Origin of the sequence: Streptococcus suis, assembly GCF_002960625.1 — a bacterium.
Lineage (GTDB): Bacteria > Bacillota > Bacilli > Lactobacillales > Streptococcaceae > Streptococcus > Streptococcus suis_T.
In genome coordinates, this window is sequence record NZ_POJH01000025.1 from 1 (window position 1) to 40,915 (window position 40,915).

Here is a 40,915-nt window from a genome sequence, read left to right on the forward strand (position 1 = left end):
ATTGCACCGCAAGAAGAGGGTACAACACCTAACAAGTCAATCCCAGGCTACGAGTTCACAGGTAAGACTGTAACAGATCCAGATGGTAACACAACTCACATCTACCGCAAGGTTGAAACACCTGCTAAGAAAGTTGTGACAAACCACGTTGACGAAAACGGTAACCCAATCGCACCGCAAGAAGATGGTACAACACCTAACAAGTCAATCCCAGGCTACGAGTTCACAGGTAAGACATACACTGATGGCGATGGTAATACATACCATGTTTACCGTAAGGTAAGCAACCCTGTTGCACCAAAACCACAGGCTCCTTCAGCGCCTGCTAAACCATCAGCTCCAGCAACTCCTGCTAAGGCTGGTGCAGCTCAATTGCCAAACACAGGTGAAGCTTCATCATCAGCAACAGTTCTTGGTGCCGGTATGCTTGTTGCAGCACTTGCTCTTGCAGGTAAACGTCGTCGCAACGAAGACTAATTAGTTTTAGTAGTAAAAGGAATTCCCCCTTCACTATATAAGATTAAATAGCTAAGAAAAGTATCGACTTTTCGGAAAAATGGTCCTTTGGACCATTTTTTTGTTATACTAGACGTAGTATATTTTATGAAAGTATGGGTGGTTAGATGAAATTAGTCTATACAGATATTCGCAATCCTCTGACGCAGTATTTAACGGATACTGCAGCAGAATTTGCTAAGGAAGGTAAGCGAGTTTTTTACATTGCTCCTAACTCTTTGTCCTTTGAGATGGAACGCAAGGTCTTGAAATACCTGCCTGAACAGGCAACCTTTGATATTATCGTGACCCGTTTTGGGCAATTGGCCCGCTATTTGATGATTGATAGGAAAGAAGCAGGTCAACCGCTGGATGATGTTGGTCTTGCTATGATTTTCTTGCGTGTTCTATCGCAATTTAAAGACGGCGACTTGAAAGTCTATGGTCGTTTACAGACAGATTTTGGGTTTATTAACCAGCTAGTTGCTTTATACAAAGAATTGCAACGGGCAAATATGTCTATTTTAGACTTGGAAGCCATGGAGTCACCAGATAAGCAGGCTGATTTGGTGAAGATTTTTCTGGCTGTAACAGATATTTTGTCCAAAGAAGGCTTTGAGCATCAGTCTAAATTAGCACAGCTGACGAGCTTGGTGGAAACTGGTCAGTTGGATGAGCAGTTGAAAAACATTGTGCTGGTGGTAGACGGATTTTCTCGTTTTTCGGCAGAAGAAGAAGCTTTAGTTAGTGCTTTAAATGAACGGGTATCGGAAATCCTGATTGGAGCCTATGCCAGCAAGAAAGCTGTGCAAGCCGCCTATACGGAAGGCAATGTCTATCAAGCAAATGTTGACTTTTTACGCCAGTTATCAGCACAGTTCCAGACCAAGGCTACATATATTGGTCAAGAGCCAGTCTTGGACAGTATTGGTAAATTTTCAAAGAATATGGAATCCGTTTACGATTACAGCGGTACACAATTGGAATTGTCTGAGGAAGACAAGAAGAGAGTGTTACTCTGGGAAGTGGTGAACCAGAAGGAAGAGTTGGAGCAGGTGGCAACTGCCATTCGTCAGCATGTGCATCAAGGGGCTCGCTATAAAGACATCTTGTTGCTCTTGGGTGATGTGGATAGCTACAAGTTGCAGATTGGCAAGATTTTTGACAAGTATGAGATTCCTTACTATTTCGGTAAGGCAGAGGAGATGAGTCATCATCCCCTGGTCCATTTTGTGGAGTCCTTGGAGCGCTTGCGCCGCTATCGTTTCCGAGTGGAAGACCTGCTCAATCTCCTCAAATCTGGTTTGTACGCCAGCATTTCCCAAAAGGAGCTGGACCTATTTGAGTCTTACATCCTTTTTGCGGATATGAAGGGGCAGGCTGCTTTTTCGAGGGCTTTTTCGGTCAATGGCAGAGCAGACTATGATGCTGAAGTCATCAAGGAGAAAAGGCTTGTCTATGATTTGACTGTCTTGGAACCCCTGCGTGCTAAGATTATGGAGCCTTTGAACCAGCTGTTTAAGGCTGGACCACAATCTGGAACTGCCTTGCTTGAGAAATTTATGGCATTTTTGGAGGCAATTGAGCTTCCTAAAAATATGGAAAAAATGTCTCGAAATTTGAGTGAAGTAGAGCAAGAAAAAGAAGAGCAGGTCTGGAAAAGTTTTACCCATATTCTAGAGAATTTTCATCAGATTTTCGGAAAAGAAAAATTGAAAATGGATGATTTTCTGGCTATTTTACAGGCTGGCATGCTGGCCAGTCACTATCGTACCGTTCCTGCAACAGTTGATGTAGTCAATGTCAAATCCTATGATTTGATCGAGCCACACACTGCTAAGTATGTTTATGCTATCGGAATGGGCCAGTCCAATTTTCCAAAAGTTGCCAAGAATACCAGTCTATTGACAGAAGAAGAGATGGAAAAAGTCAATCTTGTTTCGGCTAGTTCTTCACGTTTTGATTTGGTCAGTCGAGAGAATATCAAGAAGAACCATGCAACCATGATGTCTCTGCTGAATGCTGCGACGGAACAGTTAGTTATTTCAAGTCCTCAGATTTATAACGAAGGTGAAGATAGTCTGTCACCATACATTAAGATTTTGAAGGAAATGGGACTGAAATCCGAAGAACGTGGTCGGATTAAATCACTTAGTCCGCAAGACATCGGCCACTACAAGAGTCTCTTATCCCGATTGATTGAGTCAGAAAGCCCCTCTCTTGATAATGAAGAATGGGAAGGGCAGACGGCCTTCTGGACAGTCTTGGTTCGCCATTTGAAGAAGAAATTGGAGTCGCAAGGCATTGAAATTCCGACCATTACTGGCGAAATTACTTCTAAACAGCTTGCAGCTGATACCTTGGCTGCTTTATATCCAGAGGATAAGCCACTCAATCTTTCTGCATCCAGCTTGACCAATTTCTACAATAACCAATATCTTTACTTTGTCCGCAATGTTCTGCGATTGCGGGAGCAAGAATCCATCCATCCTACTGCCTTTCAGCATGGTTTGTTCTTGCATCGGATTTTTGAACGAGTGGTCATGGACCAATCTGATCTAGATTTTGATCAAAAAGTGGACAAGGCCATCCTGCGTACGCGTGACGAGGCAGAATTTGCTATGTTTTATAACCAAGATGCGGATGCTCGCTATACGGAAGAGGTGCTGGATAAGATTGCTCGTTCCAGTGCGACTATTTTGCGGGATAATGATTTGGTTGAAATTGATGGTCAGGAAAAGAGTTTCCGTCAGGATAGGGCGCTGGTTTTTGACCTTCAAAATGGCAAGAGTGTGCATGTAAATGGTACAATTGACCGCTTGGATACCTTACAAATCAATCAGGCTGTCGGTGTTGTGGATTACAAGTCCAGCGACCAATCTTTTTCAGTTGGGGATTTTTATAATGGTCTCAAACCTCAGTTGGTGACCTACTTGGCAGCCTTACAAGAGCTGGATGAAACCAGGGATAAACCAGTTTTTGGGGCTATGTACTTACATTTGCAGGATCCGATTATCAAATTAAAGGATACGAAGAATTTAGAACAGCTAGAAGGAGCTGCCAATACGAGCTTGGTTTACAAGGGGCTTTTCTTGAAGGAGGGAAGTCTGGGGCTCAATCATTTTTATCAGACTCGTAACCAACTCTACACGGAAGAAGAGTTTGCGGTTTTATTGAACCACAACCAAGATCTCTATAAACAAGCTGCCAAGGACATCCTGGATGGTCGCTTTGCTATTAACCCTTATACCAAAGATGGTCGCTCGGTAGCAGGTGAGCAGCTAAAGGCAATCACTGGTTTTGAGGCGGATCGGCATATGGGCATGGCACGGCGGTTGGTCAAAGAGGCCAAGCGTCAAGATTGGATGGAACGAATGAAAGGAGGTCAGGACTAATGGTTTTTGAAGAATTTTTAAGCGCGGAAGAAATCAAGGCTGTGCAGCTGGCGGAAGCCAATTCTGATAAAAAGCAAAAACGCACACCTGAGCAGATTGAAGCCATCTACACGCATGGTCAGAATGTTCTGGTCTCTGCATCGGCTGGGTCAGGAAAGACCTTTGTTATGGTTCAACGGATTTTGGATAAGTTGAAGCGTGGTGTGGGAATCGACCAGCTCTTTATCTCGACCTTTACAGTCAAAGCGGCTGGTGAATTGAAGGAGCGGATTGAGAAAAATCTCAACGAAACCATTGCGGAGACGACAGATATGGAATTGCGTCGGCATTTATCTGCCCAGTTGGCGGATTTGACCAAGGCGGATATTGGGACCATGGACTCCTTTACGCAGAAATTGGTCACAACCTACGGTTATAGCCTTGGTATTTCTCCGCAGTTTCGGATTTTACAGGATGAGACTGAAAAAGCAAGTCTGAAAAAAGAGGTTTTTGATCAGCTTTTTGCAGAATATCTCGAAGAGGATGAAAGTGGTGCATTCCGCAAACTGGTTCGCAATTTTTCGGGCAACCGTAAGGATAACAGTGGTTTTCGTCAGGTTGTTTATCAGGTGCATGATTTTAGCCAATCGACGAGCAGTCCAACTAAATGGCTGAAAGAGCAGGCTGTTCAAGCTGATTTGTACAGTCAAGAGCGTATAGAGCAGATCTTAGAGCAAGGTTTTAAGGAAAAAGTGTTAGACAAGCTCTATCAAGCTGCAGATTTCTTCCGCTACCATGTGGAATGGGGTAGAAATGACTTTGGTTCCGCTAAGTATTTTGCCAATGTGGAAGAAGTTTTGGATTTGTTGACAGGTTTAGATAGTCTGGACCAGAAGGACTTGATGGAACGGGTTGAAAAAGTCCTTCTCATCAACGACCAGTCCAGAGGCAAGGGCCTGACCAATGCTAATCGACCAAAAGATGAGCATTTGATAGCCTTTAAAGAAGAATACAATGCTGGCAAGAGCCAGATCATCTCAGGACTACGAGATTTGGGTCAGGAAGTTTATGAATTAACCCTGCTGAAAGATTATCAGGTTCAAGCTTTGCCACTGCTGATATTGTTACGTGACTTTGTCTTGGATTTTTCGCAGGCTTATCTGGATGTCAAAATCAAGGAAGCAGCTTTTGAATTTGGCGATATTGGGCACTTCGCTATTCGTATTTTAGAAGAAAATGCGGACATTCGCCAGTTTTTCCAAGAAAAATACCACGAAGTCATGGTGGACGAGTACCAGGATAACAACCATAGCCAAGAGCGAATGCTGGACCTGCTGTCTAACGGTCACAACCGCTTTATGGTGGGCGATATTAAGCAGTCCATCTATCGATTCCGTCAGGCGGATCCGATGATTTTCCAAGAGAAATTTGAACTGTATCAGGCCAATCCTCAGGCTGGGAAATTGATTTTGCTCAAGGAAAATTTCCGTAGTCAGATTGAGGTCTTGGAGGCGACAAATGCCATTTTCACGCGCCTGATGGACCGTCAAGTAGGGGAAATCAAGTATGACGAAACCCACAGTCTAGTAGCTGGTAGTCCTGGTCAAAAAATTGCCCAGCCCAAGCATGAGATGGAATACTTGATTTACGATCAGCAGGATAGCGCAAATTCTTCAAAGGATGCTGAGGAGGAAACACCTCTGACTGCTGGTGAAATTGAGGTCGTTGCAAAAGAGATTATTCGCCTTCACAATGAAGAAGGAGCAGACTTCAAGGACATCACTCTCTTGGTGCAAAAACGGACGCACAATGACCTCATTATGTCCATTTTTGAAAAACATGGGATTCCTATTGTGGCAGATGGTGGAGCAGCCTCCTATCTGCAATCTTTAGAAGTCATGATCATGCTGGATACCTTGCGGGTTATCAATAATCCACTCAATGACTATGCCTTGGTTGCCCTGCTTAAATCGCCTATGTTCCGATTCGATGAGGATGAGCTGACACGGATTTCCTTGCAGGCTGGGACAGGTTTCTTTTACCAGAAAATGGAAATAGCCCAGCAAACAAATGGGCAACATCCTGAACTCATGTCAGGAGAGTTGAAGAAGAAAATCAAGGATTTCTTGTCTATTTTGGAAAACTGGCGTGCCTATGCCAAACTGCATTCTATTTATGACCTGATTTGGAAGATTTTCAATGAAAAATTCTACTATGACTATGTTGGTGCTCTTCCAAATGGCAGCAAGCGTCAGGCCAATCTATACGCACTTGGTCTGCGTGCCAACCAGTTTGAAAAAACAGGTTACAAGGGCTTGTCCCGCTTCATCGCCATGATTGACCGTGCCTTAGCAAATGACAAGGATTTGGCAGATGTACAAGAGTTTCTACCGCAAAATGCTGTTCAGCTGATGACCATTCATAAGTCAAAAGGTTTGGAGTTCAAGTATGTCTTCCTCATGAACATCGATAAGCGATTCAACTTGGAAGACCATTACCAGTCAGTCATTATCAGCCGGAAAAATGGTCTAGGTATCCAATATTTAGCGGATATGAAAGATAAGGTAACTAGCCCATTGCCTCAGGTGCGAGTCTTAATGAATACCCTCCCTTATCAAAATAATCTCCAAGAGCTAAAAATTGCCAATCTTTCAGAACAAATGCGGTTGCTTTATGTTGCACTAACGCGTGCAGAGAAGAAGCTGTATCTGGTTGGAAAGGGCAATGCTGACAAGTTGGCTGAAAAATACGATGGTAAGAAGGAAGATGGCGTACTTGCCCAATCAACACGTGAAAGCATGGCGACCTTCCAAGACTGGATTTTAGCCATTGATGAGGCCTTTTCAGGAGAAGACTTGCACTTCAAGAAAGTCTTTGTAACGGATGAGGATTTGACAGAGGAGAAGATTGGTAAACTGACATTGAAGAGTAAGCTAGAAGACGCTAGCCTTAAAGATATTCGTCAATCAGAAGACATTGCCCAGGCCTTGGACCAGTTGTCTTCTGTCCAAGAGTTGAACGAAGGCTATAAGGCTGCTATAGAATTACCAAGTTTACGGACTCCAAGTCAGATCAAGAAACTCTATGAGCCTATTTTGGAACAAGAAGGCATGGAAGTTATGGAAAAATACCAGCCCAAACGGACCTTCAACTTGCCAGATTTCTCCAAGAAACCAAAAATCACTGGAGCCCAAGTCGGTTCAGCAGTCCATGAACTCATGCAACGCTTGGATCTGTCTTGGTTGGTGACAGAAGATACGGTAAGAGAAGCCCTAGAAGCTGTTCATGCTGAGCAAGCGGTTAAAGACAAAATCAATGTTCAGATGATTTTGGATTTCTTTGATACAGACTTAGGAAGAGAAATTCTAGCCAATACGGACAAACTCCACCGAGAAGCTCCATTTGCAAGTTTGCAGATAGATTCTGCATCACATGAACAATTTGTCCTGCGTGGGATTATCGATGGCTACCTATTGTATGATGATCACATTGTCCTCTTTGATTACAAGACAGACAAGTATGACCAACCAAGCCAAGTCAGCCAACGTTACCAAGCTCAAATGCAACTCTATGCGGAGGCATTGAAAAAAGCCTACAAGATAGATCGTGTAGACTGCCATTTGATTTTGCTTGGTGGGGAGAGAATAGAAGTAGTTCAAGTTGATGTAAACTAAAAGCGAGTGGTTAAACTCGCTTTTTCTGTTTGGTTAGATTGAGTCCGAATGGGACAAGATTTTCTTCTTTTTTCAAAATCCGCTGGATATTTTCCTTGTGGCGGATAATGACAAATAGGCCCAAAAAGACGATGATGATAGTGAAGAGCCAGTCGTAGCTTGGCAGGATGATTCCTATTACTGGAAATAGCAGAGCTCCTAAGATTGCAAAAGCTGATGCCAATACACTTGAGTAAGACACCATTGATGTCAAAAAGAGTGAAGTAGCAAAGATGACAACCAGATAGAGGCAGAAAGCAGGTGCGACACCCAACAACATACCAGCAGATGTGGCAACAGCCTTTCCGCCTTTGAATTGGGCAAAGATGGGGAAAGTATGTCCTAAGACAGCCATCAATCCAAAGACAATCGGAGAAATTCCTTGGGCATGAAAAATAATTGGGAGCAGTGCTGCCAAGGTTCCCTTGAGGAAATCAATCAGGAAGACCACAGTGCCCGCCTTCTTACCAAGAATACGGAAGGTATTGGTAGTTCCAGTATTGCCTGAACCATGCTCCCGGATATTGATCTTAAAAAAAGCCTGACCAATCCAAAGTCCTGATGGAATAGAACCTAATGAATATGCGACGAATAATAAAATAAGATTGACTAACATGCTTCCATTATAGCACAATTTCTTTTGAATTCTCCTCAAATGCGTTTTCTTAGCTGTTCCAGCCGAAAGTTAGCAGAAAAATTTTGCAAAAATGCTCAAAAACTTGTAATATAGTAAGGATGACAAGTATGGAGGTCAGTTTTGACTAAGAAAGAGATTAACATAAATAACTATAATGATGATGCCATTCAAGTACTAGAAGGGCTGGATGCAGTCCGTAAACGCCCTGGTATGTATATCGGCTCGACAGATGGGAACGGTCTGCACCACATGGTCTGGGAGATTGTCGATAACGCTGTCGATGAAGCCCTGTCTGGTTTCGGTGATCGGATTGATGTGACCATTAACAAGGATGGCAGTCTGTCCGTTTCCGACCGAGGACGTGGTATGCCCGTTGGTATGCACGCTACAGGCAAGCCAACCGTTGAAGTTATCTTCACCGTTCTCCACGCAGGTGGTAAGTTCGGTCAAGGGGGCTACAAGACTTCAGGTGGTCTGCACGGGGTTGGTTCTTCGGTGGTCAATGCCCTGTCCAGCTGGTTGGAAGTGGAAATTACCCGTGACGGTGCTGTTTACAAGCAACGATTTGAGCAGGGCGGAAAGCCAGTCACGACCCTAGAGAAGATTGGAACCGCACCAAAATCAAAAACAGGTACAAAGGTTACCTTTATGCCTGACGATACTATCTTCTCAACGACGGACTTCAAGTTCAACACCATTGCCGAACGTTTGAAAGAGTCAGCCTTCTTGCTCAAGCAAGTCACCATGACCCTGACAGATGAGCGGACGGGTGAGCAGGAGGAGTACCACTACGAAAATGGCGTTCAGGACTTTGTATCCTACCTCAACGAAGACAAGGAAACTCTGACACCAGTCCTCTATTTTGAAGGAGAAGATGCAGGTTTCCAGGTCCAAGTTGCCATGCAGTACAACGATGGTTATTCAGATAACATCCTGTCCTTTGTCAACAACGTTCGGACCAAGGACGGCGGTACCCACGAAACAGGTCTTAAACTAGCCATTACCAAGGCTATGAACGACTACGCCCGTAAGACCAATTTGCTCAAGGAAAAGGACAAGAACTTGGAAGGCTCTGACTACCGTGAAGGTTTGTCTGCGGTCCTTTCTATCCTTGTCCCAGAAGAGCATCTGCAGTTCGAAGGGCAGACCAAGGACAAGCTGGGCAGCCCGCTTGCTCGTCCTGTGGTGGACGGCATTGTATCAGACAAGCTGACCTTCTTCCTTTTGGAAAATGGGGAATTAGCTTCAAATCTAGTTCGTAAAGCCATTAAGGCGCGTGACGCCCGCGAGGCTGCGCGTAAGGCGCGTGACGAATCCCGAAACGGTAAGAAAAACAAGAAGGACAAGGGGCTTTTATCAGGAAAATTAACCCCAGCCCAGTCCAAAAATCCAGCCAAAAACGAACTCTATCTGGTCGAGGGAGATTCGGCCGGAGGCTCTGCCAAACAAGGCCGTGACCGCAAGTTCCAAGCCATTCTACCTTTGCGTGGTAAGGTCATCAATACCGCCAAGGCTAAAATGGCGGACATCCTCAAAAACGAAGAAATCAACACCATGATTTACACCATTGGTGCAGGTGTTGGTTCAGACTTTACGTTGGAAGATGTCAACTATGACAAGATTATTATCATGACCGATGCGGATACGGACGGTGCCCACATTCAGACCCTCTTGCTGACTTTCTTCTATCGCTATATGCGACCGCTAGTAGAAGCTGGTCGGGTTTACATCGCCCTTCCGCCTCTCTACAAGATGTCCAAAGGCAAGGGTAAGACTGAGAAGATTGCTTATGCTTGGTCTGATGGGGAATTAGAAGATCTCCGCAAGGATTTTGGCAAGGGCTTCATCCTTCAACGCTACAAGGGTCTTGGTGAGATGAACGCCGATCAGCTCTGGGAAACGACCATGAACCCTGAAACCCGTACCCTCATCCGTGTCACCATTGAAGACCTAGCCCGTGCTGAACGCCGTGTATCCGTCCTTATGGGCGACAAGGTCGAGCCACGCCGTAAGTGGATTGAGGATAATGTCAAGTTTACCTTGGAGGAAGCGACAGCTTTTACCAAATAATCTCAGGGAAGTTGAGGTGCAGTATGGTTTTAGAAAATAAATTGGGGATTGAAAATTCGGCTGAGTTAGCCCGTCTTGAAGAACAAATCAGCAAGAAAAAAGCAGCCCTATTATTTGAAACTGGTCAATTATTCCAGCTTGAAGTCGGGACTTTTGCAGGTTTGGCACACATTCATCAGGCTCTATTTGAGGATATTTACGACTTTGCAGGTAAAATTCGTGATGTCAACATTGCCAAAGATAATTTTCAATTTGCTCCACGAATCTTTCTTGAGCAGTCTTTGGCCTATATTGACAAGCTACCTCATGAAACCTTTGACGAAATCGTTGAAAAATATGCGGATATGAATATTGCACACCCATTCCGTGAAGGAAATGGACGCAGTATGCGTATCTGGTTGGATTGTATGCTACGGGATAGTTTGGGAAAGGTGGTTGATTGGAATAGCATTGATAAAGATGAATATTTCAATGCCATGGTTAGAAGCCATGTGTCAACAGGAGAGCTTAAATATCTGTTATTGCAAGCCTTGACGGAAGATCTTGGTCAGGCTACTTATTTTAAAGGTATCGACCATTCCTATTACTATGAAGGATACAATCTCTATCGCACAGAGGATTTGTAACTTTGTCGCAAGTAAACCATGTGAGGTGTTTTATGCCACTAAGAGTAAAATTAACTGACCGTTTTCAAAAACGGTTGTCTGAATGGGCTCGAAAGCGCAAGCCATTTAAAAACAAACAGGAATTGGAAGATAAATTTGACCAGGCGCTTGAAACCTGGAAATCGTCTAAGACCAGAGAGCGAGCGGAGGCCTTGTTGTCTGATCAAGGGAAACTGGAACATTTTCTACAAGATATCGAGAAGAAATTGGCGCGACTTCCATTTGGCGGGGACAAGTTTTCAGCCATTCCGGGGATGATTTCCATGGTTAGAAGCTATGTCAGGCGAGAATATACGACCTTACCAAAAGGAGCTATCTTAGCTACAATCGGTGCCTTAATCTACTTTTTCAGCCCTTTGGATGCCCTGCCTGATTTCCTATTCGGACCAGGTTTGCTGGATGATGCCTTTGTCCTTAATGCCTGCCTCAAATTAGTTAAGTCAGATGTGGATGATTTCAGAAACTGGCAAGCAAGGCAGCGGAAGGCGGAAGAGTAGCTCTGCTATTTTACATAAAAAATAATAAAAGAAGAAAACTATGAGCAACATTCAAAACATGTCCCTTGAGGACATCATGGGAGAGCGTTTTGGTCGCTACTCCAAATACATTATTCAGGAGCGGGCCTTGCCGGACATTCGTGACGGTCTCAAGCCCGTGCAACGTCGGATTCTTTATTCTATGAATAAGGATGGCAATACCTTTGACAAGGGTTACCGCAAGTCCGCCAAGTCAGTCGGGAATATTATGGGGAATTTTCACCCGCACGGTGATTTCTCTATTTATGATGCCATGGTCCGCATGAGTCAGGACTGGAAAAACCGCGAGATTTTGGTGGAGATGCATGGAAACAACGGTTCCATGGACGGCGATCCGCCTGCGGCTATGCGTTACACCGAGGCTCGTCTCTCGGAAATGGCGAGCTATCTGTTGGCTGACATCGAGAAAAAGACGGTGCCATTTGCATGGAACTTTGACGATACGGAAAAAGAACCCACTGTGCTTCCAGCTGCCTTCCCTAATCTCTTGGTCAATGGAGCGACAGGGATTTCAGCAGGGTATGCGACGGACATCCCTCCACATAATCTGGCAGAGGTCATCGATGCTGTTATTTATATGATTGACCATCCATCAGCTAAATTAGAAAAATTGATGGAATTTTTACCTGGACCAGATTTTCCGACAGGAGCTATTGTCCAAGGGACTGACGAAATCAAAAAAGCCTATGAAACAGGCAAGGGTCGTGTTGTTGTTCGTAGTCGTTGTGACATTGAACCTTTAAAAGCAGGGAAAAAACAGATCGTCATTACCGAGATTCCTTACGAGGTTAACAAAGCTAATCTTGTTAAGAAAATCGATGATATTCGTCTGAATAACAAGGTCCCAGGAATTGCAGAAGTGCGTGATGAGTCAGACCGTACAGGGTTGCGCATTGCCATTGAACTGAAAAAAGAAAGTGATGAGCAAATCATTCTCAACTACCTCTATAAATACACTGATCTGCAAATCAATTACAACTTTAACATGGTGGCGATTGACAATTTCACACCGCGTCAGGTTGGCTTGCAGAAGATTTTATCTAGCTATATCGCTCACCGCCGTGAGATTATCATTGCTCGTTCTAAGTTCGATAAAGAAAAGGCAGAAAAAAGGCTGCATATCGTAGAAGGGCTGATTCGTGTCTTATCTATTTTGGATGACGTTATTGCCCTTATCCGTGCTTCTGAAAACAAGGCTGACGCCAAGGAAAACTTGAAAATTAGCTATGATTTTAGTGAGGAACAGGCTGAGGCTATCGTAACCTTGCAACTCTACCGCTTGACCAATACCGACATTGTGACCTTGGAAAATGAAGAAGCAGCCCTACGCGAGCAGATTCAGACCTTGGCAGCTATTATCGGCGATGAGCGAACCATGTTCAATCTCATGAAGAAGGAACTGCGTGAGGTTAAGAAGCAGTTTGGCAATCCTCGTTTGAGTGAATTGCAAGATCAGGCAGAAACGATTGAGATTGATACCGCCAGCTTGATTGTCGAGGAAGAAACCTTTGTCAGCGTAACCAAGGCAGGTTACATCAAACGGACAAGTCCGCGTTCTTTCGGTGCTTCAACGGTGGAAGAAGTCGGTAAGCGGGATGACGATCAGCTGATTTTCTTGCAGAGTGCCAAGACAACCCAGCACCTCTTGCTCTTTACCAACCTTGGAAATGTCATCTACCGACCTGTCCATGAGTTGACAGATATTCGTTGGAAGGACATCGGAGAACACCTGAGCCAGACTCTCATGAACTTTGATACCAATGAAGAGATTATCTTCGCTGAATTGGTGGAAAATTTTGATGAGGGAACTTATTTCGCGGTGACCAAATACGGTCAAATCAAGCGTGTGGAGCGGAAGGAGTTCACGCCATGGCGGACTTACAAGTCCAAGTCAACCAAGTATGCCAAACTCAAAGATGCCGAAGATGTGGTTATTACTGTATCGCCTGTGGTCTTGGACGACATTATGCTCATGACAGAAAAGGGCTACGCTCTGCGATTTAATATCGAAGAAGTGCCAATCATCGGTGCCAAGGCGGCCGGTGTCAAGGCGGTCAACCTCAAGGATGAGGATGTGGTGGCTGCGGCCTTTATCAGCAACACCAGCTCTGTCTATCTCCTTACTCAGCGTGGTAGTTTGAAGCGGATGGCGACGGAGGAAATCCCTGTGACCAGTCGTGCCAAGCGTGGTCTGCAGGTCCTTCGCGAGCTCAAGGCTAAGCCTCACCGTGTCTTTGCGGCGGGTCCAGTCTTGACGGACCAGGGGGATTTTGATCTCTTTAGTACAGCAAATGAAGATGAAACGACTAGTCAAGTTCTTCATGTCCAGTCCAAAACTGGTAAACTCTATGATGTTGATGTAACTCAGCTCAACCTGTCTGAGCGCACTAGCAACGGCAGTTTTATTTCAGACACCATTTCTGATGAGGAAGTGTTTAAGGCTTGGATTGATTAGGTATTTAGAATGAAAAAGAAATTCCTTATTTTGTTCACTATCTTAGTATTGATAGTCCTTACCATGAAAGTCTTTCCTACCTTTGAGGAATGGCTGCACCAGCTGATTGGTTGGTACTAACGGATATAGAACGAACCCGCTCCGGCGGGTTTTTTCTAATGTTGCAAAATATTCTGAATTTTTCTTGTGAATCACTTTCAAAAGTAGTAAAATAATAAAAAATACCTTTGGAGAAACTATATGACAGTAAACATCGACTGGGAAAACCTTGGTTTTGCCTATATGAAACTACCTTACCGTTTCATCGCTCATTTCAAAAACGGTCAGTGGTCAGAAGGGCAGTTGACTGAAGATGCAGAACTTCACATTTCAGAAAGCTCACCAGCCCTCCACTACGGACAGCAGGCCTTTGAAGGCCTCAAGGCCTATCGCACCAAGGAGGGAAAACTCCAACTCTTCCGTCCTGACCAGAACGCCGAGCGCCTACAACGCACAGCTGACCGCTTGCTCATGGAGCCTGTTCCGACTGAACTCTTCATCAAGGCTTGCAAAGAAGTCGTGAAAGCCAATGCAGACTACGTTCCTCCCTATGGAACTGGTGGTACCCTTTATCTACGCCCACTCCTCATCGGCGTCGGTGACATCATCGGCGTAAAACCTGCTGAGGAATATATTTTCACCGTTTTTGCCATGCCAGTTGGCAACTACTTCAAGGGCGGTCTTGCTCCGACCAACTTCCTCATTCAGGACAAGTACGACCGTGCAGCACCTAACGGTACAGGGGCAGCCAAGGTCGGCGGTAATTATGCAGCATCGCTCTTACCGGGTCAGTATGCCAAAAAACAGGGCTTCTCAGACGTGATTTACCTGGACCCAGCCACCCACACCAAGATTGAAGAAGTAGGGTCTGCTAACTTCTTTGGGATTACAGCTGATAACGAGTTTGTCACACCGATTTCACCATCCATCTTGCCGTCCATTACCAAGTATTCTCTCTTGTATTTGGCAAAGCATCGTCTGGGGATGAAGGCTGTGGAGCGTGAAGTCCTTGTCGAAGAATTAGACCAGTTTGTCGAAGCAGGTGCCTGCGGAACGGCAGCCGTTATCTCGCCAATCGGTGGTGTCCAGATTGCAGACAAACTCCATGTTTTCCATAGCGAAACAGAAGCAGGACCTGTCACTCGTAAATTGTATGAAGAATTAACAGGCATCCAGTTTGGTGATATTGAAGCGCCAGAAGGATGGATTGTTGAGGTGGAATAACATTTTCTCCTATTCAGTTAGAACTGGGTAGGAGTATTTTTATGCAATGCATCGAAAGGAATAATTTATAGATATACTGCTCTTTTGCACACTTTTTAGCAATAAATTTGTTATAATGGTAGGGAATAAAGATATATTCCTTACACTTAGAAAGGTAAAAGATGTATGAATAAGAAATCAGATGACATTATGAATATTTTTGATTTGATCAAGCTATTTAAAAAGAATGCACTTATGATTGTCATTTGTGCCCTATTTGGTGGTCTTCTTATGGGCTTGTATGCAAATTTTGCAGTGAAACCTCAGTATGATTCAAGTGCTCAACTCTTAGTTGCCCAGGATCCGATTGATATTGGTAGTGGTAATACTTATGTACAGGCAGCAAACTCTATCCGAACAAATTTGGAAATGATTCCCACCTATCGTGATATTCTCTATGGAGTGCCAGTCCTTGGAAAGGTATCGGAAACGTTTGATGGTAAATATTCGGCAGCAGAATTGAAAGAGCGTTTAAGCTTTGCTCAATCAGAAAACTCCCAGGCTTTTGTTGTGAAGCTCAGGATGGATGACGCAAAGGAAGCGCAAGCTGTTCTTGAAGAAATTACAACAGTTTTCAGTCAAACCTTGCAGGAAATTTATAGTCAAGGTTTTGGCAAGGTTGTGGTTCTCTCCCCAGCCTCTTACAATGGTAACAAGGTGTCACCCAATATCATTAAAAATAGTATTTCAGGTGTGCTAGCAGGTGTCTTTCTCTCATTTGGATTCATTCTTACTAGAAATTTTTTTGACCGAACTGTAAAAAATGATGCCTTGTTACAAAATCGTAACCTGACACTCTTGACCGAATTATATGATATGACTTCAAAAGAGATTAGTGACGCAAATTACAAATCAAATTTATAATACTAGAAAGTGATTCTACAAATGTTTTTCGGAAGAAGAAAGAAACAAAAAAAATTAAATAAGCAACAATTGCAAGGGGCTCCGCTTTATTCAGCGACCCAGCCAACCAGTTTGAATGCAGAGCAGATTCGAGTTCTTCGGACTAACTTAGAGTATGCACAGTTGAATGGTAAAATCAAATCAATCGGTATTACCTCTTCTATACCGGGTGAAGGAAAATCTACTGTCTCAGCTAACTTAGCACATAGTCTTGCTGCAACTGGTAAAAGAGTTTTGATAGTAGATGCTGATTTGCGAAAACCAACCGTCCATCGGACCTTTAAAGTCTCTAATCAACGAGGATTGACGGATCTTGTTATTGGAAAAGAGGGACGTTTTACACAAAACTTACATTATCTTACGGACCTAGACTTGTATGTACTTCCTTCAGGCCCTATTCCACCAAATCCATCTGAACTCTTGCAGTCTGAAAATATGAGTAAATTGATGACAGACTTGGCCAACTACTTTGATTTTGTTATCTATGATTTACCACCTGTTAATAGCGTGACGGATGCACAGATTATTTCCAGAAAAGTAGATGGAATGATTTTAGTAGTTCGTCAAGGCTATGTCTTAAAGACCGAGCTTGAGAAAAGCTTACGGAATTTGAACAATGTTGAAGCAAAACTGATTGGTTATGTCATGAATGATGTTGCAAAAGACCAGAAGGATTCTTACTATTATTATGAAAAAGATTAATGGAAATCAAACAAGAAAACACGCATATTTAATTATGGTCCACCATAATTTTAAACAATTATTATTTCTAATCTCTCTTTTAGATGATGTTAGAAATGATATTTATCTACATATTGATAAGAAAATTGACAAAGAAGCATACACATATATATATAACGAGATACAGAAGGCTACATTCAACTCAAAAATATATTTTGTAGACCGTATTGCTGTTTATTGGGGACATTATTCATTTATTGAGGCTGAATATTCTTTATTTAAAGCATCATCGAGTAATTATGAGTATTCCTATTACCACTTGATTTCAGGTGATGATTTGCCATTAGTATCTCAAGATGCTATCCATCAATTTTTTAATCAGCATCCCAATAAGTTATTTTTAAAGAAAGCCGAGATCACACCTACTATATATGAGAGGGTAGCTTTCCCTTATATTTTTCCCCGTATAACAGAAAGGACTTCAAAGTCATTATTTTTTAGGATATGTTATCGTATTTTTAGGAAACTTGAAAAATCCGTCTATAGAATTTTAAAAGTGGATTGCTTTAAAAAGTTTGGATTGGAGTTGGGAAAAGCTTCTAATTGGGTTTCAATTGATAATCGTATGGTAAAGATTATTCTTGAAAATGAGGAATTAGTAAAACAGATATTTGAGAAATCTTTTTGTGGAGATGAACTTTTTATTCCAACCTTAGTCAATCATTATGATTTGGTAGAAGATGTTTATTATTACGAGATAGTTCCAAATGCCATGGGAGAATTTCAAGGGCACCTTAGATATATCAATTGGTGGGATGGAAATCCATACGTTTGGACAGATTCAGAAAAAGATAAGAGTGAATTATTGCTTGCGAAAAAAAATGGACATTTTTTCAGCAGAAAATTTGACTGTTCTAGATACCCTAAATCTGGTGAATTTGTATTAAAACTTATTGAGCAAGATAATTTTGACTAAGAGTAAACATTTTCCGAACGAATTGGGATAAATGACAGAATAATCTCATCGATCTAGTCAGTGCTTGAAGTACTTTTTTTCTATGTTTTCTCTTACGATATCTCGCTTAGCAATAATATTTTTTGTTCGTCAGTAGTTCAAATACGTCTTAGACTTTTCGCGCTATCCTTTACTCTACAATGGGGGAGAACAGTACTTCGATAGTATCCATTTACGGTACAGTTAATTTTGTAACTCTTAGTCCGTCGCGCTACCTAAGGTACGCGACGAAAGTAATACAAAAAACTCCAAAGCTAATACAATATAGGTTTTAAAGCCGATTGTAGAGCGAATGGAGGAGAAAACATTTTAATGGATGACTTCTTCACGAGCATAAATTTAGTAAGTCTGTATCACATGATATAGTCCTTGTTGCTGGATTGTAAAAGAGTATGAAGAATTTCGATTGGGATTATGGGACATTGTATGAACGATTCTGGAAATGGCTGATGTTAATTATTCAAATCTCAAATTTAAACCACCCGTTTAAGGAGTGGTTGTGATTCTATTTATTATCTATTTGAGAGAAAATGATTAAGAAGTCGTCCTAATTTATAACTAGATGGCAATAGATATACCTTTATTATGTAGCGGTGATATGGCAAAGTTTTTTTATAAAAAGTAGATAGGTATGGATTCTTGAGGTAGTGCATTGAGCGAAGTAAACTTACGGCTTCAGAATAGGCTTTTTTGTCACCGATTTTAATGCTGTTTGCGGTCATTTGAAGTAAATCTTCAATCGCTTTGAAGGCAAAATATTCGGAATAATTTGGATTTCTTTTACCTAAGGTAATATTATTTAACATTGAATTTTGATTTACCTTAGGATTTGGTGTCGTACTGAGTGATCCGTTTCGCGAGCGATAAAAATAGAGTTGTTCAGGGACAGTGGAGATATGCTTGGCATGAATCATCAATTCAAAATAGATGCCTTCTTCCATCCCTGATAAAAATCGAAAATGAATACGGTCTATTAAATTCCTGGATACAATGCGAGCAGTAGGATGTGTGTTTTGATAGATATCTTTCAATTCTGCTTTTCCGTAAACAGGTTTAACTGTTTTAAAATTTCTATGGAATGATCGGTTGAACAATCGTTCACTAGAATTAACTCAACATCTTTTAAACTTTGTTGGAGAATTGATTGGATGCAATCTCCGATATATTTCTCTGTGTTATATACAGGTACAATGATTGAAACTTTAGGCATACATATATTCCTTTCTGTGTGAACTTATATCATAAAATTGCTAAGAAAACTGTTTTTGGAATTCTAATAATTTCCTAAGAGATGTGAAACATATCATTTGCTTAACAAAATTTAAGGTGAATTTATATAGTAAGGAGTATTGACATATGATAGATAATAGACTATTTAATAAATGGGGTATCTCCTTTTTCTATATCTCTATAGCGATTTATCCCTTTAACTTTTTATTATCGCTTCTTTTTCAAAAAATAGGAGCTTCATTTATAGCAGCAAGAAGTATTTTTATTTGCTATGCACTAGTTTATCTTTTGGCAATCTATATTTTGGTGAAATTTGGTTTTTCGTTAAAACGATTAACGGTACTCTATTTCATATATATTTTATACTTCATTTTATATTTGACCAGCCCTCAATCAGTTAAGTCAGTTTATACTGGCACAGTCATGGTGATGATTTACGTCTATTACCTACCCTACTCAGTGCTTATTTTAACTAGAATAAGTGATTTTCGTCAACTATTCACTAGTAAAGTGATTGAGTACATGAATTACTTGTTAATAGTTGGTGCATTTGTTTCTAAGTATTTCTTTCAGAATCAGACCAATTATATGACCTTTTCTTATCAGCTGTTACCAATTTGGATGCTATTTACCTTTAGTTTCATTCGCCGACCGACATTGCTTAAGGCGGGAGTTGCTCTAGTTATGTTGCTAGAGGGAGTTATATATGGTGCTCGCGGTCCATTGATCTGGTTGGTTATCGGAGCAGTGGTCTATTTCATCTTTCTGGCGTTTGAAAACAAGTTCATCAGCAACCTATCCTTGAAGAAATTATCGCAAATCGTTCTATGGCTGTGGCTTTTCATAGGAATTTTCTCAGTTGCAAGAAAATCATTACCTGCACTCAACATTGAAAATTCTTATATTTTAAATCGTTTGGAACAAGGGAGCATCGGAGTGAGTACAGGTAGAAATGAAATGATTGACATAGCCATCAATTATTTAAAACAAATGGGTGGTGAAATTAACGGCCTATTCTTTGACAGAACGATTATGCCTGAAAAAATTTACGTCCACAATTTTATTCTGGAAACCTTTCTCGCCTTTGGTTGGATGCTAGGTGGCTTGATTTTAGTTTCCTTACTGTTTTTTGTCTGTAAGATCTTCCTGATGTCAAATTCTATCAATAAAAAAATGGTTATCTTTGCAGTGTCTTCCTACTTTCTAAAGTATTTTTTATCAGGAAGTATGTATGAAGGGGAAAGTTTTATTATTTTGGTAGCAATCCTATTTGCTATTTATCAGCAAGAAACTTCTAGAAAATCTAATTTATGATTCATAAAAACTCCGTCAATTTCAAGTAACCTTACTTGATAATTGATGGAGTTTTCTTATTTCTTAAAATTAAGAAGATTCTTGTTCAAAACGATCCTATTCAAGATGTAGCTGATAAAAGTTGTCAAGAAAATACTGATAAATCCAAAGAAAATCCAGGAGATGAATGATTCAATTTTGTTGACTCGTGGCAATAGTAAAAGATTAGATAAGAGAACTACACCTGCATCCACCAGCAGCTGTTTATTCAGTAGACGTAAGTCGGTTTTTAATATATGGGAATAAGAGTACCACATGTAGTATATCAAGCTGAAGAAAAGGGCAACGGCAGTGCCAATTGCAACCCCGACGATCTGCCATTCGAAAACCAATACGAGAGACAGGCCGAGATTCAATAAAGCTTCGAAATAGGTACCAAATTGGGTATTTTTAAAGTCTCCTTTTGAAAAAACCAGGGTCCGGTAGGGCAAGCGTAAGGCATAGAACAGAATAGCAAGTGTCATTAGATAGCCGAAGACAGGTTGGTTGTAATTGGCATCGGTAATTTTTTGGGTGTAAAGTACAACAAAAGGTGTGACCAGTTGGAAGGTGCAACTGATAAAAATAGTAGAAGCGGTGTGTAAGAGCCATTCCATTTTATGAAATTGAACTTGCAAAAGCTTTGTATCTTCCATGTGTAGGGCACGACCCAAAAAAGGACGAAGACCACTTGTTGCTGCATTTAAAAATGCCTTAATTCCCTGAAAAACGGTATTGTAAACGGCATAGACTGAAACTTGTGACAGGCTGGCAAACATGGACAAAATGACAATATCCGTACTCTCTTGGATGGTGTAAGCAATGTGTTGACCAATGCCGTACCATTGTTGCTGGATCTGGTAAGTCCGATCCCGAAGAGTTTTTGAAATCTTATAACTACGACGGACATAGAAGCTGATAAAAAGAGGTGGAAGGATAAAAACTAGAGCTGAGGCAAATTTAACCATAAGGACAGTCTGTCCTGACTGGATTAAAACTAATGTAAGAAGTAGGTTGAGGATTTTGGCTGTTCCTTGTAATATTTCCTTGATATATGCCTTTTGGTCGGAGCCAAGGATAATTTGACTGGTAATCCCGAGGAAAAATTGCAGTAAGTGTGAGAGAGACAAAACCAAAATCAATCCTATAATTTGTCTCTGAGAAAAATCTCCAGAGAGTTGAGTGGGTAAGAAAATACAGAGGCAGCCGATATATATTAAGAGGGCAAAGCCGATTCGGTTAAAAAAAGCCTGCGATTTATAATAGATAGTCGAGAGTAGTGCCGTATCTTTATCTAATAATGGTTTGTACATACTAGCTTGAATGACGGCTCCCATCCCCAAATCTAAGAGACTAATTAGGGTCAAATATTGCGAAATACTGGACATAAGCCCATTGACCTCAGACCCGTAGGCAGTGATGAAGAGTCGAGGTAAGATAAGACTACAAACGATGGAGATGACCTTATTTAGCAAGGAAATAAGACCGTTTAGTTTAAGAGATTTTGTATTCACTAGGTTCTTCTTTCAAATAAAAAATTTTTCTTTTCTTTGGAATAGAGAAAAAAATTTGATACAATAAATGATATAAATTAGATAGAAAAATTGAGGAAAAAATGGCAACAATTTCAGTGTGTGTCCCTGTTTACAATTCATCAACGTATTTAAGAGAATGTATTGAATCTATTCGAAACCAAACTTTTAAAGATCTTGAAATTATTTGTGTTGATGATGGTTCGACAGATGATTCTTTGGAGATATTAAAAGAATTTCAAAGAAAAGATCCAAGAGTTCAATTAATTGTTCAAGAACGGAACATGGGGGTTGGAGCAGCACGAAATCAAGCAATAGATCTTGCAAGTGGTCAATATATGAGTTTTATTGATTCAGATGACTTTATCGAGCCAGAGATGTTTGAAGAACTTTATAACAAAGCTATTAAAAATGATGCTGAGATTGCGATTTGTGACGTAAATCTGTATAGTGATGGTGGAAGATTAAATAAGAGAAAATGGTTCACTCCAATTGAAGGAAAAGCAGCTCCAGAAACTCTTTACAAAAATACCCAACCTACCAATAAAATTGCTTCTCTGGATTTAATCAGACGAGAAAGTTTTTATTTTTTAGAAGGCAATAGTGATGGAGTTTATGTGGATTTAATGGTTGCAGCTAAGAATATCACCTCTGTACATAAACCATTTTATAATTATAGAATTCGAGCAAACTCACTTAGCTCAGAATTTCGCGTAAAAAATATTTTGGAATCTGTTGCTTCGTGTAAGCTATTACTATCTAATTGTAAAGCATATAAAGAGTATTACGAATTTAAATTAATCGAAGCGCTTCTACAGTTACAAATGGTATCAATCAAAGAAGAAAATTACAAAACTTACCAAGATGCTAGAAAAGACTTGTTAGACTTAGACTATAAGAAAAATACATATCTATATTCACTTCTAAAAAAAGAACATTCTACTCCAGTATTTTGGGCTATGATAAATATTCTACCCTGGAATTATCATGTTTCCTCAATTTTGATTAAAATGCTTCGTTAAAAATTGTCTTTTTAGCTTTAGTAGAAAGGATAAAGTCGGAGCTCCAAATAACGATGCAAAATAATAAAGAAGGGGAATTGGCTTTGGCCGAGTCGTTATTGACTTCAAAAGGTGTTTTCTTGTCAATTTTATTTTATTTAGTCCGAAATAACGCATTGCAAGATAATATTCATGATAGGCTATGAGATTATGTTCAGGAATAAGTTGTAAAGTATTATTTAATGCTCTAGCTCGTTCAGAAACAATTTTATAACCTTGAATAACTTTAGTAATATTCTTTGAAATACTATCTTCTTGCGCTTCATAGATAACCAAATTCTCCGCTAATTTGTACCCTTTGCATATTGTAAGTAATTTTAAGAACAAATCCCAATCTTGACAACTTAAGAGCTGAATGTCTAAACCGCCAACTTGGTTGAATAAATGTTTTTTTACGATTAGAGTAGAAAAGCCTCCTAGATTATTTTGCAAGATAGTTTCTTTTAAGGGGATAATTCCTTCAGATAATACCTGAACAGTTTTTGCATCAAAACCTGTGACAACAAAACCTATTTCAGGATAGAGATTAAAGATATCCATCTGTTTCTCAAGTTTAGTTGGGAGGAAATAGTCATCAGAGTCAAGAAAGGCAATAAATTCCCCTTTCGCATGAGCTACTCCTAGATTACGACACGCGTTTGCTCCACTATTTATTTCTTGTTGAATAAGAAATAAGTTCGGAATTGAAAGTTGTAATTTTTGAATAATTTCAATAGAATTATCGCTTGATTTATCGTCAACGACAATGATTTCGATTGATTGAAATGTCTGATTTATAACACTATCTAGGACCTCCTTCAACAGGTGTCCTCGATTATAATTAGGAATAATAATTGATATAAGTGGTTTCATAATATCACTTTCTAATCATTTAGTTGACTTTAATATTACTACAGGATAGCAATTTTTTCAAATATTATTCACAAAGGAAAGAAAATGAATTTTCAAAATGAGACACCTTTAGTCAGTGTCATTATCCCAATGTACAATGCAAGATTGTACATTGCTGAAACAATTCAAACTGTACTCCAGCAATCATACCCTAATGTAGAAATTATCCTAGTGGATGATTGTTCAAATGACGGATCTTTTGAATTTGTATCCAAAACATTTGGTCATCATTCAAATATTTCTATACTTCAAAATTTGATAAATAATGGTGTTGGTCATTCTAGGAATGTTGGTGTTGCCCATGCTAAAGGACGATTTATTTGTTTTTTAGATGCAGATGATTTATGGCTGCCTAGGAAACTCGAAAAACAAGTGAGGTTTATGTTGCAGTACAAGTATTCATTTACATTTACTGCCTATCAATTTGCAGACGAAAAAGGGCTGCCTATTAGAAAACCAATCTTGGTACCATCAAAAATTTCCTATAAAGAAGCGTTAAGAAATCATACAATTTGGACTTCAACTGTTATGTTGGATATGGCTTCATTAACAAAAGAACAAATTGCTATGCCGGATGTTCGAAAAGGACAAGACACTGCAACCTGGTGGAAAATCTTGAAAGTAACAGGGTATGCGTATAGTATAAATGAAGTTCTCTCTCTCTACCGTAGGACTTCAGATTCGCTATCTGCAAATAAATTATCTGCTATTAAACGAACGTGGAACTTATTCAGAAATGTCGAAGGTTTAACTATTCTAGAATCAATAGTACCATTTTGTGGTTATGCATTAAATGCAATAAAGAGAAGAATTTAAGGAGATTTGATGGTAGTACTTGTTGCAACACTTGATAATAATAATGTTCCTGAATTATTAAAAAATATGAACATCTCGGATGTTGAGGCCATCGTAGTAAACCAATCTTCTTTAGGTCGTAACATAAGAAATATAGAAAAATTGGGAAAATCTACGATAATTAATAGTGAACGACTAGGTTTAAGTGCAAGCCGAAATGATGCAGTTGATATGGCAAATGAGTTGGATATTTGCTACATTGCGGACGATGATATGGTGTTTGTAGATCAGTATGATAGTATCGTTACGAAAGCATACCAAGAATTTCCAGATGCAGATTTTATCGTATTTATTGTCGATTTTGAAAATAATACTGGTCGAAAAAAAGTACAACCGAAAGGTCGGATACATTATCTAGCAGCGATGCAGACATCTTCAGTTCAGATAAGTTTTAAAAAGTCTAGTTTCATAAAAGCAGGTCTCCGATTTGATGAGCGTTTTGGAATAGGAGCGGAATTTGGTTCTGGAGAAGAAAATATTCTATTATTTGATGCTCTTAGAAAAGGGTTAAAGATATATAGTTACCCTGTAAAAGTTGCAGAATTAATCATTCGTGAATCACAGTGGGACCGTTCTAATACACCGGAAAATTGCCGGAAACGAGGAGCCATATATAAACGAATGACAAAGAGATGGTACTGGCTATTGATACTTCAATTTGCTATTCGCAAACGAAAAATGATGTTACCTGAAATTTCCTTATTTGATAATATCCGCTATATGTTTCAAGGAGCAAGAGAATTTTCTAAGCTTAAATAATATAAGGATATAGTTATTATAAAAATTGTGTTATAATTAAGGAAAAATGGTGGAACACAATTTAAATTTACAATTTAGTTGGCAAATAATCACAAAAATAAATAAGGATAGGTAGAGATAGTGTTTATCAGAGAACAAGCTTGGATTAGACTTGCCACGATCATAGAGGCAATCATAGTTGTCACATCTGTATTTCTAATAATTAGTTTATTTCAGATTGTTGATATAACTGTTTTAGATTTAAAATTTTCGTTACTGGTTCTACCTTGGATAATCATTTTTTATATTTTCTTGAGCAGAGCTTTTGATACCCATGTATATTATAACCGAACAGTAAAGGGCGATATTCTAAACTCCTTTTTTGTCCAACTATTCTTTTTGGGTGGCTTATCAATAGTTAGTCTTCCATTTCTAGGTTCATTTCCTTTTTCTGTAGTATCATTTATTCATATTCTCACTCTAGGAACGTTTTTATCTAGCCTAGTACATCTCATTATTTTTAAAATCTATGAGAGTAAAGTGAACAGAAAACGCCTTTTGATAGTAGGGAAAGAAGCTGATGTACTTGCTGCCTGGAAGAATTTTCAAGCATCTAGTGAGCCCTTGCATAAAGTAACCCACTTGGTAGTTAATCACTATTTGGAATCTATCAGGAAAGTTGTAGATGAGATTGATGCTGTTTATATCGCAGGGGACATTGAAAGTAAGACTAGATTAGCAATTTATGACTACTTGATTTCTCAAGATAAAATCCTCTTTCTGACAACTAATGTTGAAAATTCAATCGCTATTAACGCACAGTTGTTCAATGTTTCTGACGAGAGTATGATTCAACTTTCACCATATTGTCTATCTGTTGGTCAAGGATTTGTAAAACGGACCTTGGATTTTCTTATGGCAGGTCTTTTGTTGCTTTTATCAAGCCCGATTTTCATATTAACGGCAATTCTTATTAAGTTAGAAAGTCCAGGACCAATCTTTTATCGTCAAGATAGGGTAACAAAGGGAAATCGTGTATTTTCAATCTTAAAATTTCGGTCAATGAGAGAGGATGCAGAGCAAACATCAGGACCTGTTTTAGCTCGTGCAAATGACAACCGTGTGACACGAATTGGTAAGTTTATTCGCAGAACTCGAATTGACGAGTTACCGCAGTTGATAAACGTTTTAAAAGGAGATATGTCCATGGTCGGACCACGACCAGAACGGCCGTTTTTTGTTGAGCAGTTTAATCAAGAAAATGGTTATTATTCACTTCGCCACAATGTGCGTGCAGGCATCACTGGTTACGCACAAGTTTATGGAAAATATACCTCTGATTTTCAGAGTAAATTAAAATTTGATTTGCTATACATCAAGAAATATTCCATCTTACTAGATATTAAATTATTACTAAAAACCTTTGTCACTCTCCTCGATAAGACAAGTTCTCGTGGTCAATCACAGGAGGATGATAAAGAAATAAATCTGGAGAAACTTGCTGAAACTATCAAAATACTGACCTAGTTTTCAAAATTTGTAACTGCAGGTATTAGAGAATGCTCTATTGATTGAGAAATGAGGAAGTGTTCATGAACAAAGCATTAGAACAAAATAATGACAGTAGAAATCAGATAACTGATATAGCAAAGCCTACAAATACCATCGCAGTTGTTGGTTTAGGCTATGTAGGAATGTCCATTGCAGTTCTGTTAGCACAAAATAATAAGGTTTACGCTGTTGATATCCAAGAAGAACGAGTTGAGCAGGTGCGGTCTAAAAAATCTCCAATCCAGGATGATTATATCGAACGATTTTTAAAAGAGGAAAACTTATTCTTAGAAGCGACAACAGATGCTGAATCAGCCTATAAAGCAGCTGATTTTGTGGTGATTGCTACTCCGACCAATTATGACGATAAGACAAATTACTTTGATACAAGCTATGTTGAAAGTGTCATAAAAGATGTCTTGGCAGTGAATCCTAATGCCCTCATGATTGTGAAGTCAACAGTTCCAGTTGGATTTACTTTGAATATGCGTCAAAAATACCAAACCGAGAACATTGTCTTTAGCCCAGAATTTCTTAGAGAATCGAAAGCACTCTACGATAATCTCTTTCCATCTCGTATTATCGTTTCCACAGAAATGACAGATTCTCCTAATATAAAAATGTCTGCTCAATTATTTGGTGATTTACTGGCACAGGCTGCCCAGAAGACTGATATCCCAATATTGATAATGGGAGCCACGGAAGCAGAGGCTGTTAAGCTTTTTTCCAATACCTATTTAGCCTTACGAGTTTCTTACTTCAATGAATTGGATACTTATGCAGAACTGAATAATTTACGAGCAGAAGACATTATTAAGGGTGTTGGTTTAGATACGCGAATTGGTCAGCACTATAACAACCCTTCGTTTGGTTATGGAGGCTATTGTTTGCCTAAGGATACCAAACAATTACTTGCCAATTATCAGCAAGTCCCACAAAACATGATTTCAGCTATTGTTGAAGCCAATCGAACTCGAAAAGATTTTATTGCGGAACAAGTTATCAAATTTGCTGAGAAAATTCATGCTACTGCCAGTGATAAACCAGTAACTGTGGGTGTTTATCGTCTAACGATGAAAACAAACTCGGATAATTTTAGGCAAAGTTCCATTCAGGGCGTGATGAAACGTCTTCAGAAAAAGGGAGTAGATTTAATCATCTATGAACCAACTCTTCCCGATAACTCATTTTTTGAAGGGTGGAAAGTGGTGAATGACATCAAGCGTTTTAAGCAACAAACAACGGTCATAATTGCCAATCGCTTTGAAGAATGTCTAAAGGATGTTGAAAATAAAGTCTATTCTAGGGATATTTTCAGAAGAGATTGATGTGTATCATTTCAATCTACATGAAGGGCTTGTGCTTGCAAGCTCTTCTATTTTTTTGTAGAATAGTAAAAGTGAGGTTTGAAAATGAGTAAAAAAGATAAAAAAATTGAAATTCAAATTGAAGATAGTAAAGTCTTGGTCAACAAGGAAGAATTTGCTGGTTACCGCTTGGTAATTGGTAAAAAAGTTATCGGTGAAATTGCAGAATTGGCAGAAAATAATTTTGCTGTTGTAAAAAATGGCAATACCGAAAGCTTTTATAAAAAACTAGACAAAGCAGTTGAAAATATCATAGAAAATTATAATTTAAGTCACTAAAAGGCTTGTAATAGTCACTATTTTATGTTAGAATAGTGGCTGTTGGTGTATGGAAAGATAGCGAAGAGGCTAAACGCGGCGGACTGTAAATCCGCTCCTTCGGGTTCGGGGGTTCGAATCCCTCTCTTTCCATTGAACAGGATACAAAGGACGTTAAGAAATCCGTATGAAAATAGGAAACTGACGCAGTGTGCTAAACACACAAGGAAGTTTATCTTTTTCACTAGGATTTTAGTCCGTGTTCAACTAAGATACGAAGCCGTTAAAACGCCCAGTGAAATTAGGCGATTGACACCGTGTCGAAAGACACAAGGAAATCGGTCTATTTCACCTAGCGTTTAGGCTGAGTTCAATTTCTTTCAAAATAGAAATGGACAGTATCTATATTTTGGGGTATCGCCAAGCGGTAAGGCAAGGGACTTTGACTCCCTCATGCGTTGGTTCGAATCCAGCTACCCCAGTCAAGGTACTAGATTAAATCTAGTTCGTCAAAGATGTCTAATTGTTGTTGTCCTTGCGTGTGCCTTAAATAAAATATATTTTATGTTGGGTCGATAGACCTGATTGTCGGAGGTTTTTTTATAATGAACGAATTTGAAGATTTGTTGAACAGTGTAAGCGAAGTTACACCTGGTGATGTGGTAACTGCAGAAGTATTGACAGTTGATGCTGGTCAAGCAAACGTAGCTATCTCAGGTACTGGTGTTGAAGGCGTATTGACTCTTCGTGAGTTGACTAACGACCGTGATGCTGATATCAACGACCTTGTTAAAGTTGGTGAGACACTTGAATTGTTAGTACTTCGCCAAGTTGTTGGTAAAGATACAGACACTGTTACATATCTTGTATCTAAAAAACGTTTGGAAGCACGCAAAGCATGGGACAAGCTTGTTGGTCGTGAAGAAGAAGTTGTTACTGTTAAAGTAACTCGCGCCGTTAAAGGTGGTCTTGCAGTTGAATTTGAAGGTCTTCGTGGTTTCATCCCAGCTTCAATGATCGATAGCCGTTTCACTCGTAACACTGAGCGTTTCGTAGGTCAAGAATTTGATGCTAAAATCAAAGAAGTTGATCCTGCTGAGAACCGTTTCATCTTGTCACGTCGTGACGTTGTTGAAGCAGAATCTGCAGCTGCACGTGCTGAGGTATTTGGCAAATTGGCAGTTGGTGAAGTTGTGACTGGTAAAGTTGCACGTATCACAAGCTTCGGTGCCTTCATCGACCTTGGTGGTGTAGATGGTTTGGTACACTTGACTGAATTGTCACACGAGCGTAACGTATCTCCTAAATCAGCTGTAACAGTTGGTGAAGAAGTAGAAGTTAAAGTTCTTGCAATCGACGAAGTCGAAGGTCGCGTATCATTGTCATTGAAAGCTACACAGCCTGGTCCATGGGATGGCGTTGAGCAAAAATTGGCAGCTGGTGACGTTATCGAAGGTAAAGTAAAACGTTTGACTGACTTCGGTGCTTTCGTTGAAGTATTGCCAGGTATCGATGGTTTGGTACACATTTCACAAATTTCACACAAACGTGTTGAAAATCCAAAAGATGCTTTGTCAGTAGGTCAAGAAGTAACTGTTAAAGTTCTTGAAGTGAATGCTGCTGATGAGCGTGTATCACTTTCTATCAAAGCTTTGGAAGAGCGTCCAGCAGCTGCTGAGGGCGAAGAAAAAGCTGAAAAGCGTGTTCCACGTCCACGTCGTCAAAAACGTGAAGAAAAACGTGATTACGAATTGCCAGAAACTCAATCTGGTTTCTCAATGGCTGACCTTTTCGGTGACATTGAATTGTAATTCATATAAAAACTTGCCTTGTGCAAGTTTTTCCTTTCCACCCTTAGTGTAATGGATATCACGTAAGATTCCGGTTCTTGAGATGGGGGTTCGATTCCCTCAGGGTGGATAAAAAGTACGCTTAAAACCCTTGGTACACAAGGGTTTTTGTTATGTTTGACCCAAATCTGCCCCAAATTTTTCAAAAAGATTTCTAACTTTGTCAAAATTTTGGGTTTGTTTTTCTTCAAAAAGGTGGGCGTATGTTTTTAATGTTTCTGTCGTATCTTTGTGACCAACTAATTTCGATATTGTCATAATATCCAAATCGCTGTGTATCAAAAAACTAACATAGGTGTGCCTTAATCCGTGGATCGTGAAAGTTGGTTTTGTTTTCTTTTTTAAGACTTTATTAGCAGCAGTACTTGATACCTTAGTAAATAATCGCTTTTCAGGATTATCTATATACCCTGTATCCATGTATTCATCGTAAGCTGCTAGCCATTCTTTGTCAATCGGAACATCTCGTACAGATTGAGGATTTTTGGTCGTATTCCAACCCAACTTCCCGCCGTATACTTTGTAAGTTCGAAGGACTTGCAGTAGCATATTCTCCCTATCAACCGTTAATGTTGTCAGCCCTAGGGCTTCCGAAAATCGTAGACCAGTTTTTCCTATTGTGTATATAAAAAAGTGACTTTGGTATTTAACGGACCGCCTACAGTCTAGTAAGAGGTCATTGTATTCGTCGAGCTCTAAGTATTTTTCACTTTCCTCTTTGGATTCGACGTTGGAAAAAATTTTAGCTAATTGAGTGAAATCTTTTTTTAATGTCCCTTGATGCAAGGCGACCTTGATTGCTGATCTAATATGGGAATTAAACAGTTTTACCGTGTATCTGACATATCTATCTGCCAGTCTATTGAGGACTTCCTGGTGCATGGTTGCCGTGATTTTGGATAGCTTGGTATTTTGGTAATACTCTTTGATGATTTTTAGGTTAAATTCATATTTCCGATAAGTTTCTGGGTCGACGTGTGGTTTCTTATGGACCTCCATCCATTTTCCAAAGTATTCCGCAAGGGTAATATCCTTATCCTCGACAATGCCAATAGATAGTTCTATTTCAGCTTGGGATGCTGCTTGAACAGCTTCAGACTTAGTCCTAAACCCAGACTTAGATTTTTGCTTATATGAGCCGTCCGGGGATTTATATGAGATACGGTATTCCCATCCGTTATCCCTTTTTCTAAAGTATGCCATTGCTTTACCCTTTCTAATTTGATAAAATGGGTATAAGAAAACTGCCCATTTAATGGCGATTTCTTATACGGAATTCCCCTACACTCAAGCTTGCCGGCGGAGAGTGTAGGGATTTTTTTTTGTAAAATAGCAAAAAAGCAGCCATGAAAAACATGACTGCCGTACGGTATGGGACTAAATCCCGAATGTAAACTTTATGAGGCTTTACCTCTAATACAGTCATATTTTATACTTATTTTTGATTTTTGTAAAGTATTTTGGTTAGAAATACAATTCTTTAACTTTTGCGTTGATGGCGTCAAGAGTTTCTGGTGATACTTTTATCTTTCCTACAGGGTCTAAGGGGTTCTTTTTGAGTATCCTGTCTTTGCTAATGGTTTGTAGGCTGTCGCATTTTGCGAATGATTGCTTGAGGTATTTACCATAGTAGTCGATGACTTCTTTTAGATTTGAAATGGTGAGTTGGAACTCCTCACTTGAAGTGTCTTCCTCAGTTATCTTCTGTTCTAGTTTAGCAAATTCTTTGTCTATGTACTTAAATGATTGTTGACCAATTATTTCTTGTAAGGGAACAGTGTTGTCATTTTCTTTGGAAGTGATTGGGATGACTGTCAATGTCTTTTTGTACGGTGAATCTGTTTTATCAAGTACTATAGCCCAATGATTGTTTGACAACTCTCCACCAACGTTTACTCCAAATTCAACAAAGACTAGTGAACCACGATTAAACTTCCAATATTTCCTTTTGGGATTTTCTGCCTCGTAAAGATACTGCTCTGATTGTCTTTTGACAGCAGGGGCTAGGAAGCGGTATTTGGTGGAGGTGTGTTTTGCCTTGCCAAGTTTGTATAATTTTTCTACTTTGATGTAATTCTGTTTGGCATTCTCAAAGTATGGATTTTCTTTCATAAAAATCTCCTCCCTACCTCTCCCTATAAACCTCCACGACCTCGCCGATGGTGCGCATGTCTTCGGTGAAGGGGATATTGTCATAGTCTGGGTTTAGTGACTGTAGATGGTCGCTTTTTAGTTTCTTGACGTAGTTTTCGCCGTCTATTTGGAAAATTCCGATTTTGTTTAGATCTACCTGGTCCTTGAGTTTGATAAAGAGGAAGTCTCCGTTTTTTATTTTGGGTTCCATGGAGTGTCCAACAACGACTGCGACGGTGTCGTACTTGCTTTCGTCCGGAATGTCGTCTGCGTAGAAGTCCACCATGGTGTCGTAGTCATCTTCTTGCCAGTAGCCTGTACCTGCAGATACCTTGCCTGGTACGGGTAGGCTGATACGCTTTCTAGCTTCGTATTCTGCCCGTTTTTCCGAGATGTCGATAACTTTCCCTTGTTCTTCGGCTAGAAGTGTCTCAGAGGTCGCTAGGAGCTTATTCTTGCGTGTGTCGTTGAGCTTGTCATAGTTAGATAGCAGAATAGTCTTACGTGGGTCGAAGTTGGGAAGAGGGATGGAAGAAGAAGGGATTGTGGATTTAAACCGTGGGTCTATATCCGATTTCTTCAATCCAAAATAATCTGCGATTTTTTGGACGTTGCTAGGAATTGGCAATGATGTTCCTTTTACATACCCTGTTAATGTACTCGGCGGAATACCCGTCCCCCTTGATAAATCGATTTGTTTTTTATTCTGTTCCGTCAGATATCTATTGATGTTAGCAGAAATCACGCTCATCAATTCAATTTCTTGCGGTGTTAATTTTCCTCTACCGCGAACCATAACATTATCTCCTTTTTTTATCTTTACTATATAATATCGAATTATTTCGTAATTGTAAAATAAAAATACAAAATTTTTTCGACTTTTTTCGTAAAAATTGTCGAAGTACGATTTAATTCGTAGTATAATTTAATCAAGGTCAGGGAAATGACCGAACTAAAACAGGAGGAAAAGCAAATGGTGGACATACTAAAAAGCCTAGCTGATAACGACTTAGCAATCCCGATTATCATTCTAGGCTTAGTAAGAGAAGCTCGCTTATGGCACAAACAAGTGCTTGAGCACAAGCGGAACTTACAAAACAAAAAGTAAGAGCAAGGGGCGAAAGCCCCAACCTCTTATTTGAAGTATACCACCATTTGCCAAATAAAGCAATGATCTATTGGTTAGCTGGTTTGTTGGTTCTGTCGTTTGTGATACGGCAGATTGTGAAGTGGAGGAAGAAGTAAAGGTGGAAAGGAGGGAGAAATGATGGGGATTATTCTTACATCGATATTGGTTTCGTTTACGGTATCTTTCCTGATGATGAAGTGGCATATCCATAATATTAATAAACTCTATGAAGGATATTTTGAAATGGAAAATTCCAATATCAAACATTTTACGGAAATAGTATTGAAAAAATAGAAAATCTTTAGTCTAAACAAATATTACAAAAATCAATCCCGAGCGGAGTTAGAAATAATATCCCTTTCTCTACGTTAATCTCCTGCTGGCGAGAGGCCAATTCATTGTTGAACTCTCTTATAAGATTATTGTCTTTGTGCACAGCATAGTGTGAATCGTCAGTTAGCCATTTTTCAAAATTTATATCAATCAAACCTAGTCTTTTGAGATTTATGACTGAAGAAGCCTGTTTGTCGATATGAAGACATTGTGGATTTGATAAGAACACGTAATTTTTGAACAATTCTTGCTTGCCATCCATTTTGTTAATTGAATAGTTAGTGATAGGCAATGAGTGTGGTGCTTTAGAGATGATTTTTAAGTTGTCTGCATCAAGAGGAGATATTTGTTTTATAATTTCGATGAATGAATGATGAACTCTATCATTTTGTCTAGAATCGAATGACGAAGCTAATAGTTTTGCAAACATTTCACGCAGTTCCATTTCGTCAATATAAAACTTAGATGCTTCTAGTCCTGGACCGATAATACTGAGTTGAGGTTCTTGTAGATACTCTTTAGGGATATTCGAAACTTTTCCTGTGATGCTATCAGCGTATTGAGCTTTATTATTAGCAACCCTTTCGTCAATCTTTTTGGTAAGAAAATTATCCAATGGTCCGAAAACGTACTGCCACAAATTATTAAATGTTTGTGCAGGAGCTTCGGCACCTTTTGTGGCCATTGTGGTGGCAAATGCTGTTAATATCGTTGGGAGTAGCTCTTCCATATTCTTTCCCTTTCTAACAAATTTATGAATAGAGGGTGTAAAGGTTTTACTATGAGAATATTATAGCACAGATTGCTAGATATAGTGTTACAAACATTTTACATTACTATATCTAGTGCTTTACAAGGAGGATATTATGTGGGAAAGACATCCATGATGGCTCCGCCCTCACCCACAGAATAACGAAAACGAACATAAGGCCCTCACTAGGTGTATAATCTTAGTGAGGGCTTTGTGGTTGACGAGTTAATGATGTTAGTCATCGCGGGAAAAACTAACCCACTCTACTGACGAGCACCCCAGAATATGCGATAGGCATGAGTATAAAAATACGACTAAAGGCCTACGTGCTTGCCACGATTTTCTCAGTCAATTTCATGTGGAAGCTGTTGGTATGGAAAGCACAGGTGTTTATTGGTGACCTGTCTGGCATGCTCTATGTGATGACTTCAAGTTGATACTCGCTCAACCAGCCCACATGAAGGCTATTCCAGGTCAGAAAACCGACAAGAAGGACGCTCACTGGATTGCCAAATGAACACGGATTGGTCTGCTTCCTCGGAGTTTCGTTCCCGATGAAACCATTCAAGAATTGAGGGAGTTGACCAGACAACGAAAACATTATGTGGAAAGTCGTAATCGAGAAACAAACCGTATCCATAAAATTCTTCAATCAGGTGGTATCAAGCTAACAACCTATATCGAAGATATAATGGGACTATCTGGTCGCAATCTCCTTCAGCTACTGGTTGATGGGACGCCTATCACACCTCGCATTGTCCATCAATCAGTTTACACCAGCTTGAAGAAGAAAGTACCGCAGCTTATGGAAGCCTTGGATGGCTATTTTTCTGACCATCACCGCTTTATGTTAAAGCAGTCATTGGAGATTTATGATTTTTATCAGATTCAAAGTCGGCGTGGTTCACAAAAAGCAACAATTGCCCTTGCACATCAATTATTAAAAATAGCTTATATCCTCTTACAAGAGCAGATAACGTATCCTGAATTTTTAGCACAGAAAAAGACTACTAGGGACGAGCTAGTAGCCTAACATAAAAATTTTTCACTTTGATTATATCATAGGGAGGGAGTTTTTGCATTCTTTTGAGTTTTCGTATAAGAATTCAAATGATCAGAAAAGTTCGTCAACAACTCATTATTTCATGTTGTTGAGCAAAAACGGTCTATTCCCAGACCGTTTTAGTCCCGCTTTCTTTTCGTCTGTAAATAGTGATAGCGATAGACGGTATAGCGTTCAATAAGGCGGTAGCCTATTCCACCTAAAATAGCTTTGATGATAAAGACAAGGTGTTTTGATAGGGGGGCCTGGACAGTCAATCCAAAAAGTATTCCTAAGATTACCCAAACTAGTACTGCCCACCAAAGCTCTTTAAACGGAGTATATTGTCCATGTCTTTCTTTGACTTCATTCGATACTCTAACTGCACAGCTAGATAAGATAACTATGGGAAGAAGAGAATTGGTGTTAAACGGTTCTGGTAAAAATGATGCTAGCAGGAAGATTTCAATGAATGAAAATAACAATAACCAAACTAAAATAGGTATTCTAAGAATAAAATATTTCATACAGTACCTCCTAGATTTAGTATATCAAACCAAGAGCAGTTGTGCAATACTTATCTGGTTATTCTTGGGAGGAACTTGTGGATGCTTCAGTAGAGTTCTCAGTACTACTCGTCGTTTCTGTTGTACTCGTTTGGATTTCTTGACTAGATGAAGTTTCTGTGATGCTAAAGAACTGCTCTTCTCAGTGGTAGAACTACTGTATATTCCATTTGACGATGTTATTTCAGTGATTGGGATTGTCACACTTTTGTTTTCTCCTATTTGATTGATTGAAGATACTGTGGTCACTGAGCTGCTGGGACTAGTAGTGGTTGCATTAGATGTTATTGAAAAAGTATAGATTGTGATACAGGCAGTAACAATCCCTAAAATTGAGCCAATGAAGGTTAAAAATTTTTGGAGTTTTGTTAAGGCAGAACCATGTTCTTTTCTATTTATTGATTTCATGTGCTATCCTCCAAGTTCATCATAAAAAACCAAGTTTAAAACTATCTTAAAGATTGGCGAAAGGCATGAAAACGTGATAAAATAGGACTATTGCAAAAAAAGGAATGAAGACATGATTTATTTTGACAACGCAGCGACCACCCAGGTCTATCCAGAAGTTCTCAAGACCTATACGGAAGTGGCAACCAAAATCTGGGGCAACCCCTCTAGTCTCCACAACCTAGGTAGCCAGGCGACCCGTATCTTAGAGGCCTCTCGCAAGCAAATAGGAGAGCTTCTCGGCAAGGACAGCAAGGAAATCTTTTTCACCTCAGGTGGTACGGAAGGTGATAACTGGGTCATCAAGGGGGTGGCATTTGAAAAGGCGCATCTGGGCAAGCACATCATCGTGTCAGCTATCGAGCATCCAGCGGTAAAAGAGTCAGCACTTTGGCTCAAAACCCAAGGTTTTGAGGTGGATTTGGCTCCGGTCAATGCCCAAGGTTTTGTTGATGTTTCAGCCTTAGAAAGCCTGATTCGTCCCGATACCACACTGGTTTCTGTCATGGCCGTCAACAATGAAATTGGTGCTATTCAGCCCATTCAGGAAATTTCCCAGCTCTTAGCTGATAAGCCAACTATCTCCTTCCATGTGGATGCGGTGCAGGCAATCGGCAAGGTGCCAACGGAACGGTATTTGACAGACCGAGTTGATTTTGCCAGTTTTTCAGGTCACAAATTCCACTCTGTCAGAGGAGTAGGTTTCGTCTATATTAAAGCTGGCAAGAAAATCGCTCCGCTATTGACAGGAGGAGGACAGGAAAGCGATAAACGCTCAACCACGGAAAATGTGGCTGGGATTGCTGCAACGGCTAAGGCGCTCCGCTTGACCTTGGACAAGGCAGTAGACAGCCAGAAGCGGCTGGCGGCTATGAAGCAAATCCTGGTGGATGAATTGAGCAAGTATGCCGATGTGACTGTCTTTTCTGGGCTAGAGGACTTTGTGCCAAGCATTGTGACCTTCGGGATTAAAAATATCCGTGGTGAAGTCATCGTCCATGCCTTTGAAGACCACCAGATTTACATTTCGACAACCTCAGCCTGCTCGTCCAAGGCTGGAAAACCAGCTGGAACACTAATTGCTATGGGTGTTCCGCAGAAGTTGGCTCAAACTGCCGTCCGTATCAGCTTGGATGATGACAACGATATGGGACAAATCGAACAATTCCTCACGATTTTCAAACAAATTTATCAAAACACACAGAAAGTAAGGTAGAATGAACTATTCAGAAATTATGATTCGCTATGGCGAATTATCAACCAAAGGGAAAAACAAGATGCGGTTTGTCAACAAACTGCGTAACAACATCAAGCACGTCCTTTCTATTTACCCAGAAGTGACGGTTTATTTTGACCGTGACCGTGGGCATGTCTATTTGAACGGGGCAGATTATCAGGACGTTTCAGCTTCTTTGAAGAAGATTTTTGGGATCCAAAATTTCGCACCGTCTTATAAGATTGAAAAGTCTGTTCCAGCCTTGAAAGAGGCGGTTGTGGAGATTATGCGGTCCATTTACAAGGAAGGGATGACCTTCAAGATTGCGGCACGTCGTAGCGACCACAGTTTTGAATTGGACAGTCGTGACCTTAACCAAGTCCTTGGAGATGCGGTCTTCACAGCTATTCCAAATGTACAGGTGCAGATGAAGTCGCCAGACATTACATTGCGAGTGGAAATTCGTCCTGATGCAGCCTATATTTCCCATGAAGAAATCAAGGGAGCAGGCGGTCTGCCAGTTGGTACATCTGGCAAGGGTACGTTGATGCTGTCAGGTGGGATTGATTCGCCTGTTGCGGGTTATTTGGCCCTAAAACGTGGGGTTGAAATCGAAGCCCTGCACTTTGCTAGCCCTCCATATACCAGCCCCGGTGCCCTTAAAAAAGCCCATGATTTGACCCGTAAATTGACTGCCTTCGGTGGTAATATCACCTTTATCGAAGTGCCGTTTACAGAAATTCAGGAAGAAATCAAGGAAAAGGCCCCTGAAGCCTACTTGATGACCTTGACCCGTCGCTTCATGATGCGGATTACAGACCGAGTTCGAGAGGAGCGTGGTGCCATGGTTATTATCAATGGTGAGAGTCTAGGCCAAGTTGCAAGTCAGACCTTGGAATCCATGCAGGCTATCAATGCGGTGACCAATACCCCTGTTATCCGTCCAGTTGTGACCATGGACAAGTTGGAAATCATTGATATTGCTCAAGAAATTGATACCTTTGATATTTCCATCCAGCCATTTGAGGATTGCTGCACCATCTTTGCCCCAGACCGTCCAAAGACTAATCCTAAGATTAAAAATGTCGAGCAGTACGAAGCCCGCATGGATGTAGAAGCCTTGGTGGAACGAGCTGTGGCTGGGATTATCGTAACTGAAATCACTCCGAAAGAAGAAGTGAAGGACGAAGTGGATAGTTTGATTGCCGATTTATTGTAAGGAAACAAAAATATTTTTCAGAAATATAATGAAAATCTAGCGAAAGCTGGATTTTTTTGCAACTTGCTCGGAAAAGAAAGATTTGTATGGTATAATAGTTTTTCACAAATATTTTTTCCAACAAAGGAGGAGTTATGAAAAAAGGTGCTCTAACAGGTTTACTCCTGTTTGGTATGTTTTTTGGTGCAGGGAACTTGATTTTTCCACCAGCTTTGGGGGTCTTGTCAGGTGAGAATTTCTGGCCAGCTATATTAGGATTTGTCGTATCGGGTGTCGGTATTGCCGTCATTGCCTTGATTGTCGGAACATTAAACCCCAAAGGTTATGTACATGAGATTTCTCGCAAGATTTCTCCAGCTTTTGCAACGGTTTATCTTGTTGCCTTGTATCTGGCTATCGGTCCTTTCTTTGCTATTCCGCGTACGGCTACAACGTCCTTTGAAATTGGTATTGCGCCATTGTTAGGTGAAGCAAACCTTGGAATTTGGTTATTTGGTTTTACAGCTCTCTACTTTGTGGCAGCCTACCTGATTGCCCTTAATCCTTCTCAGATTTTGAATAGTATTGGACGAATTTTAACTCCAGTATTCGCCATTTTGATTGTTATTTTGGTTGTTCTAGGAGCTATCAAGTATGGTTCGACCAGTCCTCTGCCAGCAGCAGAAGCTTACTCAGCTGGACAGGCTTTTGGTACAGGATTTATTGAAGGATATAACACTTTGGATGCTCTTGCCTCTATCGCCTTTAGTGTGGTAGCTGTTAATACCTTGAAACAACTTGGTTTTTCAAGCAAGAAGGAATATATTTCAACCATTTGGTCAGTTGGATTAGTCGTTGCTTTGGCCTTCTCAGCGCTTTATGTTGGTTTGGCTTTCCTAGGCAATCATTTCCCAGTGCCAGCAGATGTTTTGGCATCCGATACGAACAAGGGTGTCTACGTCTTATCTCAAGCAACACAAGCTATTTTTGGTCCAAGTGCTCAAATTTTCTTGGCTGCTATGGTTATCGTTACCTGTTTTACAACAACAGTTGGTCTTATCGTTTCTAGTGGAGAATTCTTTGCAGAACGTTTCCCACGTTTTACTTACAAAGTCTATGCAACTGTCTTTACCTTGATTGGTTTTGGGATTGCCAACCTTGGTTTGAACAATATCATTACCTTCTCAGTTCCAGTTCTTTTGGTTCTCTATCCAATTACCATCTGTATTGTCTTGATTACCATTGTCAATAAATTTGTACCGCTTTCGACCTACGGTATGCAATTAACTGTGGGACTAGTGACAGCTTTGTCATTGGTAGAAGTTTTGGCTGGTCAATTTGGTTGGACAGCTGTTTCAACAATCATCTCAGCTCTGCCATTGGCAGGACAATCATTGGCCTGGTTATTACCAGCTCTTGTCGGAATCGTCCTCTCTCTCTTCTTACCAAACAAGCAGGAGAGCGAAGTTTTCGAAAGGTAAATTCTCAAAGTAAGTTCTAGTTCCCGTCCATCTAGAAGTTACTCTGAGAAAACTGCATAAAACCAACAGAATTTAGTCTCAGACTAAGTTCTGTTTTTGCCTAAAATG

The 40,915-nt window shown here is 40.0% G+C and carries 33 protein-coding genes, 3 tRNA genes and 2 pseudogenes; 27 read left to right on the top strand and 11 right to left on the bottom strand.

Translation table 11 applies throughout. The annotated features are described in order from the left end of the window. The 3 genes from C1G49_RS04410 to addA all read left to right on the top strand — a co-directional run. Positions 1-477, top strand: a 477-nt coding sequence (locus C1G49_RS04410) for an LPXTG cell wall anchor domain-containing protein (protein WP_153048219.1), incomplete at its 5' end; no start/stop codon positions are given. Between the two features lie 146 nt (positions 478-623). Beyond that, positions 624-3,890, top strand: coding sequence for an ATP-dependent nuclease subunit B (rexB, locus tag C1G49_RS04415; RefSeq protein WP_105124762.1), 3,267 nt, complete (start codon positions 624-626; stop codon positions 3,888-3,890). Then, complete coding sequence (gene addA, locus C1G49_RS04420; protein WP_161942081.1) at positions 3,890-7,543, top strand: helicase-exonuclease AddAB subunit AddA; 3,654 nt, start codon at positions 3,890-3,892, stop codon at positions 7,541-7,543. The genes rexB and addA overlap by 1 nt, the downstream gene beginning before the upstream one ends. Before the next feature lie 10 nt (positions 7,544-7,553). Here addA and plsY read toward each other — a convergent pair whose 3' ends face one another. Further along, the gene (gene plsY, locus C1G49_RS04425) at positions 7,554-8,198 is read right to left on the bottom strand and encodes a glycerol-3-phosphate 1-O-acyltransferase PlsY (RefSeq protein ID WP_105124764.1); all 645 of its coding nucleotides are present in this window, start codon (positions 8,196-8,198) and stop codon (positions 7,554-7,556) included. Positions 8,199-8,339: 141 nt separating this feature from the next. Here plsY and parE point away from each other — a divergent pair, with 141 nt between their 5' ends. From parE to C1G49_RS04465, 8 genes are all read left to right on the top strand, one after another. Beyond that, positions 8,340-10,289, top strand: a complete 1,950-nt coding sequence (gene parE, locus C1G49_RS04430) for a DNA topoisomerase IV subunit B (protein ID WP_024377843.1) — start codon at positions 8,340-8,342, stop codon at positions 10,287-10,289. Between the two features lie 23 nt (positions 10,290-10,312). Then, a complete protein-coding gene (gene fic, locus C1G49_RS04435) occupies positions 10,313-10,915 on the top strand; it encodes a protein adenylyltransferase Fic (RefSeq protein ID WP_105124765.1) in 603 nt (200 codons plus the stop codon). A 32-nt stretch (positions 10,916-10,947) separates the two neighbouring features. Then, entirely contained in the window at positions 10,948-11,451 is a 504-nt protein-coding gene (locus C1G49_RS04440; protein ID WP_105124766.1) for a YkvA family protein, read from the top strand. Between the two features lie 40 nt (positions 11,452-11,491). Continuing rightward, positions 11,492-13,945, top strand: coding sequence for a DNA topoisomerase IV subunit A (gene parC, locus C1G49_RS04445; RefSeq protein ID WP_105124767.1), 2,454 nt, complete (start codon positions 11,492-11,494; stop codon positions 13,943-13,945). Positions 13,946-14,185: 240 nt separating this feature from the next. Then, positions 14,186-15,208 carry a branched-chain amino acid aminotransferase gene (locus tag C1G49_RS04450; RefSeq protein WP_105124768.1) on the top strand — a complete coding sequence of 341 codons (1,023 nt, stop codon included), beginning with the start codon at positions 14,186-14,188 and terminating at the stop codon, positions 15,206-15,208. Positions 15,209-15,373: 165 nt separating this feature from the next. Beyond that, positions 15,374-16,111, top strand: coding sequence for a YveK family protein (locus C1G49_RS04455; protein ID WP_105124769.1), 738 nt, complete (start codon positions 15,374-15,376; stop codon positions 16,109-16,111). A gap of 21 nt (positions 16,112-16,132) precedes the next feature. Beyond that, a complete protein-coding gene (locus tag C1G49_RS04460) occupies positions 16,133-16,852 on the top strand; it encodes a CpsD/CapB family tyrosine-protein kinase (RefSeq protein WP_105124770.1) in 720 nt (239 codons plus the stop codon). After that, positions 16,839-17,807, top strand: a complete 969-nt coding sequence (locus C1G49_RS04465; RefSeq protein ID WP_202971640.1) for a beta-1,6-N-acetylglucosaminyltransferase — start codon at positions 16,839-16,841, stop codon at positions 17,805-17,807. The genes C1G49_RS04460 and C1G49_RS04465 overlap by 14 nt, the downstream gene beginning before the upstream one ends. A 551-nt stretch (positions 17,808-18,358) precedes the next feature. Here C1G49_RS04465 and C1G49_RS04470 read toward each other — a convergent pair. After that, positions 18,359-18,877: a hypothetical protein gene (locus tag C1G49_RS04470; protein ID WP_105124771.1), complete on the bottom strand. Its 519-nt coding sequence runs from the start codon at positions 18,875-18,877 to the stop codon at positions 18,359-18,361. Between the two features lie 35 nt (positions 18,878-18,912). Then, a pseudogene (locus C1G49_RS04475) lies at positions 18,913-19,056 on the bottom strand (glycosyltransferase family 2 protein); the annotation flags it as partial. Between the two features lie 146 nt (positions 19,057-19,202). On the opposite strand from C1G49_RS04475, the gene C1G49_RS04480 reads away from it, so the two are divergent. Next, positions 19,203-20,390 carry a hypothetical protein gene (locus C1G49_RS04480; RefSeq protein WP_153048220.1) on the top strand — a complete coding sequence of 396 codons (1,188 nt, stop codon included), beginning with the start codon at positions 19,203-19,205 and terminating at the stop codon, positions 20,388-20,390. Between the two features lie 56 nt (positions 20,391-20,446). On the opposite strand, the gene C1G49_RS04485 is transcribed toward C1G49_RS04480, so the two are convergent. Next, positions 20,447-21,922: a lipopolysaccharide biosynthesis protein gene (locus tag C1G49_RS04485; RefSeq protein ID WP_105124774.1), complete on the bottom strand. Its 1,476-nt coding sequence runs from the start codon at positions 21,920-21,922 to the stop codon at positions 20,447-20,449. A gap of 101 nt (positions 21,923-22,023) precedes the next feature. Between C1G49_RS04485 and C1G49_RS04490 the strand changes: the two genes are divergently transcribed. Next, positions 22,024-22,962: a glycosyltransferase family 2 protein gene (locus C1G49_RS04490; protein ID WP_105124775.1), complete on the top strand. Its 939-nt coding sequence runs from the start codon at positions 22,024-22,026 to the stop codon at positions 22,960-22,962. On the opposite strand, the gene C1G49_RS04495 is transcribed toward C1G49_RS04490, so the two are convergent. Beyond that, a complete protein-coding gene (locus C1G49_RS04495; protein WP_105124776.1) occupies positions 22,936-23,853 on the bottom strand; it encodes a glycosyltransferase family 2 protein in 918 nt (305 codons plus the stop codon). The two genes, C1G49_RS04490 and C1G49_RS04495, sit on opposite strands and share 27 nt — an antisense overlap. An 84-nt stretch (positions 23,854-23,937) precedes the next feature. On the opposite strand from C1G49_RS04495, the gene C1G49_RS04500 reads away from it, so the two are divergent. The 9 genes from C1G49_RS04500 (at position 23,938) to C1G49_RS04540 (ending at position 30,581) form a co-directional block, all read left to right on the top strand. Continuing rightward, positions 23,938-24,708: a glycosyltransferase family 2 protein gene (locus tag C1G49_RS04500; RefSeq protein WP_105124777.1), complete on the top strand. Its 771-nt coding sequence runs from the start codon at positions 23,938-23,940 to the stop codon at positions 24,706-24,708. A gap of 9 nt (positions 24,709-24,717) precedes the next feature. Beyond that, complete coding sequence (locus tag C1G49_RS04505) at positions 24,718-25,506, top strand: glycosyltransferase family 2 protein (RefSeq protein ID WP_105124778.1); 789 nt, start codon at positions 24,718-24,720, stop codon at positions 25,504-25,506. Positions 25,507-25,626: 120 nt separating this feature from the next. Continuing rightward, a complete protein-coding gene (locus C1G49_RS04510) occupies positions 25,627-27,012 on the top strand; it encodes a sugar transferase (protein ID WP_161942082.1) in 1,386 nt (461 codons plus the stop codon). 167 nt (positions 27,013-27,179) lie between these two features. Next, the gene (locus C1G49_RS04515) at positions 27,180-28,364 is read left to right on the top strand and encodes a nucleotide sugar dehydrogenase (RefSeq protein ID WP_238595846.1); all 1,185 of its coding nucleotides are present in this window, start codon (positions 27,180-27,182) and stop codon (positions 28,362-28,364) included. A gap of 84 nt (positions 28,365-28,448) precedes the next feature. Then, positions 28,449-28,682 carry a DUF2969 domain-containing protein gene (locus tag C1G49_RS04520; protein WP_105124781.1) on the top strand — a complete coding sequence of 78 codons (234 nt, stop codon included), beginning with the start codon at positions 28,449-28,451 and terminating at the stop codon, positions 28,680-28,682. A gap of 51 nt (positions 28,683-28,733) precedes the next feature. Continuing rightward, positions 28,734-28,814 (top strand) — tRNA-Tyr (locus C1G49_RS04525). 257 nt (positions 28,815-29,071) lie between these two features. Continuing rightward, positions 29,072-29,143: transfer RNA gene (locus C1G49_RS04530), tRNA-Gln, on the top strand. A 123-nt stretch (positions 29,144-29,266) separates the two neighbouring features. Then, positions 29,267-30,472, top strand: a complete 1,206-nt coding sequence (gene rpsA / locus C1G49_RS04535; RefSeq protein ID WP_105124782.1) for a 30S ribosomal protein S1 — start codon at positions 29,267-29,269, stop codon at positions 30,470-30,472. Between the two features lie 37 nt (positions 30,473-30,509). After that, positions 30,510-30,581: transfer RNA gene (locus tag C1G49_RS04540), tRNA-Arg, on the top strand. A 41-nt stretch (positions 30,582-30,622) separates the two neighbouring features. Here C1G49_RS04540 and C1G49_RS04545 read toward each other — a convergent pair. The 3 genes from C1G49_RS04545 to C1G49_RS04555 all read right to left on the bottom strand — a co-directional run bounded on the left by C1G49_RS04545 (position 30,623) and on the right by C1G49_RS04555 (position 33,440). Next, complete coding sequence (locus C1G49_RS04545) at positions 30,623-31,714, bottom strand: tyrosine-type recombinase/integrase (protein ID WP_105124783.1); 1,092 nt, start codon at positions 31,712-31,714, stop codon at positions 30,623-30,625. Positions 31,715-31,975: 261 nt separating this feature from the next. Beyond that, on the bottom strand, positions 31,976-32,623 hold the full coding sequence (locus tag C1G49_RS04550) for a type II toxin-antitoxin system PemK/MazF family toxin (protein WP_105124784.1): 648 nt from the start codon (positions 32,621-32,623) through the stop codon (positions 31,976-31,978). Positions 32,624-32,636: 13 nt separating this feature from the next. After that, on the bottom strand, positions 32,637-33,440 hold the full coding sequence (locus C1G49_RS04555) for an XRE family transcriptional regulator (RefSeq protein WP_105124785.1): 804 nt from the start codon (positions 33,438-33,440) through the stop codon (positions 32,637-32,639). A gap of 147 nt (positions 33,441-33,587) precedes the next feature. On the opposite strand from C1G49_RS04555, the gene C1G49_RS11150 reads away from it, so the two are divergent. After that, positions 33,588-33,752, top strand: a complete 165-nt coding sequence (locus C1G49_RS11150) for a hypothetical protein (RefSeq protein ID WP_153308570.1) — start codon at positions 33,588-33,590, stop codon at positions 33,750-33,752. A 322-nt stretch (positions 33,753-34,074) separates the two neighbouring features. Here C1G49_RS11150 and C1G49_RS04560 read toward each other — a convergent pair whose 3' ends face one another. Then, on the bottom strand, positions 34,075-34,836 hold the full coding sequence (locus C1G49_RS04560) for a DUF4393 domain-containing protein (RefSeq protein WP_105124786.1): 762 nt from the start codon (positions 34,834-34,836) through the stop codon (positions 34,075-34,077). Positions 34,837-35,158: 322 nt separating this feature from the next. Between C1G49_RS04560 and C1G49_RS04565 the strand changes: the two are divergent. After that, positions 35,159-35,882 (top strand): annotated as a pseudogene (locus tag C1G49_RS04565) (IS110 family transposase); the annotation flags it as partial. 157 nt (positions 35,883-36,039) lie between these two features. Here C1G49_RS04565 and C1G49_RS04570 read toward each other — a convergent pair. Together C1G49_RS04570 and C1G49_RS11450 are read right to left on the bottom strand one after the other, a co-directional pair. Further along, complete coding sequence (locus tag C1G49_RS04570) at positions 36,040-36,426, bottom strand: hypothetical protein (RefSeq protein WP_105124787.1); 387 nt, start codon at positions 36,424-36,426, stop codon at positions 36,040-36,042. 24 nt (positions 36,427-36,450) lie between these two features. Then, positions 36,451-36,873, bottom strand: a complete 423-nt coding sequence (locus tag C1G49_RS11450) for a DUF6556 family protein (RefSeq protein ID WP_330847371.1) — start codon at positions 36,871-36,873, stop codon at positions 36,451-36,453. A gap of 112 nt (positions 36,874-36,985) precedes the next feature. Between C1G49_RS11450 and C1G49_RS04580 the strand changes: the two genes are divergently transcribed. From C1G49_RS04580 to brnQ, 3 genes are all read left to right on the top strand, one after another. Next, positions 36,986-38,128, top strand: a complete 1,143-nt coding sequence (locus C1G49_RS04580; RefSeq protein ID WP_105124788.1) for a cysteine desulfurase family protein — start codon at positions 36,986-36,988, stop codon at positions 38,126-38,128. 1 nt (position 38,129) lies between these two features. After that, the gene (gene thiI / locus C1G49_RS04585) at positions 38,130-39,347 is read left to right on the top strand and encodes a tRNA uracil 4-sulfurtransferase ThiI (protein WP_105124789.1); all 1,218 of its coding nucleotides are present in this window, start codon (positions 38,130-38,132) and stop codon (positions 39,345-39,347) included. A gap of 134 nt (positions 39,348-39,481) precedes the next feature. Next, positions 39,482-40,807: a branched-chain amino acid transport system II carrier protein gene (gene brnQ / locus C1G49_RS04590; RefSeq protein WP_105124790.1), complete on the top strand. Its 1,326-nt coding sequence runs from the start codon at positions 39,482-39,484 to the stop codon at positions 40,805-40,807. Positions 40,808-40,915: the final 108 nt, after the last annotated feature.

What these genes read in the sequence shown, in the direction of transcription:
- C1G49_RS04480 (WP_153048220.1), top strand. Translation starts at nt 19,203, where the DNA reads ATGATAGATAATAGACTATTTAATAAATGGGGTATCTCCTTTTTCTAT.
- C1G49_RS11150 (WP_153308570.1), top strand. Translation starts at nt 33,588, where the DNA reads ATGACCGAACTAAAACAGGAGGAAAAGCAAATGGTGGACATACTAAAA.
- C1G49_RS11450 (WP_330847371.1), bottom strand. Translation starts at nt 36,873, where the DNA reads ATGAAATCAATAAATAGAAAAGAACATGGTTCTGCCTTAACAAAACTC.
- C1G49_RS04580 (WP_105124788.1), top strand. Translation starts at nt 36,986, where the DNA reads ATGATTTATTTTGACAACGCAGCGACCACCCAGGTCTATCCAGAAGTT.
- C1G49_RS04490 (WP_105124775.1), top strand. Translation starts at nt 22,024, where the DNA reads ATGGCAACAATTTCAGTGTGTGTCCCTGTTTACAATTCATCAACGTAT.
- rpsA (WP_105124782.1), top strand. Translation starts at nt 29,267, where the DNA reads ATGAACGAATTTGAAGATTTGTTGAACAGTGTAAGCGAAGTTACACCT.
- C1G49_RS04570 (WP_105124787.1), bottom strand. Translation starts at nt 36,426, where the DNA reads ATGAAATATTTTATTCTTAGAATACCTATTTTAGTTTGGTTATTGTTA.
- C1G49_RS04555 (WP_105124785.1), bottom strand. Translation starts at nt 33,440, where the DNA reads ATGGTTCGCGGTAGAGGAAAATTAACACCGCAAGAAATTGAATTGATG.
- C1G49_RS04495 (WP_105124776.1), bottom strand. Translation starts at nt 23,853, where the DNA reads ATGAAACCACTTATATCAATTATTATTCCTAATTATAATCGAGGACAC.
- C1G49_RS04455 (WP_105124769.1), top strand. Translation starts at nt 15,374, where the DNA reads ATGAATAAGAAATCAGATGACATTATGAATATTTTTGATTTGATCAAG.
- parC (WP_105124767.1), top strand. Translation starts at nt 11,492, where the DNA reads ATGAGCAACATTCAAAACATGTCCCTTGAGGACATCATGGGAGAGCGT.
- C1G49_RS04465 (WP_202971640.1), top strand. Translation starts at nt 16,839, where the DNA reads ATGAAAAAGATTAATGGAAATCAAACAAGAAAACACGCATATTTAATT.
- C1G49_RS04520 (WP_105124781.1), top strand. Translation starts at nt 28,449, where the DNA reads ATGAGTAAAAAAGATAAAAAAATTGAAATTCAAATTGAAGATAGTAAA.
- C1G49_RS04440 (WP_105124766.1), top strand. Translation starts at nt 10,948, where the DNA reads ATGCCACTAAGAGTAAAATTAACTGACCGTTTTCAAAAACGGTTGTCT.
- C1G49_RS04450 (WP_105124768.1), top strand. Translation starts at nt 14,186, where the DNA reads ATGACAGTAAACATCGACTGGGAAAACCTTGGTTTTGCCTATATGAAA.
- addA (WP_161942081.1), top strand. Translation starts at nt 3,890, where the DNA reads ATGGTTTTTGAAGAATTTTTAAGCGCGGAAGAAATCAAGGCTGTGCAG.
- C1G49_RS04460 (WP_105124770.1), top strand. Translation starts at nt 16,133, where the DNA reads ATGTTTTTCGGAAGAAGAAAGAAACAAAAAAAATTAAATAAGCAACAA.
- C1G49_RS04550 (WP_105124784.1), bottom strand. Translation starts at nt 32,623, where the DNA reads ATGAAAGAAAATCCATACTTTGAGAATGCCAAACAGAATTACATCAAA.
- C1G49_RS04505 (WP_105124778.1), top strand. Translation starts at nt 24,718, where the DNA reads ATGGTAGTACTTGTTGCAACACTTGATAATAATAATGTTCCTGAATTA.
- thiI (WP_105124789.1), top strand. Translation starts at nt 38,130, where the DNA reads ATGAACTATTCAGAAATTATGATTCGCTATGGCGAATTATCAACCAAA.
- C1G49_RS04560 (WP_105124786.1), bottom strand. Translation starts at nt 34,836, where the DNA reads ATGGAAGAGCTACTCCCAACGATATTAACAGCATTTGCCACCACAATG.
- plsY (WP_105124764.1), bottom strand. Translation starts at nt 8,198, where the DNA reads ATGTTAGTCAATCTTATTTTATTATTCGTCGCATATTCATTAGGTTCT.
- fic (WP_105124765.1), top strand. Translation starts at nt 10,313, where the DNA reads ATGGTTTTAGAAAATAAATTGGGGATTGAAAATTCGGCTGAGTTAGCC.
- C1G49_RS04545 (WP_105124783.1), bottom strand. Translation starts at nt 31,714, where the DNA reads ATGGCATACTTTAGAAAAAGGGATAACGGATGGGAATACCGTATCTCA.
- rexB (WP_105124762.1), top strand. Translation starts at nt 624, where the DNA reads ATGAAATTAGTCTATACAGATATTCGCAATCCTCTGACGCAGTATTTA.
- C1G49_RS04500 (WP_105124777.1), top strand. Translation starts at nt 23,938, where the DNA reads ATGAATTTTCAAAATGAGACACCTTTAGTCAGTGTCATTATCCCAATG.
- C1G49_RS04515 (WP_238595846.1), top strand. Translation starts at nt 27,180, where the DNA reads ATGTCCATTGCAGTTCTGTTAGCACAAAATAATAAGGTTTACGCTGTT.
- brnQ (WP_105124790.1), top strand. Translation starts at nt 39,482, where the DNA reads ATGAAAAAAGGTGCTCTAACAGGTTTACTCCTGTTTGGTATGTTTTTT.